General features: G+C 72.8%; 46 protein-coding genes (2 of these 46 cut by a window edge). 30 read left to right on the top strand and 16 right to left on the bottom strand.

Features of this window, described 5'->3' with window-relative positions:
• The 16 genes from DQE82_RS18320 to DQE82_RS18245 all read left to right on the top strand — a co-directional run.
• On the top strand, positions 1-46 hold the end of the coding sequence (locus DQE82_RS18320; RefSeq protein ID WP_233514701.1) for a BTAD domain-containing putative transcriptional regulator. The gene continues 1,856 nt to the left of window position 1, outside the view; 46 of the gene's 1,902 nt are visible here — the last part of the coding sequence; its start codon lies off the left edge, out of view; the stop codon is at positions 44-46.
• A gap of 206 nt (positions 47-252) precedes the next feature.
• Positions 253-1,452: a DUF6004 family protein gene (locus DQE82_RS18315; RefSeq protein WP_030499571.1), complete on the top strand. Its 1,200-nt coding sequence runs from the start codon at positions 253-255 to the stop codon at positions 1,450-1,452.
• Positions 1,453-1,580: 128 nt separating this feature from the next.
• Positions 1,581-2,477: a 50S ribosomal protein L11 methyltransferase gene (locus tag DQE82_RS18310; RefSeq protein WP_043325252.1), complete on the top strand. Its 897-nt coding sequence runs from the start codon at positions 1,581-1,583 to the stop codon at positions 2,475-2,477.
• Complete coding sequence (locus DQE82_RS18305; RefSeq protein ID WP_043325250.1) at positions 2,477-3,118, top strand: hypothetical protein; 642 nt, start codon at positions 2,477-2,479, stop codon at positions 3,116-3,118. The genes DQE82_RS18310 and DQE82_RS18305 overlap by 1 nt, the downstream gene beginning before the upstream one ends.
• Positions 3,119-3,123: 5 nt before the next feature.
• Entirely contained in the window at positions 3,124-4,410 is a 1,287-nt protein-coding gene (locus DQE82_RS18300; RefSeq protein ID WP_064447380.1) for an AarF/ABC1/UbiB kinase family protein, read from the top strand.
• A gap of 92 nt (positions 4,411-4,502) precedes the next feature.
• Positions 4,503-5,207, top strand: a complete 705-nt coding sequence (locus DQE82_RS18295; protein ID WP_043325247.1) for a crotonobetainyl-CoA--carnitine CoA-transferase — start codon at positions 4,503-4,505, stop codon at positions 5,205-5,207.
• A 248-nt stretch (positions 5,208-5,455) separates the two neighbouring features.
• Complete coding sequence (locus DQE82_RS18290; protein WP_113973293.1) at positions 5,456-6,733, top strand: aminotransferase class V-fold PLP-dependent enzyme; 1,278 nt, start codon at positions 5,456-5,458, stop codon at positions 6,731-6,733.
• Positions 6,734-6,755: 22 nt separating this feature from the next.
• Positions 6,756-7,895: a PLP-dependent aspartate aminotransferase family protein gene (locus DQE82_RS18285; protein WP_113973292.1), complete on the top strand. Its 1,140-nt coding sequence runs from the start codon at positions 6,756-6,758 to the stop codon at positions 7,893-7,895.
• 38 nt (positions 7,896-7,933) lie between these two features.
• Positions 7,934-8,836, top strand: coding sequence for a homocysteine S-methyltransferase family protein (locus tag DQE82_RS18280; RefSeq protein ID WP_064447383.1), 903 nt, complete (start codon positions 7,934-7,936; stop codon positions 8,834-8,836).
• A gap of 63 nt (positions 8,837-8,899) precedes the next feature.
• Positions 8,900-9,553: a hypothetical protein gene (locus DQE82_RS18275; RefSeq protein WP_064447384.1), complete on the top strand. Its 654-nt coding sequence runs from the start codon at positions 8,900-8,902 to the stop codon at positions 9,551-9,553.
• 360 nt (positions 9,554-9,913) lie between these two features.
• A complete protein-coding gene (locus DQE82_RS18270; RefSeq protein ID WP_064447385.1) occupies positions 9,914-11,251 on the top strand; it encodes an aminotransferase class V-fold PLP-dependent enzyme in 1,338 nt (445 codons plus the stop codon).
• A complete protein-coding gene (locus DQE82_RS18265; RefSeq protein ID WP_113973291.1) occupies positions 11,248-12,948 on the top strand; it encodes an ABC transporter substrate-binding protein in 1,701 nt (566 codons plus the stop codon). The genes DQE82_RS18270 and DQE82_RS18265 overlap by 4 nt, the downstream gene beginning before the upstream one ends.
• Positions 12,945-14,177, top strand: coding sequence for a hypothetical protein (locus DQE82_RS18260; RefSeq protein ID WP_043325237.1), 1,233 nt, complete (start codon positions 12,945-12,947; stop codon positions 14,175-14,177). The genes DQE82_RS18265 and DQE82_RS18260 overlap by 4 nt, the downstream gene beginning before the upstream one ends.
• The gene (locus DQE82_RS18255) at positions 14,174-15,886 is read left to right on the top strand and encodes an ABC transporter substrate-binding protein (RefSeq protein ID WP_043325235.1); all 1,713 of its coding nucleotides are present in this window, start codon (positions 14,174-14,176) and stop codon (positions 15,884-15,886) included. The genes DQE82_RS18260 and DQE82_RS18255 overlap by 4 nt, the downstream gene beginning before the upstream one ends.
• Complete coding sequence (locus DQE82_RS18250) at positions 15,883-17,610, top strand: ABC transporter substrate-binding protein (protein WP_113973290.1); 1,728 nt, start codon at positions 15,883-15,885, stop codon at positions 17,608-17,610. Before DQE82_RS18255 ends, DQE82_RS18250 begins: the two co-directional genes overlap by 4 nt.
• 11 nt (positions 17,611-17,621) lie before the next feature.
• Positions 17,622-18,404 carry a hypothetical protein gene (locus DQE82_RS18245; RefSeq protein ID WP_069090019.1) on the top strand — a complete coding sequence of 261 codons (783 nt, stop codon included), beginning with the start codon at positions 17,622-17,624 and terminating at the stop codon, positions 18,402-18,404.
• Here DQE82_RS18245 and DQE82_RS18240 read toward each other — a convergent pair.
• Positions 18,388-19,761 carry a metallopeptidase TldD-related protein gene (locus tag DQE82_RS18240; RefSeq protein WP_069090018.1) on the bottom strand — a complete coding sequence of 458 codons (1,374 nt, stop codon included), beginning with the start codon at positions 19,759-19,761 and terminating at the stop codon, positions 18,388-18,390. The two genes, DQE82_RS18245 and DQE82_RS18240, sit on opposite strands and share 17 nt — an antisense overlap.
• Entirely contained in the window at positions 19,758-21,263 is a 1,506-nt protein-coding gene (locus DQE82_RS18235; RefSeq protein ID WP_043325233.1) for a TldD/PmbA family protein, read from the bottom strand. The genes DQE82_RS18240 and DQE82_RS18235 overlap by 4 nt, the downstream gene beginning before the upstream one ends.
• A 412-nt stretch (positions 21,264-21,675) precedes the next feature.
• Between DQE82_RS18235 and DQE82_RS18230 the strand changes: the two genes are divergently transcribed.
• On the top strand, positions 21,676-22,947 hold the full coding sequence (locus DQE82_RS18230; RefSeq protein ID WP_069090017.1) for a cellulose-binding domain-containing protein: 1,272 nt from the start codon (positions 21,676-21,678) through the stop codon (positions 22,945-22,947).
• 21 nt (positions 22,948-22,968) lie between these two features.
• Here DQE82_RS18230 and DQE82_RS18225 read toward each other — a convergent pair whose 3' ends face one another.
• A complete protein-coding gene (locus DQE82_RS18225; RefSeq protein ID WP_064447392.1) occupies positions 22,969-23,808 on the bottom strand; it encodes a helix-turn-helix transcriptional regulator in 840 nt (279 codons plus the stop codon).
• A gap of 86 nt (positions 23,809-23,894) precedes the next feature.
• Between DQE82_RS18225 and DQE82_RS18220 the strand changes: the two genes are divergently transcribed.
• Complete coding sequence (locus tag DQE82_RS18220) at positions 23,895-24,674, top strand: SDR family NAD(P)-dependent oxidoreductase (protein WP_104115323.1); 780 nt, start codon at positions 23,895-23,897, stop codon at positions 24,672-24,674.
• A gap of 5 nt (positions 24,675-24,679) precedes the next feature.
• On the opposite strand, the gene DQE82_RS18215 is transcribed toward DQE82_RS18220, so the two are convergent.
• The 13 genes from DQE82_RS18215 to DQE82_RS18155 form a co-directional block, all read right to left on the bottom strand.
• Complete coding sequence (locus DQE82_RS18215; protein ID WP_069090016.1) at positions 24,680-25,372, bottom strand: DUF4386 domain-containing protein; 693 nt, start codon at positions 25,370-25,372, stop codon at positions 24,680-24,682.
• Between the two features lie 159 nt (positions 25,373-25,531).
• A complete protein-coding gene (locus DQE82_RS18210) occupies positions 25,532-26,620 on the bottom strand; it encodes a hypothetical protein (protein WP_043325226.1) in 1,089 nt (362 codons plus the stop codon).
• Positions 26,621-26,666: 46 nt separating this feature from the next.
• Positions 26,667-27,797 carry an SPFH domain-containing protein gene (locus DQE82_RS18205; RefSeq protein WP_064447394.1) on the bottom strand — a complete coding sequence of 377 codons (1,131 nt, stop codon included), beginning with the start codon at positions 27,795-27,797 and terminating at the stop codon, positions 26,667-26,669.
• 114 nt (positions 27,798-27,911) lie between these two features.
• The gene (locus DQE82_RS18200) at positions 27,912-28,988 is read right to left on the bottom strand and encodes a glycosyltransferase family 2 protein (RefSeq protein WP_223201151.1); all 1,077 of its coding nucleotides are present in this window, start codon (positions 28,986-28,988) and stop codon (positions 27,912-27,914) included.
• A 55-nt stretch (positions 28,989-29,043) separates the two neighbouring features.
• Positions 29,044-30,855 (bottom strand): hypothetical protein, encoded by a 1,812-nt coding sequence (locus DQE82_RS18195; RefSeq protein ID WP_113973289.1) that lies wholly within the window; start codon positions 30,853-30,855, stop codon positions 29,044-29,046.
• A gap of 88 nt (positions 30,856-30,943) precedes the next feature.
• The gene (locus DQE82_RS18190; RefSeq protein ID WP_113973288.1) at positions 30,944-31,534 is read right to left on the bottom strand and encodes a DinB family protein; all 591 of its coding nucleotides are present in this window, start codon (positions 31,532-31,534) and stop codon (positions 30,944-30,946) included.
• Between the two features lie 43 nt (positions 31,535-31,577).
• A complete protein-coding gene (locus DQE82_RS18185; protein WP_030499597.1) occupies positions 31,578-31,994 on the bottom strand; it encodes a PPOX class F420-dependent oxidoreductase in 417 nt (138 codons plus the stop codon).
• A gap of 104 nt (positions 31,995-32,098) precedes the next feature.
• Positions 32,099-33,223 carry a ricin-type beta-trefoil lectin domain protein gene (locus tag DQE82_RS18180; protein WP_043325219.1) on the bottom strand — a complete coding sequence of 375 codons (1,125 nt, stop codon included), beginning with the start codon at positions 33,221-33,223 and terminating at the stop codon, positions 32,099-32,101.
• Positions 33,224-33,234: 11 nt separating this feature from the next.
• On the bottom strand, positions 33,235-34,974 hold the full coding sequence (locus tag DQE82_RS18175; protein ID WP_113973425.1) for a family 43 glycosylhydrolase: 1,740 nt from the start codon (positions 34,972-34,974) through the stop codon (positions 33,235-33,237).
• A gap of 124 nt (positions 34,975-35,098) precedes the next feature.
• Positions 35,099-37,507 carry a ricin-type beta-trefoil lectin domain protein gene (locus DQE82_RS18170; RefSeq protein ID WP_113973287.1) on the bottom strand — a complete coding sequence of 803 codons (2,409 nt, stop codon included), beginning with the start codon at positions 37,505-37,507 and terminating at the stop codon, positions 35,099-35,101.
• A 50-nt stretch (positions 37,508-37,557) separates the two neighbouring features.
• Positions 37,558-39,033: an arabinofuranosidase catalytic domain-containing protein gene (locus DQE82_RS18165; protein WP_043325214.1), complete on the bottom strand. Its 1,476-nt coding sequence runs from the start codon at positions 39,031-39,033 to the stop codon at positions 37,558-37,560.
• A 329-nt stretch (positions 39,034-39,362) separates the two neighbouring features.
• Positions 39,363-40,694: a cellulose binding domain-containing protein gene (locus tag DQE82_RS18160; RefSeq protein ID WP_113973286.1), complete on the bottom strand. Its 1,332-nt coding sequence runs from the start codon at positions 40,692-40,694 to the stop codon at positions 39,363-39,365.
• Between the two features lie 353 nt (positions 40,695-41,047).
• Positions 41,048-42,235, bottom strand: a complete 1,188-nt coding sequence (locus tag DQE82_RS18155) for an ROK family transcriptional regulator (protein ID WP_064447530.1) — start codon at positions 42,233-42,235, stop codon at positions 41,048-41,050.
• Between the two features lie 343 nt (positions 42,236-42,578).
• Here DQE82_RS18155 and DQE82_RS18150 point away from each other — a divergent pair, with 343 nt between their 5' ends.
• From DQE82_RS18150 to DQE82_RS18095, 12 genes are all read left to right on the top strand, one after another.
• Positions 42,579-43,694 carry a substrate-binding domain-containing protein gene (locus tag DQE82_RS18150; RefSeq protein WP_113973285.1) on the top strand — a complete coding sequence of 372 codons (1,116 nt, stop codon included), beginning with the start codon at positions 42,579-42,581 and terminating at the stop codon, positions 43,692-43,694.
• A gap of 109 nt (positions 43,695-43,803) precedes the next feature.
• Positions 43,804-44,796, top strand: a complete 993-nt coding sequence (locus DQE82_RS18145) for a phosphotriesterase (protein WP_043325210.1) — start codon at positions 43,804-43,806, stop codon at positions 44,794-44,796.
• Positions 44,796-45,761, top strand: a complete 966-nt coding sequence (locus DQE82_RS18140) for an ROK family protein (RefSeq protein ID WP_113973284.1) — start codon at positions 44,796-44,798, stop codon at positions 45,759-45,761. Before DQE82_RS18145 ends, DQE82_RS18140 begins: the two co-directional genes overlap by 1 nt.
• Positions 45,762-46,742, top strand: a complete 981-nt coding sequence (locus DQE82_RS18135) for an ABC transporter permease (protein WP_030499606.1) — start codon at positions 45,762-45,764, stop codon at positions 46,740-46,742. It begins immediately after the preceding gene.
• Positions 46,743-46,761: 19 nt separating this feature from the next.
• Positions 46,762-48,018 (top strand): alanine racemase, encoded by a 1,257-nt coding sequence (locus DQE82_RS18130; RefSeq protein ID WP_064447401.1) that lies wholly within the window; start codon positions 46,762-46,764, stop codon positions 48,016-48,018.
• A complete protein-coding gene (locus DQE82_RS18125; protein WP_043325207.1) occupies positions 48,018-48,806 on the top strand; it encodes an ATP-binding cassette domain-containing protein in 789 nt (262 codons plus the stop codon). The genes DQE82_RS18130 and DQE82_RS18125 overlap by 1 nt, the downstream gene beginning before the upstream one ends.
• A 310-nt stretch (positions 48,807-49,116) precedes the next feature.
• Positions 49,117-50,772, top strand: coding sequence for an ABC transporter substrate-binding protein (locus tag DQE82_RS18120; RefSeq protein ID WP_043325206.1), 1,656 nt, complete (start codon positions 49,117-49,119; stop codon positions 50,770-50,772).
• A 15-nt stretch (positions 50,773-50,787) separates the two neighbouring features.
• Positions 50,788-51,798 carry an ABC transporter permease gene (locus tag DQE82_RS18115; protein ID WP_043325205.1) on the top strand — a complete coding sequence of 337 codons (1,011 nt, stop codon included), beginning with the start codon at positions 50,788-50,790 and terminating at the stop codon, positions 51,796-51,798.
• Positions 51,798-52,685 (top strand): ABC transporter permease, encoded by an 888-nt coding sequence (locus DQE82_RS18110; protein WP_064447403.1) that lies wholly within the window; start codon positions 51,798-51,800, stop codon positions 52,683-52,685. The genes DQE82_RS18115 and DQE82_RS18110 overlap by 1 nt, the downstream gene beginning before the upstream one ends.
• A gap of 2 nt (positions 52,686-52,687) precedes the next feature.
• Complete coding sequence (locus tag DQE82_RS18105; protein ID WP_113973283.1) at positions 52,688-54,721, top strand: ABC transporter ATP-binding protein; 2,034 nt, start codon at positions 52,688-52,690, stop codon at positions 54,719-54,721.
• A complete protein-coding gene (locus DQE82_RS18100; protein ID WP_043325203.1) occupies positions 54,718-56,769 on the top strand; it encodes a hydantoinase/oxoprolinase family protein in 2,052 nt (683 codons plus the stop codon). Before DQE82_RS18105 ends, DQE82_RS18100 begins: the two co-directional genes overlap by 4 nt.
• On the top strand, positions 56,766-57,671 hold the 5' portion of the coding sequence (locus tag DQE82_RS18095; RefSeq protein WP_043325202.1) for a hydantoinase B/oxoprolinase family protein. The gene runs 783 nt beyond the window's last position; only the first 906 of its 1,689 coding nucleotides appear in the window; its start codon is at positions 56,766-56,768; the stop codon falls past the right edge of the window. Before DQE82_RS18100 ends, DQE82_RS18095 begins: the two co-directional genes overlap by 4 nt.

The raw sequence follows: 57,671 nt of genomic DNA, 5'->3' as shown, positions 1-57,671 counted from the left end.
GTCCCGGCCGTTGCTGCCGGCCGGCGCGGCGGCCGTGCCGGACTGACCGGCGGCCGCCACGACGGCCCGCTCCCCGCCGGGGGAGCGGGCCGTCGTGTTCTGGAGGCCGATGACACCTGACGATGCCTCAGGCATTGACAGCACGCTTTAAAAACACATAGCTTGAAGTTCGGCGGGACCGGTCGGGTCCGGTCCACCAGCGGCCCTCAGACCGCCGCTGACCCCTGCCGACAGACATTGGAGGTGTCTGGCTTGAGCACCAGAGAGACCTACGAGTCCCTGAACCTCGAACCCAAGCCGATCCGCCCGCACATCCTCGCCGCGGCAACCGTGGTCTTCGGCGAGGACTACTACTCGGGCCGCCGCGAGACGATCAACCTGTCCGGCTTCGTGCAGCTCAACAAGTGGCCCATGCCGGGCTTCGAGCACAAGGTCGACGAGAACGGCTACGCGCAGTTCGCCACCGAGCTGATCAGCGCGCCCGAGGTGGGCATCAAGGGGTTCAGCTACGAGTTGGACGACCGCATCCAGGTCCTGTCCAACCCGTTCCTGCCCAACAGCGGGCACGTGCGGCAGATCGTGCCGGGCAAGAACTTCCCGGCCGAGTTCTACATCCGCCGCTTCGGCATCCTGGAGTCGAGCACGCTGCGGCTCGCCCACCGCAACGTCATCGACATCTACGGCGTGGTCGACAGCGTCCCGCCGTTCAAGAAGCCGCTGACCGGGCCCTACCTGGGCAAGCCGCGCGGTGACGGTCCCTTCGACGTGATGGCCGCGCCGAACGTCGTCAAGGGCACCACGCTGCCGGAGGCGTGGTACCCGGCCAACGACGAGAACCAGCCGGTCGGGATCACGCCGAACCTGTTCTTCGCGCCCAGCGCCGGCCCGTGCATGTCCATGCTGGTCGACCCGTCCATGATCATGCAGACCTCGCTGGAGGGGCAGATCGAGGTCGAGGTCAACGGCAAGACGGTGCGGGTCGACCTGGCCGGGGACTACCGCAAGGCGGCCGGTGCCGAGGTGCTGCTCTTCGGCCCGGACAAGCACGACGAGGGCCCGGGCGTGCTCGCCCAGCTGGCCCGCGTCGCGGTCGTCGGACACAGCCCGGAGCTGGGTGGCCGGGTCATGCTGCGGGCGAGCTGGCCGCGGGTCTCCGGCGGCACGCTGGGCGAGGGCAACGAGGACAGCCTCAGCCGGCTCAAGTTCCCCGGCGACCTGCACATCGACGCCGAGTTCGAGCTGGTCACGCCGCACGAGACGCTCTACGCCGCCAACTCCGTGCACGTCAACGGCAAGATGCGCGGCATGGAGGCCACCGGCACCGAGCTCAAGCTGGACGGCTCGGACACCGCCCTGGTCACCGTGGACGAGCAGCCGAAGGCTCGCCTCACCGGCGTCAACCTGGTGATGCGGGACGCGCTGGTCGGCGAGCACGCCGCGGTGAACGCCTGACCGACGGGTCCGCTTGACGGGCCTGCCGGCCAGAGGTTCTACTAGTAAAACCAATAGCAACGTACCGTCACGATGTCCCTCCCGGCTGCTACGGCGGTCGGGAGGGACGCGCGCTCAGGGGGTACCGCGTGGATCAGCGGCTGCTGCTCATGCACCAGATGATGCTCGGCGACGCGCCCCGGCTGCGGGCGTACGACAGGGCGCTGGAGGAGGCCGTCACCCCCGGCGACGTGGTGGTCGACGTGGGCGCGGGGCTGCTCGCGCTCTCCCTGCTGGCGCTGCGGCACGGCGCCGAGCACGTGTACGCGGTCGAGGCCGACCCGGCCACCGCCGCGGCGGCGGCCCGCATCATCGAGGCCAACGACCTCAAGGGACGGCTCACCCTGGTCACCGGCGACGCCCGTACGGTCCGGCTGCCCCGCAAGGCGGACGTGCTGGTCTCCGAGATGATGGGAAACCTCGGCCCGGAGGAGGAGATGGCCGAGGTGCTGCACGTGATCGCCCGCCGCCACCTGCGCCCCGGCGGCCGGGTGGTGCCCCGGCGGCTGCGGACCTGGCTGGCCGCGGCCGAGTTCGCCGACGAGGGCTGGGGGCTGTGGGGCGGCGACTTCTACGGCTACCGGCTCGACCCGGTGCAGGAGCTCGTGGCCCCGGCGGCCCAGCTGCACTTCTTCCAGCGTCCGCCGAAGCTGCTGACCGAGCCCACAGTGGTGCTCGACCAGGCGCTCGACGGCCGGTCGCCGTCCCGGCAGACGCTGCGGCAGCGGCTGCCGGTCATCGCGCCGGGGAGGCTGCACGCCGTGCTCGGCTTCTTCACCGCCGACTTCACCGACGACGTGACGCTGTCGAACTTCCCGTCGTACCCCGGATGCAACTGGGCGGTCTGGGTGTGGCCGCTGCGGCACACCGACGTGGCCGAGGGCGACGAGCTGTCCGTCGCCCTGCGCCGGCCGGCCCGGCGCGACGTCCGCGCCGTGACCGGCTGGCGGCTGGAGTGCGGCCTGTCCCGGCAGAGGAGGTCCTGATGCCCTTCGCGGTGGGTACCGTCCGCGACATTCCCGTCCGTGGCGCTCTCAAGCTCTGCGGCCTGACCTGGTCCGCGGAGTGCCTCTGGTTCTCCGAGGCGGTCTCCAGCCAGATCGCCTCCCTGGACCCGATCAGCGGCAAGGTGGTCCGCCGGCTCGACTGCCCCGGCGTGCGCACCGACCTGACCACGATCGGCGGGCGGCTGCTGCAGGTGGCGGGCGACGACCGCGTGCTGCGGCTGGTCGATCCCGAGGACGGCGAGCTGCTCGGCGAGTTCGGCAACCCGCGTCCCGGCAACGTGCTGTGCGGGCTGGAGGCGACCCGGCACGGGCTCTGGCTGGGCTACGAGGACCTGCGCCAGGTCGACCTGCGCGACCCGGACGGTTTCGGGCTGATCGACACGTTCCCGGTCCGGCAGCCGATCGCCGGCCTGACCGTCTCGGACAGCTACCTCGTCTACTCCGACCGCGACGCGGCCACCATCAACCTGTACGACGTGGCGGCCCGCCGGGAGGTGGCCGCCTACTCGGTCGCGGGCAACCCGACCGGCATCACCTGGGACGGCCGCCGCATCTGGTACTGCGACTTCACCACCCTGCAGCTCCGGGCGATCGAGGTGCCGGGCATCACGAAGGGTTGACGTCCATGGCGACCACGCGCGCTCTGCTGGCCCGCTCGACCCGGATCGGCGCGGTCGGCGCCGCCCACCTGCTGCCGGTGCTGCCGGCGGCGCTGGTCAAGGCGGTCCGAGGTGACCGGGCGGCGGCCCGCCGGCTGCTGTACCGCCGTCTCACCACGTTGCTGATGCGGCTCGGCCCGACGTTCGTCAAGGCCGGGCAGGTGCTCGGCACCCGGCGCGACGTGCTGCCGGCCGCGCTCTGCGACGAGCTGTCGGTGCTCCAGGACCGGGTCGACCCGATGACCCCCGAGCAGACCAGCCGGGCGCTGGCCGAGGCGTACGGCAGCGAGACGCCCGCGGAGTTCGCGGAGATCGACCCGACGCCGGTGGCCAGCGGCAGCGTGGCCTGCGTCTACCGCGGCCGGATGCCCGACGGCGCCGAGGTGGCGCTCAAGCTGCGCCGTCCCGGCATCGAGTCGACGATGGCCCTCGACCTCGCGCTGATGCGGCACGGCGCCCGGGTGATGGCCCGGCTGCCGATGCTGCGCGGCGTCCCGGTGCGGGAGGTGGTCGAGAACATGTGCGGAGCGGTGTTCGGCCAGCTCGACTTCGCCCGGGAGGCGGAGAACCTGCGCCGGCTCAAGGAGAACCTCGCCGTGGTGCCCCGGGTCCGGGTGCCCGGCGTACGCGACGACGCCTGCCGGCCGCGCTGCCTGGTCATGGAGTTCATGCCGGACCTCGACGTGGACGTGGCGCGGTCGATGTCGGCGGCCGTGCGAAAGCGGTTCGCCGCCTCCGCGATGACAGCGATCTACCACATGCTCTTCGTGGACGGATTCGTCCACTGCGACATGCACCCGGGCAACCTCTACTTCACCCGGGGCGCCCAGGTGGTGGTGCTCGACGCCGGGTTCAGCGTGCAGCTCACCGAGGAGCTGCGCCGGTTGTTCGCGGAGTTCTTCATGAACATGTCGATCGGGCGCGGCCGGTACTGCGCCGAGATCGTGGTGCGCAGCGGCACCGGCCTGCGGCCGGACGCCGACGTGGAGACGTTCCTGGTCCGGATGGCCGACCTGGTGGAGCGCAGCCACGGGCTGCCGGCCCGGGAGTTCAGCCTGATCGCGTTCGCCGCGGAGATGTTCGACCTGCAACGCCGCTACGGCGTGCACGCCGCGCCGGAACTCATCTTCCCGCTGCTGTCGCTGCTGGTGATCGAGGGGACGGTACGCGAGCTCGACCCCGACCTCGACTTCCAGGAGCTGGCCAAGCCGGTGCTGATGCGCGGGCTCTTCGGCCGCCGGGCCGCCGCCTGACCGCTGGCCGAACGGTCCGCCGGGCCTGGCCGGTCGCTTCGACAGCGCGGCCCCACCTGCGCAAACAGCCGACTAAAATATACGATAGCGGAATGGCACAGACTGGCCTCGCCGGCAAGCGCTCCTACCACCAGTACTGCGGGCTCGCGTCCGCGCTCGACGTGCTGGGCGAACGCTGGACGCTGCTGATCATCAGGGAGCTGCTGATGGGTCCCCGGCGCTACAGCGAACTGCTCGCGGACCTGCCCGGCATCGGCACGAACCTGCTCGCCGACCGGCTCAAGTTCCTCGTCGACTCGGGCGTGCTGCGGCAGGTCGACGTGCACGGCACCGGCGGCCGGCTCTCCTACGAGCTGACCCCGACCGGGCAGGCGCTGCGGCCGATGGTGCTCGGGCTCGCGCACTGGGGCCTGGAGTTCGTCGGTGACCTGAACGCCGAGGACACGGTCCGCCCGCACTGGGGCTTCCTCGCCGTGGAGGCGATGTTCCAGTGGGACAAGATCTCCCCGATCGACGAGAGCTACCAGTTCCAGGTCGACGACGAGGTCTTCCGCATCGACGTCGCCGGCGGGGTGCCGCGCGTGGCGAAGGGGCCGTCCGACGACCCGGCGATGGTGGCGACCACCGACGCGGCCACGTTCGTGCGCATCGGCGCCGGGCGGGTCACGCCGCTGATGGCGATGGTCGGCGGGCAGCTCAAGCTGGAGGGCGACATCGACGCGGTGCTGCGCTGCTGCGAGCTGCTCGGCCTGGACGCCGGCGCCGCGCCCGCCGCTCAGACGACCTCCGGTCACTGACCCGCGCCAGGGGGTGACGGGACCGGATCACTATATTATTCTGAACTAGCCTCGGCGTTCGTCGGGGCCCGTCGTCGTCCGGCACGCCGCGCCCGTGCGGCACCTCCCGAGCACTGTGGTCCCACGGGGACGACCGGTCCGCCCTCCGTCGCCCGAGCGCCTGACGGCGTCCGTGCGCGTCGCGGGGGCGACCCCGCGCGGCGCGTACGCCGGCACCGACGACCGGCCGTCAAGCGACAGGAGCCGGCATGACGGACACGGTGCGACACGATCCGGAGGCGCTGCCCAGGGCGGTACGGGACGACTTCCCCCTGCTGGCCCGCCGGGCCGGCGACCTCGTCGCCTACCTGGACAACGCCGCCACCACGCAGAAGCCCCGCGTCGTCCTGGACGCGATGACCGACTACTACACCGGGGCGAACAGCAACGTCGGGCGCGGCTACCACCGGCTCGGCCTGGAGTCCACCGAGCGGTACGAGCAGGCCCGCGAGAGCGTCGCGCGGGCGATCGGCGCGGCGCAGCCGGAGGAGGTGCTCTTCACCGCCGGCACCACCGCCGCGGTCAACCTGGTCGCGGACACCGCCGGGCAACGGGTGGCCGGGCCGGGCCGGCGGGTCGTGGTGACCGGCATGGAGCACAACAGCAACCTGCTGCCGTGGCGCCGGCTCTGCGACCGTACGGGCGCCACGCTCACAGTGGTGCCGGCCGGACCGGACGGGCGGGTCGGGGCCGACCGGTTCGGCGCCGCGCTCGGCCCGGACACCGCGCTGGTGGCGGTCACCCACGTCTCGAACGTGCTCGGCACCGTCAACCCGGTACGGGAGATGACCGCCGCCGCCCGCCGGGCCGGCGCGCTGGTGGTGGTCGACGGCGCCCAGGCCGTACCGCACCGGCCGGTCGACGTGCGCGACCTCGACGCCGACTTCTACTGCTTCTCCGGGCACAAGGCGTACGGGCCGATGGGCGTCGGCGTACTGCACGGCCGCCGGGACCTGCTCGCCGGGCTGCCCCCGTACCAGGTGGGCGGCGGCACCGTGAAGGGCGTCGCGGCCGACCAGCCGGTCCGCTACCTCGACGGGCCGGCCCGGTGGGAGGCCGGCACGCCGCACGTGGCCGGCGCGGTCGGGCTGGCCGCCGCCCTGGACTACCTGCGCGACCTCGGCTGGGACGCGATCCGCCGGCACGACCGGGCGCTGGTCCGGCACGCCGTCGACGTGCTCGCCGCGATCGACCGGGTGCGGGTGGTCGGTGACCCGGCCGCCGACCCCAGCGGCATCGTCTCGTTCGTGGTCGAGGGCATCCACCCGTACGACGTCGGGGCGCACCTGGACCGGCACGGCGTGGCGGTGCGCTGCGGCGTGCACTGCGCCAGCACCTTCCTCGACGAGATGGGCCTGCTCGGCACGGTCCGGCTCTCCTTCGGCGTCTACAACACCACCGCCGAGATCGACCTCGTCGGCGAGTTGCTCGCCGGCGTACGACCGGGTCCCTGGACCACCGACCACCCCGACGTCCGGTTCCTCTGAGCAGCGCCCGGAAGGGAGCGTCATGAGGTTCGACACCCGGCTGGTGCACGTCGGCCAGCGACCAGTGCCCGGCACCGGCGACGTGGTGCCGCCGATCCACCTCGCCACCACCTACGACCGCACCGCCCAGGACCCGCCGCGCTACTTCTACGCCCGGGGCGAGCAGCCCAACCGGGAGGCGCTGGAGGAGTGCCTCGCCGCGCTGGAGGACGCCCGGCACGCAACCGTCTACACCAGCGGGCAGGCCGCCGCCACGACGGCGCTGTCGCTGGTGCCGCCGGGCCGGCTGGTGCTCGCCTCCGACGACGTGTACGGCGGCACCCACCAGCTGCTCGCCGCCGCCGCCGAGCGCGGCGTGACGGTCCGGCCGGTGGACCTGGCCGACCCGGCCGAGCGGGACCGCGCGCTGTCCGAATGCGGTCCCGAGCTGGCCATGGTGTGGCTGGAGACGCCCACCAACCCGCTGCTCAAGGTCGCCGACATCGCCGCGGTGTCCGACCTCGCGCACCGGCACGGCGCCCTGGTGGTGGTGGACAACACGCTGGCCGGGCCGGTGCTGCAACGACCGCTCGCGCACGGCGCGGACATCACGCTCTACAGCACCACCAAGTCCGTCGCCGGTCATCTCGACGTGCTCGGCGGCGCGCTCGTCTACCAGGACGAGGAGCTGCACCGGCGGTTCCTGGCCTACCGCACGGTGGCCGGCAACGCCCCCGGCGGCTTCGACTGCTATCTCACCCACCGCGGCCTGAAGACGCTGTCCCTGCGCACCGCCCGGCAGGTGGAGAACACCCGCGCGGTGGTGGCGGCGCTGCTGGCCGAGCCGAGCGTCGCGACGGTCAGCTATCCGGGCCTGCCCACGCATCCGCAGCACGCGGTGGCGGCCCGGCAGATGACCGCGCCCGGCGCGCTCGCCGCCTTCGAGTACCGCGGCGACCCGGCCAAGCTGCTCGACCGGGTACGCCTGTTCACCGCCGCGGTCAGCCTCGGCGGCGTCCGCTCCCTGATCGAGTGCCCGGCGCTGATGACCCACCGCCCGGTGCCGCCCGAGGTACGCCGGCGTCTCGGGTTGACCGACCGGCTGATCCGGATCTCACCCGGCATCGAGGACCCGGCCGACCTGGTCGAGGACCTGGTCACCGCGCTGCGTGACGGCGCCTGACCCGCTGACCGGCATTACCGCCCCGCGAAGGAGGAGACATGTCCGCATTCACGACCGGCGGCGCCCCGGTGGTGCTCGACGGAGGACTCGCCACCGAGTTGCAGCGCGCCGGGCTGCCGTACCAGCCCCCGTGGTGGGGCACCGCGGCGCTGCTGGCGGACAGCCGGCGGCGCGTGCTGCGCGACGTCCACGAGCGGTTCCTGACCGCCGGGGCGCAGGTGCTCACCGCGAACACGCTGCGCTGCAACCTGCGGGCGCTGCGCCGCGCCGGACTGGAGGACGCCGGCCTCGGCTGGATGGTGCACGCGGCCGTCGGCGTCGCGCTCGCCGCCCGCAACACGGCCGGCGCGCCCGGCACCCGGATCGCCGCGTCGATGGCTCCGGTGGAGGACTGCTACCGGCCGGACCTGGTGCCGGCCGACGACGAGCTGCGTGAGGAGCACCGCTGGCTGGCCGTGGAGCTGGTCCGGGCCGGGGTGGAGCTGGTGCTGGTGGAGACCATGAACACCGCCCGCGAGGCACGCATCGCGGTGGAGCAGGTACGCGAGGTGGGCGCCCGGGCCTGGGCCGCCTTCGTCTGCGACGACCAGGGCCGGCTGCTGTCCGGCGACTCCCTGGTGGACGCCGCCCGCGCGGTGCGCGCCGCCGGGGCCGAGGTGGTGCTTGTCAACTGCACCGCCCCGGAGGCGACCGAGCGGTGCCTGCGGGCGCTGCGCGACGCCGACGACGGCCCGATCGGCGCGTACCCGAACCTGGAGGACCGCCGCGACGGCGCGCCCGGGCCGCGCCCGCTGCTCGACCCCGCCGAGTTCGGCGACCTGGTCGCCGGCTGGGCGGTGGAGTACCGGCTCGCCGTGGCCGGCGGGTGCTGCGGCGCGTCGCCGGCGCACATCGCCGCGCTGACGGCCCGGCTGAACGCTCCGGTGGCGGCCGTCGACTGACGCCGCCCGCAGGTCCGCCGGCCCGGCGCGGGCCGGGTCAGCCAACGAAGGGAGAACGAGACGGTGAGCGGCTCGACGATCGCACCGCCCGTCGAGGTGGTGCGCAGCCTGCCCGGCCCGGCCGGCTACATGTGCGGCCTGACCTGGGACGGCACCTGGCTCTGGCACTCCGACCAGGACGCCGCGCGGATCTTCGCGATCGACCCGGCGGACGGCGCGGTACGCCGGTCCTTCGCGTACCCGGACGTGCGGGCCGACCTGGGATACGCGGACGGAAAACTGTGCCAGATCGGCGGCCGGCCGAAGCGGATCCTGCTGATCGACCCGGCCACCGGCCAGACCGTCGGGTCGAAGCCGGTACGGCCCTCCAACGGCCGGGTCACCGGCATGGAGACCGGGCCCGAGGGCGTGTGGCTCTGCCTGCGCGCGCCCGCGGTGATCCAGCTACGGGACTTCGAGACCATGACGGTGCAGCGGGAGCACCCGGTCGTGGGGTCGCCCTCGGGCCTCACGTACGCCGAGGGTCACGTGCTCTACGCCGAGTTCGAGGACGGCCTGCTGCACGCGGTCGAGGCGGAGTCGGGCCGGCTGGTCGCCACGGTGCGGCTGCCGGGGCATCCGACCGGGCTGGCCTGGGACGGCGAGCTGGTCTGGTACTGCGACTTCGCCGACCGGCGGTTCAAGGCGGTCCGGCTGCCGGACGTGCTCGGCGGCTGACCGGCCCGGTGGGGGCGGCGGCCCGGCCGCCCCCACCCGCCCGGCGTCAGGGCACCCGGTCGCGCGCGTCGAACTGCTCCTGCCGGCGGTCGCGCTCACCGCCGGCGCCGGCGGACGGCGGCCGGCAGCGGCCGGCGCAGCCGCACGAGCAGCCGGAGGCAGCCGGCTCCGTCCGCTGAGGATCTTCGGTGTCCGGCCAACCGCCGGTGTGGCACGCGATCATCGCTTCTCCCTGCTCTGCGGTGGGACGCGCCGGAGAGCCCGGCGCGGTCGGACGGGGCGGGCAGCGGGACGACTATTTACTTGAGAATCATATGGTAAATTCGCTGGCGGGTGCCAGCTCCTGACAGGAGGGACGCCATGCGCGTCAGCGTGACCGACGACCCCGCGACCACGACGGCCTCCCGCACCGGCGGGCCGCCCGCACCGGCCGACCCGCTGCGCGCCGCCTCCTTCGCGGAGCTGCGGTCGCTGTTCGCGATGGAGCCCGACGCGGTCCACCTCAACACCGGCACCATCGGCGTGATGCCGTACGAGGTGCTGGACGTCAACGACCGGGTGACCCGGGAGTGGAACGGCGGACTGCGCAACGTCTACCCGCCCGGCATGTACCCCGAGCACCGCGCCGCCATCGGCCGGGCGTTCGGCGTCGACCAGGACGAGATGGTGATCTGCCACAACGCCACCGAGGGGGTGGCCCGCGTCATCAACGGGCTCGACCTGCACGAGGGCGACGAGGTCATCACCACCAGCCACGAGTGCTACTCGGTGCTGTCCAACTTCAACCTGCTGCGCAACCGGCACCGGATCACGCTCACCGTGCTGACCCCGCCGGTCGGGCCGGACGTCACCGCCGAGGAGATCGTCGACATGTTCGCCCGGGCGATCACGCCGCGGACGAAGGTGCTGGCGTTCGCCGCCGTCACGCTGTTCACCGGCACCCGGATGCCGGTGCGCCAGCTCTGCGACCTGGCCCAGCAACACGGCCTGACCACAGTGGTCGACGGCGCGCTGCTGCCCGGCCTGTTCGACACCGACCTGCGCGCGCTCGGACCCGACTTCGTCACCTGCTCCGGCTCGAAGTTCCAGTGCGGGCCGCTCGGCACCGGGCTGCTCTACGTCCGCAACAAGGTCCACCCCGAGCACAACCCGCTGCCGCTGCCGACGTTCTGGCCGGTCATCTCCACCTGGTACCCGATGATGGGCGCCCCGCCACCGCGTACCACCACCCGGGTGGAGAGCTACAACATGGGCGACTACCTGCAGAGCGCCGGCAGTGCCAGCATCGCCCGGGGCGCCGCCCTGGCGAAGGCGTGCGAGCTGTGGGACCGCATCGGCCGGGACCGGATCGAGCGGCACGCGGTGGCGCTCGGCGCGCACACCCGCGCCCGGATCGTCGAGCGGTTCGGCGTCGAGTCGCTGTACTCACCGCTCACCGACGACCGGCTGACCGCGCCGCTGGTGGCGTTCAACCCGTTCCCCGACCGGGCCGACGGCTGGAACATCACCAAATTCGCCCGCCTCGTCGACGAGTTGGAGAGCCGGCACCGGATCTGGACCCGGTGGACCGAGTTCGACGTCGCCGGCTCACCGCACCAGCACTACGCCGCCCGGATCTGCACCCACCTCTACAACACCGCCGAGGAGGTCGACCTCGCCGTCGACGCCATCGCCGACCTCGTCCGGGAGCTGTCATGACCGTCGCCCCGTACCGGCCGGAGCCGGCCACCGCGCGGCGGCGCGGCGGCGTGCTGCGGGTGGTCGCGCCCACCGACGCCGCACCGCTGGACCCCAGCTGCGCCCCCGCGTCGGCGGCCCCGTTCGTCCGGCTGCACACCCGGCAGCTCGTCACCTGGCAGACCGCCCGGGACGTCCGCGACTGGCAGGCCGTCACGCCGGTGCCCGACCTCGCCCTGGAGGTCCCCTCCACCTGGAACGCCGGGCTCGGCGCCAGCCACCGCAGCTACGTGTTCCACATGCGCCCCGGCGTCCGCTGGGACACCCCCGACCGGCGTCCGGTCACCGCGCACGACGTGGTCCGCGGCTTCAAACGGATGTGCAACCCGGTCCGGCCCTCACCGTCGCTCGCGTACTTCGCGAGCACCGTGCGCGGCCTCGCCGACTTCGCCACCGCCTGGGCGGCGGAGGCCACCCACCGGGCCGGGGACGCGGCGACGCTGGCCGCGTACCAGAACGCGCACGAGATCCCCGGCGTCTTCGCGCTCGACGACGAGACGCTCGTCATCGAGCTGGCCCGGCCGGCGCTGGACTTCGTGCACATGCTCGCGCTGCCCGCGGCGTCGGCGGTGCCCGTCGAGCACGACGCGTTCGTCCCCGGCAGCCCCGAGGCCGCCGCCCACCTGCGCTCCAACGGGCCGTACCGGGTGCGGCGGCACCGGCCCGGCGAATGGGTCGAACTGGTCCGCAACCCGGCCTGGGAGCCCGCCGCCGACCCGTACCGGCGGGCCGAGGCCGACCGGGTGGAGCTGCGCCTGAGCGACGGCGCCGGCCGCGCCGACGCGGAGCCCACCGACGCGCCGGCCGAGGTGCCGGTCGCGCCCGCAGTCGGCGGGCTGCCGGCCGCCGAGCCGGTCGACGGCGACGGCGCGCTCGGCTGGGCGCTCGACCCGTACCTCCTGCTCAACCTGCGCGACCCGGTCTGGGCCGACCCCCGGGTACGGCAGGCCGTGGCGCTCGCCGTGGACAAGGCCGCGGTGGCCGACCTGTACCGGCGGCACCGCCCCGGCGTGCCGGTACGGATCGCGGGCTCGCTGATCCCGCCGGGCAACGCCGGGCACGACACGGCCGATCCGTACCCCACCGGTGATCCGGCGCGGGCCCGTGAACTGCTCGCCTCGGCGGGCCACGCCGACGGCACGCCGCTGGTCCTGATCCACCCGCACTCCGGCCTCGGACCCGAGGTGGCGCACGCCTGCGCGAGCGACCTCACCCGGGCCGGCCTGCCGACCCGGGCGGTCGGGCTCGCCGACGCCGCGTACACCGAGGCGCTGCGCGCCCCCGCCACCGCCGGCGGCTGGCAGCTCGCGGTGGCGGCGCGCGTACCCGACTGGCTGGAGCACAACGGGCGGGTCTTCGCGCAGGCGATGCTCCAGGCGACCCCGGTGCCCGGCGGCGCCAACCACGGCGGCTACGCCGCACCCGAGGTGGACGCGCTGATCGAGCGGGCGCTCGACGCGCCGGAGCCGTGGCGGGCCGACGCCGCCTGGCGGGCCGCCGCGGAGCGCGCGGTCGCCGACGTGGCGGTGGTGCCGATCCTGCACCGGGCGCCGGTGGCCGCGCCGAGGCGACCGGACCGGGTCGACGGGATCACGCCGCTGCCCCCGCAGGGGTACGCGGTGGACCTGACCGCCGCACGCCCGGGGGTGGACGAGTGAACCCGCTGGTCCGCGACTACCTGCTGCTCGGCCTGCGCCTCGGCCGGCTGGTCGACGGGCTCGTCGACTGCTACTACGGTGACCCGGCGCTGCGCGACCAGGTCGCCGCCGAACCGCCGCCCGACCCCCGCGAGCTGTCCCGCCAGGCCGGCCGGACGCTCGCCGCCCTCGACGACAGCGACCTCGAACCGGCCCGCCGCCGGTACCTCACCGCCCAGCTCGCCGCGCTGCGCGCGGTCGCCGACCGGCTCGCCGGCACGCCGATGTCGTTCCGGGAGGAGGTGCGCGCCTGTTACGACGTCGACGTGACCCGCACCCCGCCGGAGCGGTACGCGGCGGTGCACGACGAGATCGACGCGCTGCTGCCCGGGCCGGGACCGCTCGTGGACCGGGTGGAGGAGTTCTACCGGCGCAACACCGTCCCGCCGGAACGGCTGCACCGCTGCGTGCAGGCGGTCTCCGACGCGCTGCGCGAGCGGACCCGGGACCGGTTCGGCCTGCCCGGGACCGAGCGTGTCGAGTACACGGTGGTCCGGGACGCGCCGTGGAACGCGTACAACAGCTACCTGGGCGGCTTCCGCTCCGCCGTGGCGCTGAACGCGGCGAGCGGCCGGTCGGTGGCCGCGCTGCCGATCATCGTGGCGCACGAGTCGTACCCCGGCCACCACACCGAGCACTGCCTGAAGGAGGCCGGCCTGGTCCGCGACGGCGGCCAGGACGAGCACACCATCGCCCTGGTCGACACACCCCGGTGCCTGGTCACCGAGGGCCTGGCCGAGGCGGCGGTCGACGCGGTGCTCGGCCCCGGCTGGGGCGAGTGGACCGCCGGCATCCTGGCCGGGGAGGGCGTCCACGTCGAGGGCGAGCGGGTCGAGCGGATGCGCGGCCTGATCGTGCGCCTGCTGCCGGCCCGCATCGACGCCGCCCTGCTCCTGCACGACGAGGGCGGCGACCGGGCGGAGGCACTTGCCTACCTGCGGCGGTGGATGCTGCTGCCACCCGACCGGGCCGAGCAGATGGTCACGTTCGCCGCCGACCCGCTGTGGCGCGCGTACTCAGTCACCTACTCCGAGGGCGGCCGGCTGGTCGACGCCTGGCTGGCCGCCCGCGAGCCGGACACCAGCCTCGCCGACCGCTTCGACACGCTGCTGCGGGAGCCGCTGCTGCCGTCGCAGCTGCGCGCCGACGTGGCGGGGACCGCAGAGACGACGAAAGGTGTGTGTCGATGAACGGCGGCCAGCCCCGGTACGGGGGAATCCTGCGGCTCTACGGGCCCGGCAGCATGGACCATCTCGATCCGGCCTGCGCCTACTACATGCTCGGCGGGCAGATCATCCGGCTCTTCGCCCGCCAGCTGTTCACCTACCGGCCGGTCGCCGACCTGCGCGACCCGTCGGCCGTCACGCCCGTGCCCGACGTGGCCGAGGCGGTGCCGACAGTGGACAACGGCGGCATCAGCGCCGACCACACCCGCTACACGATCCGGCTGCGCCCCGGCGTGTACTGGGACACCGACCCGCCCCGCGAGGTGACCGCCGGGGACTTCGTGCGCGGCTTCAAGCGGATGGCCAACCCGGTGTTGCAGGCCGGCGGGATCGGCTACTTCACCAGCACCATCCGGGGTATGGCCGAGTACTGCGACGCGTACGCCGCCGCGATCACCTCGGCCGAGCCGGCCGCCGCCGAGCTGGCCGCGTTCCAGAACAACCACGAGATCGCCGGCGTCCGCGCGGTCGACGACCGGACGATCGTCTTCGACCTGATCCGCCCGGCGGTGGACTTCCTGCACATCCTGGCGCTGCAGTGCGCCTCCGCCGCCCCGGTCGAGTACGACGAGGTGCTGCCCGACAGCGCGGAGTTCCGGCGGCGGGTGCGCTCCAACGGGCCGTACCGGATCACCCACTACGCCCACGGCGAGTCGGTGCGGCTGGACCGCAACCCGGTGTGGCGCAAGGCGTCCGACCCGGTGCGCCAGCAGTACCTGGACGGGGTCGAGGTGACCATGGAGATCGCCAGCCCGCAGCAGGTGGGGGAGGTGATCGACAGTGGCCGCGCCGACCTGTCCTGGGCGTCACCGATCACCGAGCCGTACGACGTGGCGCCCACCGACCCGGGCAACGACCTCGGCTACGCGCTCAACCCGTACCTGGTGTTCAACCTGCTCAGCCCGAACGCCGACCGGGCGATGAGCAAGCTCAAGGTGCGCCAGGCCATCGCGTACGCGATAGACAAGGCGGCGATCGCCGAGATCTACCACGGCCTGGAGGCCGGGACGGTGATGTTGTCCGGGCACACGGCGATCCCGCCCGGCAACGACGGGCACGTCGACTTCAACCTGTACCCGACACCGGGGGACCGGGGCGACCCGGAGCGCTGCCGGGCGCTGCTGGCCGAGGCGGGCTACCCGGACGGGCTCACCCTCACCGCCGTGCACCGGGACGTGGACGCCAACCCGGAGGTGGCCCGCTCCTACGCCGCCGACCTGGAGAAGGGCGGCATCAGCGTCCGTCTGGTCTCGCTCGGCCACGCCGAGTACTACCAGTTCCTGCGCGACCCGGCCAACGCCCGCGCCGGCGCCTGGGACATCTCCGCCCCGTCCTGGACGCCCGACTGGTTCGGCCCGAACGGGCGCACCTACGTCCAGCCGATGTTCCAGACCAACACGTCCCGCGGCACCAGCAACTACGGCGGTTACAGCAATCCGGAGGTCGACCGGCTGATCGAGGAGGCGCTCGGCGCCACCGACCGGGCCCGCGCCACCGAACTGTGGCACCAGGTCGACCTGTGCGTCATGCGGGACGCCGCGATCGTGCCGATCCTCGTGCACGCCCCGACCATCCCGCACCGCAAGGGCCGGCGGGTCCGCAACGCGATCGCCATGCCCACGGTGGACCGCTGGTTCGACCTGTCCAACCTCTGGCTGGAGGAGTCCGCATGACCACGGCAGACGCATCGACGGACCTCGGACTGATCCCCGGCGCGGACGGCCCGCGCCGCGGCGGCACGCTCACCCTGGTCGGCGCGGGCGACGTCGACCACCTCGACCCGGCGCTGGCGTACCACACGGTGACCCGGGGGATAGTCCGCGCGTACACCCGGCAGCTGGTCACCTACCCGTCGACCCGCGACCACCGGCGGGCCGGGGACCTGGTGCCGGACCTGGCGGTGGCGGCGGACGGGCCGTACGACGCCGAGGGCCGCCGCTACCGGTTCACGCTGCGCGACGGGCTGCGCTGGGACCTGCCCAACGGACCCCGGCCGTTGACCGCCGCCGACGTGGTACGCGGCATCAAGCGGCTGGCCCACCCGATGGCGCCCAGCCCTGGCCTGCCCTACTACCTGAGCACCGTCGAAGGGCTCGCCGAGTTCCGCGACGACCTGCTCACCCTGCCCCGCGACCTCAACGTGGTGGCGCCCTACCTGGAGGCCGCCGAGGTGCCCGGGCTGCGGGTGCTCGACGACCGGACGGTGGAGCTGACCACCCGCCGCCCCACCTCCGACTTCCTCAACCTCCTGGCGTTGCCGTTCGCCTCCCCGGCGCCGGAGGAGTACCTCTGGTTCGTGCCCGGCAGCCCCGAGCTGGACCAGCGACTCGGCTCGATCGGGCCGTACCGGATCACCGCCTACGAGCCGGACCGGCTGATCACGCTGGAGCGCAGCCGCACCTGGGACCCGGCCACCGACCCGGTCCGTGCCGCCCACGTGGACCGCATCGAGGTGCGGCAGGGGCTGGACGAGAAGACCTGCCACGACATGGTGATCCTCGGTGACGCCGACATGTTGTGGGACATCCAGCCGCTGACCGAGCGGCTGCCGGAGATGTTCGCCGCCGGGGACCCCCGGCTGGAGGTCTGCCCGGCCGGTCTGTTCAGCCCGTACCTGGTGATCAACGTGCTCAGCCCGAACGAGGGCGGTGCGCTGGGCCGCCGGGAGGTCCGGGAGGCGTTGCAGTACGCGATCGACAAGACCGCCGTGGCCGAGGTCTGGGGCGGGCGTCGCCTCAACGACATCGCCGAGCAGATCCTGCCGCCGCTGTGCCGCGCGCACCGGCCGTTCGCGCCGTACGCGGCGAACGACGGCGCCGGCGACCCGGAGCTGGCCCGCCGGCTGCTCGCCGACGCCGGCTACCCCGACGGGCTCACGTTGAAGCTGGTCTACCGGGACCGGGACATCCACCCGGAGACCGCGCGGGTGGTCCGGTCCGCCGCCGCCCGGGCCGGCATCACCCTCGACCTCGTCCCGGCCGGCATCACCGAGCTGTTCGGCACATACCTGGGCCGGGCCGACGGCGCCCGCGAGGGCCGCTGGGACGTGGCGCTGTCCGGCTGGGAGCCGGACTGGCACGGCAACAACGCCCGCGTCTACCTCCAGGCCCTCTTCGACAGCTCCGGCGTCTCCGGCAACGACGACTGGGGGTCGAACTTCGGCCACTACCACAACGAGGTCGTCAACGAGCACATCGACGCGGCGCTGAGCTGCGCCGACGAGAGGGCCGCGAACGAGCACTGGCGGGCCGCCGAGCGGGAGGTGCTGCGCGACTGCGCGGTGGTGCCGATCCTCTTCGCCCACCAGTACTGGCTGCGCGGGCACCGGGTGCGCAACTGGCTGCCGTACCCGGTGCTCAACGGCGACCTGACCAACCTGTGGCTGGGGGAGGACTGACGCCCGGGCCGATGAGCGGCGACGACCACCGTCTCACCGTACGTCTCGGCGAGCTGGCCCAGGCCCACGCCGACCGGGCGGCGGCGCGCGCAGGCGTGCCCGCCGTCCGGCTGGACCGGCTGGCCGCCGAGCCGCTGCGCCTGGACGAGGACTTCTGCCGGGAGGTGGCCGACCGCTACGACGCCGCGCCGATGGTCACCGCCGGCACGGCCCGCGGGTACGCCCGGCTGGCCGCGGAGAACCTGCGGCAGTTCCGGCTGATCGGCGAGGCGGGCATCCGGGTGCTGCCGTGGACCGGGCCGGGGCAGCCGTACCGGGACTCGCGGGACCTGATCGCGCGGGTCCGCGCCACCGGCCTGCTGCACGTCTTCCTCACCCGCCACGGGCACGGACCGGCCGGCGCGGACGGCGACCATCCGCTGCGCGCCCCCGCCGGAGTCCGGGCCGGCGGGGAGGAACTGCTGCACAACGACATCTTCCGGGCGGTGCACGACGTCTTCGGACACGTCCTGTTCGGCAACACGTTCGGGCCGCGCGGCGAGTTCCGGGCCACCCGCTGCCACCTCGCGATGTACCCGCCCGACCTGCACCCGCTGGTCTTCGCCGAGCTGGTCGGCCAGCTCTGCTGGTTCTTCCACGGGCCGCACCTGCGCCGCCCGGACGGGACGCTGCCCCGGCGCGGCGAGCCCGGGTACGTGCCGCCGCCACGGCGTCCGTACCCGCCGCAGAAACAGCTCGTGTACGACAGGCGCACCCTGAACCGGTTCGCCGCGCTGTTCACGTCGCCGGGCTGACCGCCGACATCAGGAAGTCGGGCACCCGCAGCGGCGGCATCACCATCCGGGTGAAGTAGTCGCCCCACTCCCGGGGCAGCGCCGGCACCGGCCGCCCGGCCTCGGTGGCCCGGGCCAGCAGCGACAGCGGGCTCTCGTTGAACCGGAAGTTGTGCACAGTGCCGACGATCTCGCCGTCCTCGACCAGCCGCACGCCGTCGCGGGTGAGGCCGGTCAGCAGCAGCGACGCCGGGTCGACGTCGCGCAGGTACCACAGCGAGGTGAGCAGCAGGCCGCGCCGGGTGGAGCGCACCATCTCGGGCAGCGTCGGCGCGTCCGGCCCGCCCTCCAGCACCAGGTTGTCCACCATCGGGGTGAGCGGCGCGCCGGTCTGCTCGGCGGTGTGCCGGGTCTGCACGAGCGCGGTCAGCACACCCTCGTCGATCCAGCGGGTCGGCCGCAGCGGCAGCCCGTTGTCGACCACTGCGGTCAGGTCGTCGGTGCCCCGGCTGACCGTGAACGGGGCGCAGGGCAGCAGCGGATGGTCCGGGTCACTGCGCAGCGTCAGCGGCAACGCGGTGAGGCGCTCGCCGAGCGGCAGCCGGCCGTCCGGGCGGCTGAACGCGGTACGCCCGTCCAGCGCGCCGCGCGCCCCGGCGGCCAGGTAGAGGTGGAGCATCAGGTCGGCCACGCAGTTCGGGGTGAGCAGCACCTCGTACCGTCCCGGCGGCAGCTCGACCCGGCGGCCGGGCCGCGCCAGCGTGGCGGACAGCTCGGCGGCGAGCGCCGGCACGTCCAGTCCGGTCAGGTCGGGCGCCGTCACACCGGCCCACGCCGAGTCGTCGCCGTCGCGCACGCTCAGGTCGAACAGGCCGGTGGACTGCGCGTGCCGCAGGCGGGCGCCGGTCGACGCGGCGAGGTAGGTGGTGACCACCCGGTGCTCGGTGTAGCCGTAGAGCCGCCGCTGCCCGGCCGCCGCGAACGCGTCGGCCAGGCCGGGCAGCACGTCTCCGAACGCCTCGACCGAGGTGCCGCCGGGCGGTTCCGCCCAGGACGGCGTCCGCCACGGCTCGGGCAGCCGCGTCGCGTCGGCGGCGGGCGGCGCGTCGCGGGCGGCCCGCTCGGCCGCGCGGACCAGGCCGGGCAGCGCGTCGCCGAGCGCGCCGCCGTGCCCGACCAGCCCGACGTGTACGCCGGCCGCGCCGTCGCGTACCGCCACCGCTGTCACCCGGCGGGACCGGACGCTGCCGTTCGTGGTCAGCGCGTCGCCCGCCCAGCGCAGGTGCGCGGCGGCCGTCTCGTCCGCGATCAGCAGCAGCTCGTCGGCGTCACGCCGGTGCCGCAGCGCCGCTTCCAGGGCGTCCTGGATCCCGCTCACCCGTCCCGCCCTCCGGTGTCGACGACGTCGATGCCACGGAACACCGCGGACGGGCAGCCGTGGCTGGCCGCTGCCGCCTGCACCGGCTGACCCTTGCCGCACATGTCGGCGCCGGAGAGCAGCCACGTGCCCTCCCCGCCCAGCCCGCACAGCGCGGACCAGAACGCGGTGGTCTCCGCCTGGTACGCGGCGCCGGACACCTGCCCGGCCAGCCGCCCGTTGCGGATGCGGTGCCAGCGCTGGGCGGTGAACTGGAACTGCCGCCGCCGCATGTCGATCGACCAGCTGTCCGAGCCGGCCAGGTAGAAGCCGTCCGTCACGCCCGCGATCAGGGCCGCGGTGTCCGGCCCGTCCACCGCCGGGCGCAGCGACACGTTCGGCATCCGGGCCATCGGCGTGTGCCGGTACGACTCGGCGTACGCGCAGCCGGCGGAGCGCGGCAGGCCGGCCCGCGCGGCCGAGGCCCGGTCGTGCTGGAACCCGACGAGCACACCCGCCTCGATCAGCGGCCAGGACTGCGCGGCCACCCCCTCGTCGTCGAACCCGACCGTGGCCAGCCCGTGCGGGGCCGACCGGTCGGCGTCCACGCTCATCAGCGCCGAGCCGTACCGGAGCCGCCCGGCGGCGTCGGGCGTGGCGAAGGTGCCGCCCGCGTACGACATCTCGTGGCCCAGGGCCCGGTCGTACTCGGTGGCGTGCCCGACCGACTCGTGGATGGTGAGCCAGAGCTGCGACGGGTCGATCACCAGGTCGTACCGGCCCGGCCGCACCGCCGGCGCCTGCGTCTTCTCGGCCAGCAGCGCCGGCAGTTCGGCCAGCTCGCCGGCCCAGTCCCAGCCCTCGCCGTGCAGGTACTCCCAGCCGCGGGCCACCGGCGGGCCGACGGTGCGCAGCGTCTGGACGCCGCCGTCGCGCGGGCGCCGGCCCACCGCCAGCACCTGCGGGTGCACCCGGACGCGCTGCTGGGTGACGCGGGTGCCGTCCAGGTCGGCGTAGTACGTGTTCTCCTGGGCGGCGGTGGCGCGGGCCAGCACGTGCGCCACCGACTCGTGTGCCTGCAGCCCGGCGCACCAGTGGCTCAGCAGCTCCACCCGTTCGCTCTCCGGCACCTCGAACGGGTTGATCCGGTACGGCGAGCGCCAGGTCGCCTCCGGGTACGCGGGCTCGGGCGCGAGCGCGACGGGCGCGCCGCCGACGTCGGCGCAGGCCCGGGCCAGCGCCAGCGCGTCGTCGCAGGCGCGTACCGCCGCCTCCGGCGTCAGCTCGGGCGTGGCGGCGAAGCCCCACGCGCCCCGGTGCAGCACCCGTACCGCCAGGCCGGTCTCGGTCTCCTCCTCGCTTGCCCGCAGCGCCCCGTCGTGCACGACGGTGCGCCCGGAGCGGACCCGCTGCACCCGCAGCGCGGCGTATCGCGCGCCCCGCTGCCGGGCCCGGGACAGGGCGGCGTCGGCGAGGCGGGCCAGCGGAAGAGCGAGGAAGGAGTCGTCGATCTCGTCGGGCACACGCGCCTCCGGTCGCCGGGGTGCCGCCGTCCGCGCCGGTGGCGCGGCGGCCCGGGGGTTGCGGTGAGGAGACTAGTGCCGCGTGCCGCCCCGGCACAGGGCCCGCGTGGCGGCCGGGCGGCCGACCAGCGCCGTCGCCGCGCAACAGAGCAATCGGGAAGAAGACCGCTGCCGCGCCGGGGCGCGCTTGAATTGATTGGCATCGCTCAATAGATTGAGGGCGGGCGCCGCCGAGGTCCGCACGACCGGGCCGCCGGCGGCTGACAGGTTGTCCCGAGCCGGGCACGTCGGTCGTACGCACCGACTTCTCACAGTGGCGCATCGACGCGCCGCCACCCGAGCGCGTCGCCGCGCCGCCGTCCGTCCGGACGCGCGTCGTCGCGTCGCGCCGCCCGACGCAGAAGGACTTCCCATGACGATTCTCCGTACCCGTTCCGGCCCGGCCCTGGCGGCGGTGACCGCGCTGGCCGCCGTTGTGGCGGCCACCGCGACGGCCCTGCTCGCCGGCCCGGCCACGGCGGCGCAGGGCTGCCGGGTCGACTACACACCCAACCAGTGGCCCGGCGGGTTCACCGCGAGCGTCAAGGTCTCGCCCGGCGACACCGCCGTCTCCGGGTGGACGGTCACCTGGACGTACGCCGGCGACGAGCGCGTCACGAACGGCTGGAACGCCACCGTCAGCCAGTCCGGCGCGACGGTCACCGCCCGCAACATGTCGTACAACGGCAGCATCCCGGCGGGCGGCTCCACCGAGTTCGGCGTGCAGGGCACGTTCAGCGCCGCCGGCGGCGCGCCGGGCGGGTTCACGCTCAACGGCGTGCCGTGCAACGGCGCCGCGCCGTCGCCGACAGTCGTGCCCACCACGGCGGTGCCGACCACCGCCCCGCCGACGACCGCCCCACCCACCACCGCCCCGCCGACCACCGCGCCCCCGACCACCGCGCCGCCCACGACGGCGCCGCCCACCAGCGCGCCGCCGACCACCCCGCCGCCGAGCGGATGCGCCGGGGCGGTGCTCTGCGACGGCTTCGAGAACCAGACCGGCTCGACGCCGTCCGGCGACTGGAGCGTGGTGAGCCCGGACTGCTCCGGCGCCGGCACGGCCACGGTGGACACCACCACCACGCACAGCGGCAGCCGCGCGATCCGGATCAACGGCGCCGCCGGCTACTGCAACCACGTGTTCGTGCGGACCACGAAGAACCTCAGCGCCCTGGGCAGCGTCAGGTACGCCCGGATCTGGGTGCGGCACACCACCGCCCAGCCCACCGACCACACCACGATGATCACCATGTCCGACGCCGCCGACGGCAACCGGGACCTGCGGCTGGGCGGCCAGAACGGCGCCCTGCAGTGGAACCGCGCCTCCGACGACGCCACGCTGCCCGAGCAGAGCCCGGCCGGGGTGGCGCAGAGCGTGCCGCTGCCCACCAACCGCTGGGCCTGCCTGGAGTTCATGGTGGACGGCTCGGCCGGTCAGCTCCGCACCTGGCTGGACGGCGTCGCAGTCACCGGGCTGACCGCCGACGGCGTACCGACGCACGACATCGACGGCCAGTGGTACAACCGCACCTGGCGACCGCAGCTCACCGACCTGAAGCTGGGCTGGGAGAGCTACGGCGGCGGAGCCGACACCCTCTGGTACGACGACGTGGCGATGGGCGCCACCCGCATCGGCTGCTGACGGTCCGCCGGGGCGGCCGGGTCAGCGCTCGGCGGTCATGCGCTGGGTGCCGATCACGGAGAGCAGTCGCAGCGCCTCCTCCGAGGGCGAGCCGGGCGTGGCGGTGTAGATGACCACCTGCTGGTCGCGGTCGGTGATGTCGAGGACATCGCAGTTCACAGTCACCGGCCCGACCAGCGGGTGCCGGAACGTCTTGCACAGCGTCCGCGCGCCGCCGACGTCGTGGGAGGCCCACAGGCGGGCGAACTCCGCGCTGCCGGCGAGCAGGTCCGCTATCAGCGCGGCCATCTCCGGGTCGTCCGGATAGCGGGCCGCGGCGGCGCGCAGCCGCCCGACCGAGTGGCGGGCGAACTCGCTCGCGTCCGACACGCCGTACATCAGGTGCGGGCCGAGGAACGCCCGACGGACCAGGTTGCGATCCCGCCGGGACACCGCGGAGAAGTCCTCCATGAGCGCCGCCGCGAGGTCGTTCCAGGCGATCACCTCGAACGTCGCCGAGGTCACGAACGCCGCCGCCTGCGGCAGCCGGTGCAGCAGGTCCAGCACGCTCTGCCGTACCTCCCGGGGTGGCCCGGGCGGCGGCGCGGGCGGCTCCCCGGCCAGGTGGTGGAGGTGGTCGCGTTCGGCGTCGGACAGCCGCAGCGCGCGGGCCAGCCCGGCCAGCACCTCCCGCGACGGACGCGGAGCCCGGCCCTGCTCCAGCCGGGTGTAGTACTCGGTCGAGATGAACGCCAGCCGCGCCGCCTCCTCGCGGCGCAGCCCCGGGGTGCGGCGACGCCGCCCGGCGGGCAGGCCCACGTCGGCCGGGGCGATCCGCTCCCGCCTGCTGCGCAGGAACACTGCCAGCTCACGTCGGTCCACGACCCCAGTGTGCCCGTGCACGGCGGCTGGTAGCCAGGTACCGCCGGTGCCTGGATGGGCTCCGCGCCCGGCCGCAGGCTTGCCGCATGGACACCACACGAACCACTGAGGGCCTGCTCGCAGACAAGGTCGCGTTCATCACCGGCGCCGGGCGGGGCATCGGCGCCGCGGCGGCCCGGCTGTTCGCCGCCGAGGGCGCCCGGGTGCTGCTCGCCGCCCGGACCGAGGAACAGTTGAAGGCGGTCACCGAACAGGTCCGGGCCGCCGGCGGCACCGCCGAGTACGTCGTCTGCGACCTGGCCGACGCGGCGAGCGTGCGCGCCGCCGTGGACCGCGTCGTCGAGGTGTACGGCCGCCTCGACGTCGCCTTCAACAACGGCGCGACGATCGTGCCGCCCGGACCGATGGACCGGGTGCGCGAAGAGGACTTCGACCACCTCTACACCGTCAACCTCAAGGGACCGTGGCTCGCCATGGTCGCCGAGGTCGCCGCGATCCGGGCCACCGCCGGCACCGGCGCGATCGTGAACAACTCCAGCGTCGGCAGCCTGATGGGCAACCCCGCGCTGCCCGCGTACGGCGCGATGAAGCGCGCGGTGAACAGCCTCACCGAATCCGCGGCGATCACCTACGGCCCGGAGGGCATCCGGGTCAACGCGATCGCCCCGGGCAGCACGCTCACCGAGATGATGCGCGCCTGGGACGCGGAGTCACCCGGGATCATCGAGCGGCTCGCCGCCGCCAGCCCGTTGCGCCGGGCCGCCGAACCCGACGAGATCGCCCAGGCCGCCGCGTGGCTGCTCAGCGACCGCGCCTCCTTCGTCACCGGTACGGTGCTGCGGGTCGACGGCGGCGCGCGGGCCTGACCGGCTCAGACGGTGGCGTCCTGGACCGGCCGGGGCGCGACCGTGCCGTCCGTGACCGGCTTGAAGCCCTTGACGACCAGGTAGACGCCGAGCGAGAACTCCCACACCGCGATGGGCAGCGCGGCGACCGCCGCCACCGGGGACAGCCGGTCCCAGGCGCCGAACAGCGTGCCCAGATCGGAGGCGACGAGCAGCGGCGCCCCGGCGAGCCCGAGCACCGGCAGGATGCGCGGCACCAGGCGGGACTGGTAGAGCAGGGAGCCCAGCAGCAGGGCGTTCACGGCCGGGAGGAGCGCCTGGCTGAGCAGGAACACCGAGTCGTAGAAGGCGACGAGTGTCCGGCCGGTGACCAGCGCGTCCGGTTCGGCGCCGGCCCGCCGCAGGGCGACCAGGGTCAGGATGCTCGCGACGCCGATGAAGATGCCGGCGGCCTCCAGCACGCGGGCGGCGACGAAGCCCAGCGCACGCGCCTCACCCTGCCGCTTGAGCACCGGGTGCAGCGCGATCGCGGTGCCGATGCAGGCGAGGGCGACGATCACCTCCAGGACGCCGCCGACGACGACCGGGGTGTCCGGCGTGCCGCCGAGGATGTAGTCCGCCTCGCGTATCGGGGCGTACAGCGTGAGGGTCGGGATCGAGACGAAGGTGAGCAGGTAGAACCCGCCCGCGACCAGCGACGTCTTGCGCAGTGAGTCCATCGGGGCTGCCCTCCGCCGCTCGGCCGGTGGTCGTTCCCTCACTCTGCGGCGGATCGGCGCGGCGGCGAATCGGCCGCTCGGTCAGACTCCTCGCGCGATGCGCACGGGCCACCGGTAACGGATACCGGTGGCCCGTGGGCGTACGACAGCGCGGCGACGCTAACGGTTCATCATGAGCGCCACCACTACGGCGACGAGCACCAGCGCGGCGAACACCGCCGCCGCGATCTTCGCGGCGCTGTACGGCCGCTCACCGATCACCTCGCCGGTGCGCGCGTTCACCAGCACCTGGTACGAGCGGCCGGCGTGCAGGTACGCGGCGATCCACACCGGCAGCAGGATCAGCTTGTACGACACGTCGGAGTACGTGGTGTCCACTGCGGACACCCGTTGCTCGTCACCGCCGATGTCCGACCGGCAGTCCCCCTCGATGACCGGCGCCATCCGCGCCTTCGCCTCGGTCAGGCCCGCCTCGGGCTCGGTGTCGTACCGCAGCGCCTGGTATCCGGCCAGGTAGTCGCCGTGGTACGCGGCCGCCTCGGTCAGCGGCCACGGCGCCAGCTTGTCCAGCTGCTCGGTGGGCAGGTGGGTGGTGGCGGGCACCAGCACGTCGTCGAAGTCCCGGCTGACGGTGCCGGCGGCCGGATGCCACCGGGTGTGCCGCACCTGCCGGGTCCGCGTCTCCTGCTTGCCGTCGACGGTCACCGTGTACGTCTCGGTGACGTAGTAGTACTCGCCCCGCTGACCCCGGTAGTCCGACACGGTCCGCGCATCGAACGTCCAGTGCGGCAGGTACGTGCCCTTCAGCGTCTCCGCCTCGCTGACCTTCTTCAGGCTCCCCGGCGCGAACCAGCGGCTGCGGCACCACTGGCCCAGCGCCGTCCGTACGCCGTTGCGGTCCACCGCGAACGGCAGCACCGCCTCCGGCGCGATCAGCTCGCCCGCCGCGGCGTCGGCCACCAGTGGCGTGGCGCAGAACTGGCAGCGCTGCGCCAGCACGTCGCTCTCCGTCCGGGCCCCGCAGCCCGGGCAGACGAACGTGTGCGCCCCGACGCTCGCCACCGGCTTGCGGGGCAACGACGCGAGATCCGCGTACGCGTGCTCGCGCACCTCGCGGCCCGCACCGGCGATCTCCTGCCGGTGCCCGCAGTACGGGCAACTGAGCGTCGTCGTGCCCGGCGCGAACTCCACCCGGGCCCCGCAACCCCCGCACCGGTACGAGGGCGGGGAGACAGTCGTGTCGCTCATGCCGGCACCTGCCCGGTGCGGGGACGGCTCACCCGCTGACGTGCGTTCATTGCGGCGGCAGCGGCGGCGGGACGCTGGCCAGCACCGACGCCAGCTCCGGCACCTGTCCGGCGGGCTGCCACTGCGCCATCCCGGCACGCCAGACCAGCGTGTCCGGGCCGAGCGCGCCGGCGCCCGCCTGCTCGGCCAGCCCGCCGAGGTCGTACGGGCCCTGCCGCTGGCCACCGACGCCGACGTACCACTGGGCCTGGCCCGGCAGCGGCGGCGGCTCGGCGGCGCCCGGCTGCGCGGCCGACGGCTGCGCCGGCTGCGTGGCCCCGCCGCCGCCCATCGTCCGGGCCATCTGCTGGCCCATCGCCATGCCCAGGCCCAGGCCGATGCCCGCGCCCGCCTCGCCGCCCGGGTTGTTCGCCGCGGCCTCCATCGCGTTCGCGGCCTGGAAGCGGGTGTAGCGGTCCAGGTCGCCGACCGCGCCCATGCTGGTCCGCTTGTCCAGCGCCTGCTCGACCTCCGGCGGCACCGACACGTTCTCGATGACGAACTTGGGGATCGCGATACCGACCTCGGCCAGTTCCTCGGTCAGCACGGCGGCCAGCCGCCGGCCGATCGCGTCCTGGTGCGCGGCGAGGTCCAGCAGCGGCACGCCGGCCGTGGCGAGCGCGCCGCCGAGCCGGCCCACGATCAGCTGCCGCAGGTACTCCTGCACCTCCTCGGTGCGGAACTGCGGGTCGGTGCCGACCAGCTCACGCAGCAGCTGCGCCGGGTCGACCACCCGCGCCGCGAAGGCGCCGAACGCCCGCACCCGGACCACGCCGAACTCGGCGTCGCGCAGGATCACCGGGTTCTGGGTGCCCCACTTCATGTCCGTGAACTGCCGGGTGTTGACGAAGTACACCTCGGCCTTGAACGGCGAGTTGAAGCCGTACTTCCAGCCCTTCAGGGTGGACAGGATCGGCAGGTTGCGGGTCTCCAGCGTGTACGTTCCCGGCGGGAAGACGTCGGCGATCTTCCCCTCGTTGACGAACACCGCCGTCTGGGACTCCCGGACGACCAGCTTGGCGCCCATCTTGATCTCGTTCTGATACCGGGGGAACCGCCAGACGATCGTGTCCCGGCTGTCGTCCAGCCACTCGACGATGTCGATGAGCTCGCCCCGGAGCTTGTCCATCAGCCCCATCGCAACCCTTTCCTCGGCGCCGTTCTCCGGCGTCGCGGGCGACGATAGCAACCCCCCGCCACCTGCGAAAAGAGAACAATGGTGCGCTGATCGGCGCTCACCGATCGCCGTCGTTCAGCCGGTGTCGCCGCTCATCGATTCCCCGCCCCCGTGACGCCGGGAGGCATCTCGGGACGGATCCTCCCAAGCCGGCGCCGCACGTGGACCCCGGTCGGTGGACCACGCGGCGCGCTGGTTCGGCAGCCGGGGCGGGCCGCCGGTCTCCGGGACCGGACGTTCGGTCTCCTGCACCAGATAGTGCGGCCGGCGTTTGGTCTCGTAGTAGATCCGGCCGATGTACTCGCCGATCACGCCCAGGATCATCATCTGAATCCCGCCGAGGCCGATCACGCTGACGATGATGGTGGTGTAACCGGGCACGTCGATGCCCTTCTCCACGGCGTCGGCGACCACCCACGCCATGTAGCCCACCGCGATGAGCGTGAGGAAGAGCCCGCCGTAGATCGCCAGGCGCAGCGGCCGGTTGTTGAACGACAGCAGACCGTCGAACGCGTAGTTGAACAGCTTGCCGAACGTCCACCGGCTCCGCCCCGCCTGCCTGCTCTCGTTGCGGTGCGCCACCACCACGGTGCGGAAGCCGATCCACGAGAACAGGCCCTTGGAGAAGCGGTTGTACTCGGGCATCGCCAGGATCGCGTTCACCGCGAGCCGGGACAGCAGGCGGAAGTCACCCGCGCCGTCCAGCAGGCGGACGTCTATCCACCAGTTGACCAGGCGGTAGAACGAGCGTGAGGCGACCATCCGGATGAACCGGTCGCCGCGCCGGTCGCGGCGGGCGATCACCTGGTCGAAGCCCTGGCGGTAGAGCGCGACCATCTCGGGCAGCAGGCGCGGCGGATGCTGCAGGTCGGCGTCCATGATGACGACCGCGTCGCCGGTGGCCCGGTGCAGCCCGGCGAGCATGGCCGCCTCCTTGCCGAAGTTGCGGCTCAGCGACGTGTAGCAGACCGTCGGGTCGGCGGCGGCGAGCCGGCGCAGCGCCGCGAGCGTGCCGTCCTCGCTGCCGTCGTCGACGTACACCACCTCGACGTCCACGTCGGGCAGCTCGGCGAGCGCGGTGCTGAGCATCTCGTGCAGCCGCTCCACCGACTCTTCCTCGTTGAAGCAGGGCACCACCACCGACAGCCGCATCGGCGTCGTCCCGCCCGGCCCGGCGCCCGGGCGCGGGCCTCCGGCGCCGGCGGCGTCAGAGCCGGTAGACGAGCGTGCCATCGAGGTCCTCCCGGGTGATGCCCAATCCGTCAACGGGCCGGTTCTCGATGCCCTCCCACGGCGTGCCCGCCGCGCGGCTCGGCACCGCGACGACCGACCGGACGCCGATGCCGCGCAGGTACGCCACGCTGCCCGCGTCGGGGAACGTCGCCACGGCGACCCGGGTCTGCGCCTGGGTGACCGGCTCGAAACCGCCGAGCCCGTTGGTGATCCGGGGGAACCCGTCGGTGGACCAGAGCATGTAGTTCAGGTCGCCGATCCCGCCGGCGGGCAGCACCAGCATCGGCTCCGGCGCGGTACGCATCGCGGCCGGCGGCGTCGGCACGACCGGGTGCGGCGTGCGGTTGACGCCCTCCAGCGTCACCAGCGCGAGCGGCACCAGCAGGACCAGCGGCGCCACGGCCCGGGACCAGCGGTGGGCCGAGGGCCGGTGCCAGGACTCGGCGAGCGCGGTGACCAGCCCGGCGGCCAGCACCGCCAGCAGCAGGCTGGTCCAGTGCATCATCCGGCCCGGCGTGCGCAGCGCGTCCCAGCCGGGCAGGAGCGTGGACAGCGTCAGATAGCCGGGGTCGCCGTCCCCGCCGAGGGTGGCGCCCAGGCCGAGCAGCGCGGTGCCGAGCACGCCGAGCCCCAGCGCGACCCGGTGCCGCACCGGGAACGACGAGACGAACAGCCCCGCCGCGGCCAGCCCGATCAGCGTCATCCCGGGCAGCAGCGCCATCTCCGGCGGCCAGGTCAGCTGCTCCCGGGCGGCGGCGTGCCGTTCCCCCCACAGCCACGAGTCGCCGGGCGCGGTGATGAACCCGATCAGCGGAGGGGAGAACATCTTGGTCCAGTCCAGCGAGCGGACGGCCTGCGGGTTGAGGTCGACGACGCGCAGGTAGACCAGGCCGAGCAGCAGCGTCACGGCGCCGAACACGGCGCCGCCGGCCAGGTCCGCGATCAGCAGCCGGCGGCCGAACGGCGGACGCTCCCGCTTGCGCCACCAGGACCAGCCGTAGCAGCCGGCCGCCACCAGCACGGCGGCCAGCAGGAAGTAGACGAGCGGCAGCCCGATGCCGAAGCCGAGCGTGACCTGCCAGGCGGCGACGAGCCACCCGGCCACCGCCCAGCCGGGACGGCGGCGCTCCGGCCGGTAGCCGTGGCGCAGCGACCAGCCGTGACCCCGGGCCAGCATCGCCAGGGCCAGCGCGATCCCGCCGCTGGACAGGATGTTCAGGTGGCCGGAGTGCGCCAGCCGCCAGGGCGCGTACGCCCACGCGATCCCGGCGACCGCGCCGCCCCAGCGGTTCGCGCCGAGCTGCCGGGCCAGCGCGTACGCCCCGAGGAACGCCAGCGCGTGCAGCAGCACGTAGAGCACGTTGTAGCGGATCACGGCGGCCTCGAAGCCGGAGCCGACCATCCCGAACGGCGCGTAGCCGAGCAGCGTGTCGCTGTAGGCGTAGGTGTAGCGCTCCGGGAAGAACGTGTTCGAGTGCCAGAGGTTGGCCGGGTCGTTGAGCAGGGCGTGCCCCGACCAGGCGACCTGCCACGCCTGCAACGTGGGGTCGCCCAGGTCGCCGGGGATGGTGGTCGCCGGGTGCCGCATCGTCGGCCAGGTCAGCACCACCGCCAGCAGCAGGCTGCCCAGGATCGCCAGCGTCCACTCCGGGTTCGGCCGCCATCGGCGTCTGCCGTCCACAGGCCGTTCGTCGGAGGGGCGGTCGTCCGAGGGCCGGTCGGCGGGAGGCTGCTCGGGACCGGTGTCCTCAGCGGTCGGCGGGGCGACGGCGGGCCGGATCTTCATGGGATAGATGCTTCACGATGCTGCTGGTCCTGTCGATCCACTGTCCGAAATGTGGTTGAAACTTCCGGCCGCATTACCGGAAAACCGCCTACGCGAACCGGTCGGCGAGCGCCGACAGCCGGTCGACGTACGCCGGCCAGTCGTAGCCCTCGGGGACGTTCCGGTTCTCCTGCCCCAGCCCGATCGCGGCGTCGTGCTGCTCGCGCAGGATGTCGGCGTGCCCCGCGTGCCGGGCCAGGTCGACGCAGACGTGCACGAGGACCTGGTGCAGCGTCACGTCCTGCCGGCCGGGCAGCCACCACGGCACCCGCCCCGGCGCGTCCAGCGGCAGCGTGTCGATCGTCTCGTCCGCGAACGCCGCGACGCGGCGGTACAGGTCGATCAGCCCGTCCTTGGTCTCGTCCTCGCGGGCGTACCAGTCGGCCTGCGGGTCGGCGTCGAACGTCTCGGTGGCGACCAGCTCCGCCGGTGTGGGGAACTCGCGGCCGAACGTCGGCCCGAAGTAGCCGGCCTCGACGTTCAGGCAGTGCTTGAGCACCCCCAGCAGGTTGTTGCCGGTCGCGGTGCGGGGAAGCCGGGCCTCGCGTTCGCTCAGCCCGTCGAGCTTCCAGATCAGATTCTCCCGGATCGCGCGCAGGTAGTGGTGCAGCGCTGCCTTCGGGTCGTACGGCTCACTCATGCCCGACACTCTTCCGCATGGGTCGGACATCGTGGGGGCGCCGTCAGCCGGTCTGGCTGTTGTCCTTGTGCGCGCCCCACCCGTGCCAGCGCTCGATCTCGATCCACGCGCTGACCCGCTTGCGGTCCCGCCGGGGGTACGGCCGCCCGGTGTAGTGCTGCGAGATCCGGTCGATGTCCGCCAGGCCCTCGTCGTCGCGCAGCTCGACCACCCGCCCGATCAGGCTGACGTGGGTGTACCAGTTCCCCTCGTCCAGCACGGTCAGGGAGACCCGGGGATCGCTGCGCAGGTGTGCCAGCCGGCGGCGGCCCTCGTCCATGTTCACCAGGACGCGGCCGTCCTCCCAGAGGTACCAGGTGGCCGCGGACACCGGCTGGCCGTCGCGAAGCGTGGCGATGACGGCGGGATTCGGCTTGCCCAGCATGGCGACGGCGGGCTCGGGCAGCGGCGGCTTCGACATGGCTCTCACTCTACGTACCCGCCGGGCCCGCCGCTGGTCATGCGGCGGGCGCCGCCCGGACGGGCTCCCCGGCGGCGTCCGCCGGGGAGCCCGTCGCACGCCGGTCAGGCGCGCGCGCTCCACTGCTGGTTGGTGCCGCCGTGGCAGTCCCAGAGGTTGATCCTCGTCCCGTTGGCGGTGCCGTAGCCCGCCGCGTCCAGGCAGCGCCCGGACTGGACGCCGCTGATCGTGCCGTTGGCGTTGAGGTTCCACTGCTGGTTGGGCTGGCCGTTGCAGTCCCAGATGATCACGCTGGTGCCGTTCGCGGTGCCCCGTCCGCTGGCGTCGAGGCACTTGTTGCCGAGCACCTGCAACTGCTTGTCCGAGGTGTAGGTCCAGCGCTGCATGGTGCCGCCCCAGCAGTCGTACAGCTGCACCGCGGTGCCGTTCGTGGTGCTGCCGTTCGGCACGTCCAGGCACCGGCCGGAGCCGGCGCCGACGAGCTGCACGTTCTGGTACGTGCCGCCGCCGCTGCCCGGGGTGCCGATGCTGCCGGACACCGACTGCAACGCCCGGTACCAGACCGCCGCCATCTTGTCGTAGCCGGTGGCGGTCGGGTGGATGCCGTCGATCAGGTCGGCGGTGGTCAGCGCCGAGTACTGGTCGACCAGGTGGACGCGCTTGCCGGCGTTCACCTTCGACTGCACGATGCCGGGCAGCGCGGCGTTGAACGTGCGTACCGCCGCCGCCTGGCCGGAGTTGGCGAGCGGGATGATCTGCGCGACGAACACGTCCGCGTTCGGCGCGGTGTTGGTGATGCGGTCGATGAGCGAGGAGAGCCGGTTCGGCGCGGTGGAGACGTTGTAGTTCTGCAGGATGTCGTTGGTGCCGATGTGCAGCAGCACGGTGCGCGGCTGGTAGGCGTTCAGCCAGCCGGTGATGTTGGCGTCGATCTGGTCGATGCGCCAGCCGGGGTGGCCCTCGTGGTCGTGGTCGCCGAGGTTGCCCGGCCCGTTGAACTGGGAGCCGACCAGGTCGACCCGGTAGCCGCCGCCGGCCAGCCGCTGCCACAGGCCGATCCGGTAGCCGCCCGGCACCTGGGTGCCCTCGGTGATGGAGTCACCGAGCGGCATCACGCGGGTGCCGCCGTTGGACTCGGCGGCCGCCGGTCCGGTCGCCGTCAGCACACCGGCGGCCAGCACGGCGAGCGCGGCGCCCGCGGTGAGCCATCTCCGCACAGTGGTACGCATGTGTGCTCCTTTCACGGGGTGGTGCAGGTCAGGGACGGGGTGGTCGGCGAGCCGTTGGCGATGAAGCCGAACGTGGTGGAGCCGGACGCGGGCACGGAGCCGTTGTACGCGGCGTTGCTGACTGTCGCGGTGGAGCCGCTGGTGCTCAGCGTGCCGCTCCAGACCTGGCTGATGCTCTGGCCACCGGCCAGGTTCCACCGCACCGACCACCCGTTGAGCGCCGCGGCGTCGGCCGTGACTGTCACCTCGGCCTGGAAGCCGCCCGACCAGGAGTTCGTGGTGCGGTAGGTGGCGGTGCAGGCGCCACCGCCCGGCGGCGGCGTGGTGGGCGGCGCAGTGGTCGGCGGGGGATCGATCGGCGGCGGCGTGGTGGTCGGCGGGTCGGTGGGCGGCGGCGTGCTCCCGGCGGGGGTGAACCGCCAGTGGTCGATGTTGAACAGCGAGCCGCTGCCGCCGGTGAACCGCAGGTAGAGGTCGTGGGTGCCGGTGGCGCCGCTGACCGCGCAGGTCGTGTCGGCCCAGGTCTGCCAGCCGCCGGTGCCGGACACCCGGCAGGTGCCCACCACCGGGCCGCTGGTGCCGTCCAGCCGCAGCTCGATGGTGCCGCCGCTGCCCGCGGAGGCCACCCGGGCGGTGTACGAGGTCGCGCCGGACCCGAAGGCGACGCCCTTGATCTTGAGGTAGTCGCCGTTGTCGATGAAGCCGACGTTCATCCCGCCGCCGCTGGCCGGCTCGGTCTCCACGCCGGACGCCCAGGCGCTCGTCTCGGCCTCCTGCCGGATGTACGGGTTGAGCGTGCCGATCTGCGGCGCGCCGGTGGTGGTCATGTTGATCGTCGGGATCGAGCCGTCAGCGCCGTAGGAGAACTTCTCCACCGCCACCGACCTGGTGAAACCGCCGCCGCCGGGCAGCGCGCCGTTGTGGTAGAAGAAGTACGAGCCGCCCTTGTAGTCGGTGATGCCGGGGTGGTTGGTGAAGCTGCTGCCCTGGGTGGGCATGACGGTGCCGCGGTACGTCCACGGCCCCAGCGGCCCGGGCGCGGTGGAGTAGGCGATGAACTCCGAGCAGCACTTGGCCGCGAAGACCATGTAGTAGAGGCCGTTGCGCTTGTACACCCACGGACCCTCCTCGTAGAGGGTCGGCCGGTTCGCGTCACCGGTCCGTGCGCCGAAACCCGCCGCGGTCAGCGGGATCTGGGTCGGGCTGCCCGAGTACGAGATCATGTCCGCGTTCAGCTTGACGTACCACAGGCGGGGGTTGCCCCAGTACAGGTACGCCTGGCCGTCGTCGTCGATGAACACGGTCGGGTCGATCTCACCGTTGCTCACCAGCGGGCGCCCGATGGCGTCCCGGAACGGCCCGGTGGGGCTGTCCGCCACCGCCACCCCGATGCCCATCTGGCCGGTGGCCCGCACGACCATCGGCACGTACCAGTAGAACTTGCCGTTGCGGTGGACCGCCTGGCCGGCCCACGCGTCCTGCTTGGCCCAGCTGAACGTGGCGAGGCTGAGCGGCGATCCGTGGTCGGTCCAGTTCACCATGTCGTCGGACGAGTAGACCCGCCACTCCTTCATGGTGAACCAGGTCGAGTTGTCCTCGTCGTGGCCGGTGTACAGGTAGACCCGGTTGTTGTACACGAGCGGGGCCGGGTCGGCCGTGTAGATGGTCTGCACGATCGGGTTGTCCGCCCGGGCGGCGGTCGGGCTCAGCCCGCCGGCGATGGCCGGGGCCAGCCCGAGCAGGGCGAGCATGGTCACCGCCAGAGCGAGCCATCGTCTGGTCCGGCGGTCGGTTCTCCATAGCGTTGACGTCACAGGTCATCTCCCGGGGTAGGCCGCGCCGCGGCGGATGGTGTGGTCGGCGAGGGTCGGGCCGTCACGCCCGGCTCCACTTCTGGCTGTTCGCGCCGGTGCAGGCGGACAGGATGATCGAGGTGCCGTTGCCGGTCCCGCCGCCGTTCGGGCTCAGGCACAGTCCGGACTGGACGCCGGTGATCGTGCCGTCGGTGTTGACGTTCCACTGCTGGTTGGCGCCGCCGTTGCAGTCCCAGATGATCACCCGGGTGCCGGACGAGGTGCCCTGCCCCTCGGCGTCCAGGCACTTGCTCCCGTACACCTGGAGTTGCCGGCTCGACGTCGCCGTCCACTGCTGGTTGGTCCCGCCGTTGCACTCCCACAACGTCACCTGGGTGCCGTTGGTCTGGGACTGGTTCGGCACGTCGAGGCAGCGGCTGGAGTTGGGGTTGAGCCACGCGCCGCTCGTACCGCCGGGGTTGCCGCCCGGGCCGGCGACCACCGACAGGTTGTCGAACTGCGCGGTCTCGCCCTGGCTGGTGCCGAAGCCGACCTGGCCGGAGCCGAAGGTGGAGTCGGTGGCCGTGCCGACCGTGGCGCCGTCGATGGTGGCGGTGATGGTGGTGCCGGCGAAGCCCAGCGCGAGGCTGTGCCAGCGGTTGGTGCCGAGCGCCGCCACGTTCCCGCTGCGCAGCGTGGTGAGCTGCCCGGCGGTGTTGTTGCGCAGGATGGACCACGCGCCGGCGTCGGTGACCCGCAGGAAGTAGGCGTTGTAGCGGCCGATCGGGTCCAGGTTGGTGCTGCCGACGCGGCCCTGGATCTGGGCGTAGCCGGACTGTTCGAGCAGGACGTCGGCGGAGACCGTGTAGTTGCCCCAGCTCAGGTTCCCGCCGTAGGTCGCCGGGTCGGCGAGGGTCTTCCAGGTGATGGGCGCCTGCGCGGACATCTGGCGCAGGCACATGCCGGACCGGCCGCCGCCGCAGCCGACGATCTCGAACGCGCCCTGCATGTCCTGGAGGTACTTCGGGAACCGCCCGCTGGCGTAGCTGTCGAAGTCGTCGCGGTACGGCAGGCCCAGCGAGCCCTGCGCCGGGCTGGTGGCGGTGCCCTTGCCCTGCCCGGTCGTGGTGGTGACGGTGTAGAGGTGGCCGGGCTGGGCGGTGAACGTGAACGACCCGCCCGACGGGGTGACGTCCGCGGTGCGGACGAAGAAGTCGTTCGGGTTTGTCGAGTTCAGGTTCGTGGCCCAGATGTGCGCCTGGCCGGTGGACAGCCCGCCGGTGACGGTCATGGTGACCTGCTGGGCCGCGGTGGCGTCCATGGTCTCGATGACGGTGCTGTAGTCGCCGGTGGTGGGCGAGCGCAGCGACACGTAGCTGCCGTTGTTGCGGTTGCCGCCCAGGTAGCCCGAGGCCGAGTCCAGGTAGCGCCAGCCGGGTGCGGTGAACTGGGTGGTGTGGGCCAGCGCCCAGGTGTTCTTGCCGACCGAGTACCAGCCGGACCAGGGCTGGTTGGCCAGGATCAGCCCGACCGTGGACCAGGGCAGGTTCGGCGTGATGGCGGCGATCAGGTCCCAGTTGAGGTAGGCGACCATCCGGCCGTCGATGTAGCCGCGGTTGATGCCGCGGGCCAGCGGCTTGGCGCCGTCGTTGTAGTCCTGCGAGCCGCCCTCGCTGTTCCACAGCGTCTTGCCGGTGGAGGTGGCTGTCGAGGACACGGTGCAGGTGGTCTGCGCGCTGAGGTAGCCGCACGGGTAGTGGCCGCTGAGCACGTCGATGCTGTTGCGCAGCGTGGCGTTGCCGGCGACGGCGTTGGCCGGGCCCCAGCTACCGGGGTAGTCGTCCCCGTAGATGATCTTCACGCCGCTGTAGCCGTTGGCGTTCAGCGCCTGGCGCAGGCTGATGGTCCAGTTCGCGTCCGTCCGCTTCTCGTTCTGGGCGGCGGTGATGTAGTCCATGGTCAGGTTGTGCTGCCGCGCGCAGCCCAGCCAGTCCACGAAGTAGTTGATCATGTCCGGGGACATGAAGTTGCCGTTGCCGATCCACCCGGGAGCGCCCCACGGCAGGGCCGCCAGCTTGATGGCGGGGTTGCGGGCCTTGGCCTGCTCCATGATCCACCACTGGTAGCCGCGGTTGCAGTTGAGATCGCCCCGGACGTGCTCGTGACTCGGCTCGGACCCGCTGGTGGAGTTGGTGTCGCCGCCCATCTCGACCTTGAGGATCTGCAGCGCGGCGCCGTAACCGGGCTTGAACAGGTAGTCCAGGATCTGCCCGCGCTGCGGCTCCGGATAGTCGATCAGCAGCCGGCTGTTGCCGCCGCCGCCGCTGACCGCGCCGACCCCGTCGAACGTCTGGCCGCCGGAGGCGCCGTTGACGGTGATCGAGGTGGCGGCCTGTGCGGGGCCGGCGGTGAGGATCAGGCCGCCGGCGGCGGCCAGGACGGTGACGGCGAACGCCGCCAGCAGTCGGCGTATCCATCTCGGCTCGGACATGACGAGTCCTTTCGGGAGATGCGGAGTGTGGTCGCCGAGTGGCTCGCCGGTCAGCGGTAGCCGGCGGCGACGATGTCGGCCTGGACGGCGTTCTCGGTCGCGTCGGACGGATAGCCCGCGACCATGGCGCCCTCGTAGAAGGTGCCGGCGCTGAGGTTCGCGCCGCCGCCGGGCTTGCAGCAGTCGCCGCCGCTGCCCAGGATGATCGCGCCCTGCTTACGCATCGGGCTGTAACCGGCCGGCAACGACCCGTCGTAGAGCGTGTAGAGGCCGCCGGACTGGGCGTTGCTGCCCTTGATGGCGAACCGCGAGGTGCCGTTGTTCTTCAGGGTGGCGGTGACGAACCGGTTGGTGAACGCCCGCTGGTTCGGGTTCCAGGACTGGCTGCCGCCCGGGTAGAGACCCCACTCCAGGTCGGCCTGCACCCAGGGGCCGCTGCCGGAGCAGCCGCCGAACCAGCAACTGGTGCTGAAGTTGATCGCGTCCATCGCCCCCGCCGCGTCGGCGCTGCGGGTGGTCTCGCTGTTGCCGTAGTCGAAGCAGCAGCCGCTGTTGACGTGGGTTCCGCTGGTCACCATGTACATGCCCTCGGGGGCGGAGCCGGTGGGGACGCCGGTCAGGTGGCCGTCCCGCCAGTAGCTGTTCCCAGGGTTGATGTAGAGGGAATACGCCCGGGCGCCGCCGACCGTCAGCGACTCGCTCGTCGCGTTCGCGGGCCGGCTGGAGGTGGAGCCGGGGACCTGCGCGGAGCCCTGGTACCACAGGTCGTTACCGCGTCCCGACTGGTCGAACACGGCGGTGATCACGCAGCTCGTACCGGAGCAGAACGCGTCCTGCGCAGCGGCGTCGGCGTAGCCGCCCGCGCTCACCAGCCCGATGTTGCGGGTGGCGTTGTCCGAGGAGCGGCGGACCTGGTAGAGGTTGCCGCCGTACGCCGAGAACAGCGCCCGGGTGGTGCTGTGCGCCGCGACGCACGGGGTGCCGCCCGCGGCGTAGATGTCGCACGGCCGGCCGCCGGGCGGCGGCGTCGAGGTGGGCGGCGGTGACGACGGTGTGGTCGAGACGTTCCACCGCTGGTTTGCCTGTCCGTTGCAGGTCCACAGGATGATCCTGGTGCCGTTGGCGGTGCCCGCGTTCGTCGCGTCCAGGCACAGCCCGGACTGCTGACCGGTGACGGTGCCGGCCGAGGTGATGTTCCACTGCTGGTTGGCCTGGCCGTTGCAGTCCCAGATGATCACCGTCGTGCCCGGGCTGGTGCCCTGGCCGTTGGCGTCCAGGCATTTGTTGCCGTACACCGTGAGCTGCTTCGCCGACGTGTACGTCCAGCTCTGCGGCGTGCCGCCGGTGCAGTCGTACAGCTGGACCTGGGTGCCGTTCGTGGTGCTGCCGTTGGGGACGTCGACGCAGCGGCCGGACTGCACGCCCACGATGGAGCCGGGCCCGGGGGCGGCCACGGCGCTTCGGGTCTGCGCGGCCACGGCGGCGCCGGCGACGGCCAGGACGAGCACCAGGGCGGAGATGGTCATACGCGGTGGTCCGGATCGGACGGACCGGGGACGGGGGATCACCATGACGGCTCCTCGGATACGCGCGAGCACCCGACCGTCCGGCACGGTGCCTCGCGAGTTGTGGATGGCCGTCGGTGTAAGCGCTAACAGTGGTGTGGCGGCGGCCCCGACATGTCGGTGGTGGTGGCCTGTGGGGTCACAAATGTTAGCGCGAACATCGACCAGAGTTAATTAGAGCACATCCCGGCGTCCGGCGGGACCTCAGTTGTCCCGGCGGTGCCGGGCCGAGGGCGGCGGCGTGCCACCCACGGCCCGGCTCCCCGTGCGGGGGTTCGGCGGTACGGAGATCAGGGACTGGTGCAGCTGACTCCGCTGGGCGCGGTGGCCCCGTTTCCGGTGGCGGTGAACCCGAACGTGGTCGAGCCGTTCGCGCCGACCGTGCCGTTGTAGTCGGCGTTGCGGACCGACACCGAGCCGGTGGTGCCCGTGTTGACGCCGTTCCAGAGGCTGCTGATCGCCTGGCCGGAGGCCAGGGTCAGGCGTACGGTCCAGCCGTTGAGCGTGGTGGCGCCGTTGTTGGCCACGGTGACCTCGGCCTGGAAGCCGCCCGGCCAGGTGTTCACGGTCCGGTAGGTCGCGGTGCAGGCGCCCGGCTCACCCGGCGGCGGGGTCGTGACCGGCGGAGTCGTGGGCGGTGCGGTGGTGACCGGCGGCGTGGTCGGCGGCACGGAGGTCGGCGGCGCCGTGGTCGGCGGCGCCGTGGTCGGCGGCGTGGTGGACGCGAACTGGCTGAAGAACCGCCAGATCTCCCCCGAGGTCCAGGTCCGGGAGTCGTTCGGGCTGGACGACCCGTCGACCGGGCTGGGGGTGTGGTCGCCGTCGAACGCGGCCCACTGCACCGGGTAGCCCTCGCGGCAGCCGGAGTACGTGGTGGTGATGTGGGTGAGGCTGCCCCGGCTCGGCTCGCGCGGACTCTGCGCGGTGCAGCCGTTGTTCCGGACGAACGTGTCGCGCAGCGAGCGGCCCATGGAGATGTTCAGCACGCTGTCGTAGATGCCGTGGATGCCGAAGTAGGCGACCGGCTGGGTGCCGCCGTTGCAGCCGCTCAGGTTCGCGCCGGAGATGACGGTGACCGCGCGGACGACGTTGGGCCGGGCGCAGGCCACCGCGTAGCTCATCGCCCCGCCGTAGCTCCAGCCGAGCGCGAACCGCTGGGACGTGTCGACGCAGAGGTCGTTCTCGATCTGCCGGGAGATGTCGTCGAACAGCGTCAGGTCCCGGCCGTTGGTGTTGGCCCAGCCGTTGTCGATGCCCTGCGGCGCGACGAAGATCGTGCTGTTGTTCGACAGCGGCAGCAGGCCGTAGTAGCCGGCCGAGGCGACGTTGTTGGCCGAGCCGTTCAGCCAGTGGAACCCGAAGATCAGCCGGTACGGGTGGTTGCGGTCGTACCCGTCCGGGATGCGCAGGATGTAGCTGCGGTTCTGCCCGCCGCTGGAGATGGTGCGCGTGCCGCTGGACAGCGTCGGCGCCTTGCCGCAGCCGGCGGTCGCCGCGAGCGTGCCGTTTGTCGACGCCTGCGCCGTCTCGCCGAGGTCGGCGCTGAGCGCGCCGCCGGCCGCCGCCGCGAGGAGCACGGCCGCGGCGGCGACGGAGGTGAGAAGGGATGTTCGTTTCGCCATTGCTGGACTCCTTGCCCTGGGTGGTGGTGCAGGCCGGGCCGTCCGTCGATGCCGACGTCGCCTGCGAAGAGGGCGCGGAGCCGTGCGTGCGGCTGGGCCGAAGTCGTCCGGTGGCCGCCTGCGTCGGCGTGCATCGGCGGAGCGGCCCGGACTGGTCACCGATCGGCCGGACGGCGAGGGGACCCTCGTGCGCCGTGCCGATTGCGGGGGTGACGGGGAGCGTGCCCTTCGCTCCCGTGCCGGAACATAGCAGGTTATCGATAACATGTTCAACCGGTCGGTTCCGGAGAAGGAGCGGGCCGGCCGCCGGGTGAACGCTCACAGCAGCGCCCGGCGGGGACGCTGCCGCCTGCTCAGGCGTGGTCGGCCAGGGCCGGCAGGTCGCAGCCGGCGAGGGCGTCCGGCTGGGGAACGCGGGCGAGGTCCGCCTCGGCGAGCCCGAGCCGCCGGTACGCGGTGTGCAGCGCCGCGACCACGGCGCCCAGCGCGCCGGAGAGGTCACCGAGTTCCGCGCCGTGCACTGCCGCCTCGGCGGCCGGCACGATCTCGTGCAGCCGGCCGCGTAGCCGGACCAGGTCGGGTGTGAGCGCGTGGGAGACGCCGCCGCCGAGGACGATCACCTCCGGTTCGTAGGCGACCACCGCCGCGGTGAGGACCACCAGCAGCGCCTGCTCGACGTACTGCCTGACCGGCGCCAGTCGCGGGTCGGCCGAGCGGAACACGTCGGCCGCGTTGTCGAACGACAGGCCGAGTTCGCGGGCGCGGGCGAGGATGCCGGACCCGCTGATGATCCGTTCGAGCGGCGCGCCGAGCGGGCCGGCCGGCAGGTGGCCGAACTCGCCCACCAGGCCGCTGCGGCCCCGGAACAGCCGGCGGTCGATGGCGACGCCGGCGCCGAGTCCGGCCCCGATGGTGAGCATCACCGCTGTCTGCGCGTCCCGGGCGGCGCCGAAGCGCAGTTCCCCGAGCAGCGCGTAGTTGGAGTCGTTGTCGACCTCGACCGCGGCGCCCAGGTGCTTCTCCAGCAGCCGCAGGAACAGCGGGTCCTCCACCTGGGGCAGGTTCGGGGCGTTGGAGACGGCGCGGTCTCCCTGCCGGACGGCGCCGGGCAGGCCCACCGCTACGCAGTCGAGCCGCTCCCGGTCGGCGCCGACGGTCCGCATGATCAGGTCGGCCAGCCACTGGGCCAGCCGGGGCGCGTCGTAGTCGGCGGGTGTGGGCACGGTCCGGCCGGTCAGCGGCCGGGCGGCGAGATCGGCGACCACCAGCCGGACGTTGGAGCCGCCGACGTCGACGCCGCAGACCACGCCGCGTCCGGCGGCGATCGCGACCTGGGTCGCCCGGCGGCCCCGGTTGGTGGTGGGTGCGCCGTCGGTCTCGGTCAGCAGCCCCTCGTCGAGCAGCTGTTCCACGATCCGCGACACGGTGGCGGGGGAGAGGTCGGTCTCGTGGCCGATGGCCGTGCGGCTCACCGGGCCGTGGGTCAGCACGTGGGCCAGCACTGTGGACCGGTTCGCCGCCCGTGGTGCTCGAGATTCCACGCCCACCTCCGCCGATTTTCTTTCCGCCCGAATGTTAAAGCCGCGCCGCTGGATGAGCAACCATCCGGACCATGTCGTCTTCCGGCCCGCACCCGGGCGACGGATCCCACTGAATTCCGAGGTGAGGCCGGTGGTGACGGTTGAACCGAGTGGGTCGAATCTCTGACCAGCGCTCTTGACGGACTGTGATGACCGCGATAATACTTTCACCCTGAACGGAAATAGAGGTTGCCGGCCCCAGGGAGGCGGCGCGTGCCCCCGTACGCGCCGTGCCGGTCGCATCGGACCCCCGTGTCAGTCCGGAATCCCGGTTCCGGACCCCGTTGCTGTGAAGGGAAGAGCAATGATTCTCAGCCGTAGACGTGGCGCCGCCCTCGGCGCGCTCTGCGCCCTGGCGCTCATGGTCGGCGCCTGCTCGAACGAGACCTCCGGGAGCGGCGGCGCGTCGAGCGGCCCGCGTACCGAACCCAGCCTGTCGTTCGTCGGCCCCGGCGGCGAGACGCCGACCGCCGCCGACCAGCTCTCGCTGACCGACGAGGAGCGGCAGAAGGTCAAGGACGGCAACTACTCCGCCGCCTTCGTCTGGCACGAGGGCTCCGCGCTGACCAAGGCCGTCGAGTCCGGCGTTCGCAAGGAGTTCGACCAGCTCGGCATCAAGGTGCTCGCCAGCACCAGCGCCGAGTTCGACGCCGCCCGGCAGGCCAACAACGTGCAGACCGTGCTGGCGCTCAAGCCCGACCTGATCGTCACCATCGCCGTCGACCCGACCGCTGCGGCCGCCGCCTTCAAGCCCGCCGTGGACGCCGGCGTCAAGCTCGTCGTGATGACCACCCCGCCGAAGGACTACAAGTCCGGGCAGCAGATCGTCGGCATCGTCACCGCCGACCTGACCGCGTTCGGCAAGGCCAACGCGGAGATGCTCGGCAAGGCGCTCGGCGGCAAGGGCAAGGTCGGCTACGTCTACCACGACGCCGACTTCTGGTTCACCAACCAGCGGGACAAGGCGTTCAAGGACTGGCTGGGCTACCTCTACCCGGACATCGAGATCGTCGAGGAGGCCGGGTTCTCCGACCCGGCGCGCACCGAGGACATCGCCACCGCGATGCTGACCCGCCACGCCGACCTCAAGGGCGTCTACGTCGCCTGGGCCACCGCCGCCGAGGGCGTGCTCGCCGCGACCCGGCAGCAGGGCCGCACCGACGTCAAGATCGTCACGAACGACCTGGAGGCGAACCTCGCCGCCGACATGGTCAAGGGCGGCAACGTCGCCGGCATCGTCGCCAACGGCTCGACCCGGCTCGGCCAGAACCTGGGCGTCGTCGCCGCGTACGGCCTGCTCGGCAAGAAGGCCCCGGAGCTGGTCGTCGGATTGCCGATGGCCGCGACCAAGGACAACATCGCCGACGCCTGGCGCGACGACTACGGCCAGGAGCCCCCGGCCGAGGTGCTCGGCAACTGACGCCGGGCGGCGAGGTCCGGGGCCCGGCCGAACGGGCCCCGGACCTCGCCGGGCGCGGTCCGGCCCACCGCCGGGTCCGCGAGCACCGCGAGACGAGAGGAAGAAGCACATGGGGTACGTCCAGACAGTCCTCGGACCGGTGCCTCCCGAGTCGCTCGGCCGGGTGCTGAGTCACGAGCACCTCGGCGCGCTGGTGCCCGGGCCGTGGCTGTCCGGCGGCGTCGCCGACGACCGCGCGGACCTCGCCGCCGGGGCGGTACGCGACCTGCCCGAGCTGGGCTTCGGCACGATCGTGGACCTGTCCCCGTACGAGGTGGTCGGTCACGACGTGACGCTGCTGCGCGAGGTGGCACTGCGTACCGGCCTGCACGTGGTCGCCGGATCGGCGATCTACCTGGAGCCGTACTCGCCCGGCTGGGCGCTGCGCGCGAGCGTCGACGAGATGCGGGAACGCTTCGTCGCCGACGCCACCGTCGGTGTCGGGGACACCGGGATCAAGGTCGGCATCTTCGGCGAGCAGGCCACCGGGCTGAACGAGATCACCGCGCACGAGGAGAAGTGCCTGCGTGCCGCCGCCCGCGCCGCCGTCGCCACCGGCCTGGCGCTGAACACGCACACCACGCACGGCACCATGGCGCTGGAGCAGGTCGAGATCCTGCGCGAGGAGAAGATGGACCCCTCCCGCGTCGTCATCGGCCACCTGGACATCAACCCCGACCCGGACTACCTGCGGGCGGTGCTGGCCACCGGCGTCAACATCGCCTTCGACACGCTCGGCAAGCAGTTCTGGGACTTCGTGCTCGCCCCGCTGCCGGAGAACCCGCCGGAGGGCGAGTTCGGCAAGCGGGCGTACCACCGGCCCGACCGCGCCCGGCTCGACATGCTCGCCGGTCTGGTCCGCGACGGTTACGCCGACCGGATCCTGCTCTCGATGGACCTGACCGGCGCGGAGGCGTACCTGAACCCGCGTACGCACGGCCGGCTCGGCTACTCCTACCTCGGCCGGGAGATCGTGCCGGGTCTCACCCGCCTCGGTGTGCCGCCGGAGGCGATCGACCAGATGCTGGCGGCCAACCCGGCCCGACTCCTGACGGTCGGCTGATGGCCGCGCATCCGCGTCCGTCCGGCTACGTCGCCGGCGTCGACCTCGGCGGCACCAAGCTGCGGGCCGCGCTGGCCGACCTCGACGGTCTCGTCGTGAGCGAGCAGGTGCAGCCGACCGACCCCCGGGGCGGCACGGCGGTGGCCGCGCAGATCGACACGCTGCTGCGCCAACTGGCCGCCCGGGCCGGCGTCGACTGGTCCGACGTGCGGGCCAGCGCGATCGGCCTGCCCGGCGTGCCCGACCCGGCGACCGGCGCGATCGAGCTGTCGCCGAACGTCTCCGACCTCGAGGCGCTCGACGTGCGGGCCGAGCTGACCCGCCGCCTGGGGCACCCGGTCGTGCTGGACAACGACGTCAACATGGCCGCCGCCGGGGAGCGGTGGCTGGGCAGCGGGCGTACCCACCGGCACTTCGTGTTCGTGGCGGTCGGCACCGGAGTCGGCATGGGCATCGTGCTGAACGGTGAGCTGGTCCGGGGCGCGCGCGGCGCGGCGGGGGAGATCTCCTACCTGCCGCTGGGCACCGACCCGTTCGACCCGGGCAACCAGGTGAAGGGCGCGCTGGAGGAGGCCGTCGCCGGCGCCGCCCTCGCCGCCCGGTACCGGGCGGTGTCCGGCGAGCAGGCGAGCGTGCCCGACGTCTTCGACCGGGCCGTCGCCGGCGATCCGGTCGCGCTGGCGGCCATCGACGAGGAGGCCCGGCTGATCGCCCTGGCGGTCGTCGCGGTCACCGCCGTCCTGGACCCGGAGGCGGTGATCCTGGGCGGCGGCATCGGCTCCCGGACCGAGCTCGTCGAGCCGGTCCGGCGCTGGGTCGCCGCGCTGAGCACGGGCGTTCCGTTGATCAAGACCAGCCTGCTCGGCGACCGGGCCGGCCTGCTCGGCGCCGTCGCGGTCGCCCGCCGGGAGGCCGGCGTCCACGACGGCACGACCACCTCTTTCCAGACAGCGGAGGGACGATAGATGACCCACACCGATGCGGCGGTGAAGACCAGCGCCGCCCCGGCCTGGCGCCGGATCAACTGGCGCGACTACGTGGTCTACATCGGCTTCGCGGTCGTGTTCCTGTTCTTCGCCGTCACCCAGGGCAGCAACGGCTTCCTGACCACGAGCAACCTCACAAACATCGTCATCCAGACCGCGCCCATCACGATCATGGCGGTCGGGCTGGTCTTCGTGCTGGCCGCCGGCGAGATCGACCTGTCGATCGGCTCGGTCGTCGCGCTCTCCGCGCTGGTCGGCGCGGTGACGCTGCGGGAGACCGACAGCATGCTGCTCGGGGTGGCCGCCGGTCTCGCCGCCGGCGCGGCGGTCGGCCTGGTGAACGGCGTCTTCGTCACCCTGGTCCGGCTGCCCTCCTTCCTGGTCACGCTCGCCACCATGGGCGCGGTGGCGGGCCTGGCCCGCGAGGTCACCGGCCTGCAGTCGGTGCCGGTCAGCAACGACGCGTTCCTGTCCTTCTTCGGCCAGGGCGAGATCCTCGGCATCCCCGGGCTGGTGCTCTGGTCGGTGGCGGCGGCGGTGGTCGGGTACCTGGTGCTGCGCCAGACCCGGTACGGCGCGCACACGCTCGCCATCGGCGACAACGTGGCAGCGGCCCGGGTCAGCGGCATCAAGGTGATCCGCGTCAAGATCATGGTGCTGATGGGCAGCGCGATGTGCGCCGCCCTGGCCGGCCTGCTGTACGCCGGACGCCTCCAGGGCGCCCGGTACACCCTCGGCGAGGCCGACCTGATGTCCGTGATCGCCGCCGTGATCGTGGGCGGCACCAGCCTCTTCGGCGGCAAGGGCTCGATCGTCGGCGCGGTGCTGGGCAGCCTGCTGATGGGCATGCTCAACAACGGCCTGATCCTGGCCGGCCTGTCCGTGTCCCAGCAGATGATGGCGCGCGGCGCGATCATCCTGGTGGCCGTCTCCCTCTCGCTGCGCGAGCGGCGAAGCTGACCCGGAAGGAAGCAACCGCATGTTTCTGGACCTGCTGCGACGCCGCAATCCGGGCCTGCTCGCCGCCGCCGCGCACCTGCACGACAGCGGTGACCTGCCGGCGAACTCCTACGCGCTGGACCTCGACACGGTCGCGGCGAACGCCGCCGCCATCCGCCGCGAGGCCGACCGCTTCGGTCTGTCGGTCTACGCGATGACCAAGCAGGTCGGGCGCAACCCCGACTTCTGCCGGACGGTCCGCGACGCGGGCATCACCGAGGCGGTCGGCGTCGACCTCCAGTGCGCGCTCGCCGACCGGCACGGCGGGCTCGGCATCGGTCACCTCGGTCACCTGGTGCAGATCCCCCGGCACGAGGCGGCGGTCGCCGCCGCGCTCGCGCCCGCGTACTGGACGGTCTTCAACGACGCCAAGGCCGCCGAGGCGGCGGGCGCGAGCGCGGCGGCCGGGCGGGAGCAGGCGCTGCTCGCCCGGATCGCCGCGCCCGGCGACCGCTTCTACCGGGGCCATGAGGGCGGCTGGGCGGCCGACGAGATCGTCGCGGTCGCCGACCGGCTCGACGCCCTTCCCGGCGCCCGGTTCGCGGGTGTCACCAGCTTCCCGACCCAGTTGTTCGACCCGGCCGCCGGACGGGTCGTGCCGACGCCCAACCTCGGCACCCTGCGACGCGCCGCCGCCGCGCTGCGCGCCGCCGGGCGGTCGCACGTCGAGATCAACGCCCCGGGTACGACGTCGGCGGCGATCCTGGCCACGCTGGCCGAGGCCGGCGTGACGCAGGTCGAGCCCGGCCACGGGCTCACCGGCACGACGCCCTGGCACGCGGTGACCGACCTGGTCGAGGAGCCCGCCGTGCTCTACGTCAGCGAGGTGTCGCACCTGTGGGACGGTCGGGCGTACGTCTTCGGTGGCGGCCTCTACGTCGACCCGGTGCTCGGCCTGGGCGGCACCCGGGCGCTGATCGTGCCCCGGGGCGGTGGTCTCGACGACGCGTACCTGGTCGACGTGGAGATGCCCGCGCCGGAGGCGATCGACTACTACGCGATGGCCGACGTCAGCGCGGCGCCGGGGTGCGCCCCGGGTGACACGGTCCTGTTCGGTTTCCGGCCGCAGGCGTTCGTCACCCGGGCGCTGACCGCCGGCGTGACCGGCATCCGGTCCGGCGCGCCGGCCGTGGCCGGGGTGTACGCCGCCGACGGCTCGGCGCCGATCGGGTTGGAGGACACCGCCGCGGGCGACGGCCCCGGCATCCAGGCGGCTCGCCGCACAGGGAGGGCATGATGAGCACCGTCACCCACAAGGACGACGCGACCCGGGCGGGCGCCCCGGCGCTGCGGTTGCGCGGCATCCGCAAGCAGTTCGGCGGCGTCGTCGCGATCGAGCGTTTCGACCTGGAACTGGCCGCCGGGGAGATCACCGCCCTGGTCGGCGACAACGGCGCCGGCAAGTCCACCCTCGTGAAGATCATCTCCGGCGTGTACCAGCCGACCGAGGGTGAGCTGGAGATGCACGGGCGGCCGGTGACGTTCCGGGACGCCTCCGACGCCCGCCGGCAGGGGGTCGAGGTGGTCTACCAGGACCTGGCCCTGGCCGACTCGCAGCCGGTCTACATGAACATGTTCCTGGGCCGGGAACTCACCCGTGGCCCGCTGCGCCTGCTCGACCGGCGCCGGATGGCCCGGGAGACCCAGGATCTGGTGGACGCGCTGGACGTACGCATCCCCAGCGCGAAGGCGACGATCCGGGACCTGTCCGGCGGCCAGCGGCAGGCGGTGGCGATCTGCCGCGCCACCCACTGGGCCAGCGGCCTGGTGCTGATGGACGAGCCGACAGCGGCGCTGGGCGTGGCCGAGACCGCCAAGGTGGAGGAGCTGATCCTGAAGCTGCGGGAGCGGGGCGCCGCCGTGCTCGTCGTCAGCCACAACCTGGACCAGGTGTTCCGGATCGCGGACCGGGTGGCGGTGCTGCGCCGGGGACGCCAGGTCGGCGTCCGCGGCATCACCGGGACCAGCCGCAACGAGATCGTCTCGATGATCACCGGCGCCTCCGAGGAGACCGCCCGCCCCTGAACCGCGCGGCCGACCGCGCGCACGATGACCCCGGGTGTCCCTCCCGGGGTCATCGGCGTTCCGCGTCCGGTTCGCGGGGCGGCACTCCATGATCAACGCCGATGGCGGACGGCTCGTGCGTAACGGTCGTGTGAACTTGTGTGAACGCGGCTTCGTGCGTTGTCTCGCAGTTCGGGAGCGTTATCAAGCCGAGTCCATGAGGGCTCAGTGAACGCCGTTCACCCTATTGTTCACTGCTGCTAAATCCGGTAGAACTCCTGATAGGTCCGCTGCTCGGGCCATCTGCCTCGTGCTTCTAGGAGGACTTCTCATGGCTCGTTCACCCCGTCCGGGCGCCTCCTCGCCCGCGCTCTCCCGCCGCGGCGTCCTGCAGCTTGGGGGTGGCGTCGCGCTCCTGCTCGCCACCAGCGCCTGCGCCGCGGACAGCGGCAACAAGTCCACCGACGGCAAGTCCGGCGGCGCCGCCGCCAAGACGTTGCGCATCGCCGTCTCCAGCTACCTGTCGAGCTGGGACCAGGACTTCGTCGGCTTCGACCTGACCGCGCTGATGCTCTACAAGAACGTCTTCCCATACCTGATCGACTACGGCGTCACCAACGCCGGCGGCAGCCAGATCCTCGACACCCAGAACATCACCCCCACGTTCGCCGAGTCCTTCGAGCCCGACGCCGAACAGAAGGTGTGGACGCTCAAGCTGCGCCGCGGCGTGAAGTTCGCCAGCGGCAACGAGATGAAGGCCGCGGACGTGAAGTGGTCGAAGGACCGCGCGTTCGCCGCCCAGGCCAACGTCGCCGGCGTCTACCGCACCATCGGCCTGACCAGCGCCGACCAGGTCAAGGTCGTCGACGACTACACGGTGGAGTTCCACCAGGCCTTCCCCAGCGCGCTCACCCGGCAGATCCAGGCGATCTCGCTGTACGTCTTCGACTCGGTCGAGGCGAAGAAGCGCGCCAGCTCCAGCGACCCCTGGGCCAAGGAGTGGTTCGCGAAGAACCCGCCGACCGGCGGCTACTTCAACGTCGCCAAGGCCACCCAGGGCCAGGAGATCGAACTCAGCGCGAACACCGACTACCCGGGCCCGGACCCGGCCAAGACGCCGACCATCCGGATCTCGGTCGTGCCGGCCGCGTCCAACCAGCGGCTGCAGCTGCAGGCCGGCGACATCGACATCGCGCTGGGCATCAGCCAGCGCGACATCCAGGACCTCAAGAAGGCCCCGGGCATCAAGGTCATCTCGGCCGCCAGCAACCGCCAGGTCGCGATCCAGATGTCGGTGACCGCCGCGCCGTTCAACGACGTGAACGTGCGCAAGGCGCTCGCGTACGCGGTGCCCTACGAGCAGATCATCAACAACGTGTACGGCGGCGACGCCCGCGCGGCCAAGAGCCCGGTCCCGCTGGACATGCCCGGCTACGACGAGAGCGGCTACCCGTTCACCTACGACCTGGACAAGGCGAAGGCCGCCATGGCCGCCGCCGGCCGGTCGTCGCTCGACTCCGAGCTGGTCTTCGAGGCCGACAACGAGGAGCAGCAGAAGATCGCCGTCCAGGTGCAGAGCGAGGCGGCGAAGGCGGGCATCCGGCTCAAGCTGACCCCGCTGGACCCGGCCACCCTGGGTGAGCGGCGGACCAAGAAGAACATCCCGCTGCAGATCACCTCCGGGCAGCTCTGGGTGGACGACGTCGAGTACATGCTGGCGACGAGCTTCGTCAAGGGTGCCAACCTCAACTACTCCAACTACAGCAACCCGGAGATCGAGCAGATCTACGAGAAGTCGCACACCACCGTCGACACGGCCGCCCGCAACGCGCTCTGGAAGCGGGTCCAGGAGATCCTCGCCGCCGACGTGCCGTGGGTGGTCATCTGCCAGCCCAACTTCAACCTGCCCGTCCGGGAGTCCGTCGCCGGCTGGGTGCAGCCGATGGACGGCCTCGCCCGCCTGCGCTACCTGAGCGCGTCGGCCTAGGAACGTCAACCGCCCATGCGAATCTTCCGCTTCGTCGTCAGGCGACTGCTCCAGCTGATCCCCGTTCTGCTCGGAGTGGTCGTCCTGGCGTTCCTCCTGGTCCGGGTGCTGCCGGGCGATCCCGTCCGCAGCATCCTCGGGCAGAACGCCACCGAGGAGGACGCCGCCGCCGCCCGGGCCCGCTTCGGGCTGGACCAGTCGCTGTGGCAGCAGTTCCTCGACTACCTCAGGGGACTGGTCACCGGTGACTTCGGGACCTCCATCCAGAGCGGCAACTCCGTGGGATCGGAGATGGCGCTCCGGGTGGGGCCCACCCTGGAACTCGTCGTCATCGCCGTGAGCATCGCGCTCGTCGTGGCGACGGTCCTGGGCATCTGGTCGGCCAAACGGGCCAACCGGGTCGGTGACCACAGCGTGCGGATGTTCGCCCTGGTCGGCAACTCGATCCCCGAGTTCTGGCTCGGCCTGGTGCTGGTGCTGGTCGGCTACAGCATCCTCGGCTGGTTCCCGGCGCCGAACGGGCGGGTCGACCCGGACACGAACCTGACCCCGCTCACCGGGGCCGATCTCGTCGACGCCGTGCTCACCGCCAACGGCCCGGCGATCGCCTCCGCCGCGGCGTACCTGGTGCTGCCCGTGCTGACCCTGGTGGTCGGCGTGGTCGCGCCGCTGCTGCGCAGCGTCCGGGCCTCCGCGCTGGAGGTGCTGCACTCGGAGTCGTACGCCGCGGCGAAGGCGCACGGGCTGCGCGACCGCACGCTGCACTACGGCTACCTGCTGCGGGCGACGCTGGTCCGGCTGCCGTCACTGGCGGCGCTGGTCTTCGGCACGGCTATCGGCTCCACCGTGCTCGTCGAGTACGTGTACTCGTGGCAGGGCTTCGGCCAGTGGGCCCTGCGCGGCCTGCTCTACCGGGACTACCCGGTGGTTCAGGCGTCGGTGCTGGTCATCGCGTTGTGCTACGTGCTGGTGTTCCTCATCGCCGACGTGGTCCACGCGATCCTCGACCCGAGAGTGAGGCTCTGATGGCCGAGTTGCGCGCCGCCGTCAGCGGCGACTCCGCACAGACGCCGGTTGTCGTCGCCGGCGGCGACCGGGACAGCCGGTTCGCCCGCCGCATGATCATCGTCGGTGCGACCATCCTGTCGGTGGTGGCGCTGGTGGCGGTGTTCGCGCCGCTGCTGAGCCCGTGGGGCGAGACCGAGATCGACCCGGCGAACACCCTGGTGGCGCCGGGCGGCAACCACCTGCTCGGCACCGACGGCAACGGCATGGACATCTGGAGCCGGGTGCTCTACGCCGCCCGGCTCGACCTGGGCATCGCCCTGGCCGCGGTGGCGCTCGCGGTGGTCGTGGGCACGCTGCTCGGCCTGGTCGCCGGCTACTTCGGCGGCTGGCTCGACGACGTGCTGATGCGGGTGGTCGACATCTTCCAGTCGTTCCCCACGTTCATCCTGGCGCTGGCGGTCGCCGCCCTGCTCGGCAACGGCACGATCAACCTGATCATCACGATCGCGGCGGTGAACGCGCCGGCGTACGCCCGGCTGGTCCGCGCCGAGGTGCGGTCGCTGCGGGAACTGCCGTTCGTGGACGCCGCCATCACCTCCGGGGCGTCGCCGGTGGGCGTGCTCTGGCGGCACCTGCTGCCCAACAGCCTCACCCCGGTACGGGTGATCGCGCCGCTGAACTGCGGCTGGGCGATGCTCACCCTGGCCGGGCTCTCCTTCCTCGGCCTGGGCGTGAGCATCCCCGAGGCGGAGTGGGGGGCCATGATCAGCCTGGGCGCCGCGGACGTGGTCGGTGGCCGCTGGTGGACCTCCGTCCCACCCGGCCTGGCCCTGTTCGTCTGCGTCCTCGGGTTCAGCCTGCTCGGCGAAGGCCTGCAGGACCGCGCCAACGCGAAGCGGCGGTGACCATGCTGTCGATCGAGAACCTCTCGGTGACCATCCGGCGACCCGGCCGGCAGGTGGCCGCGCTCAGCGGCGTCACCTTCGCCGTACGCCCCGGTGAGGTCGTCGGCCTGGTCGGGGAGAGCGGCGGCGGCAAGAGCATGGTGGCCCGCGCCATCGTCGGGCTGCTGCCCGGCGGCTCGCACGCCACCGGCCGGGTGCGCTTCGGCGACTCGGACGTGCTGCGCATGGACGACGCCGCGCTCGCCGCGCACCGCGGACGCGGCGTGGCGATCTGCTTCCAGAACCCGCGCGGCGCGCTCAGCCCCACCCGCACCATCGGCAAGCAGCTCGTCGACCGGCTCGCCACGCACCAGGACATGTCCGGCGACCGGGCCCGGGAGGCGGCGCGCGAGCTGTTCGAGGCGGTCGGCATCCGCAGCCCGCAGCGGCGGCTCGACGCGTACGCCCACGAGCTGTCCGGCGGCATGGCCCAGCGGGTGATGATCTCGCTGGCCACCGGCTGCGCGCCCGACCTGCTGATCGCCGACGAGCCGACCACCGGCCTGGACGTGACACTGACCCGGGAGATCCTGCGCCAGTTCCGGCACGCCGCCGACACCGACGGCCGGGGAGTGCTGCTGATCTCCCACGACCTCGCCTCGATCGCCGAGGTCTGCGACCGGGTGGTGGTGCTCTACGCCGGCACGGTGGTGGAGAGCGGCCCGGCCGCGCAGGTGCTGCGGGAGCCCGCGCACCCGTACACCCGGGCGCTGCTGCGGTCGGTGCCGGACGTCGGCGGCCGGCCGGTCGTCGCCACCCCCGGCGCCATGCCCCTGCTCACCGAGGCGCCGGAGAACTGCCCGTTCGTCGCCCGCTGCGCGCACGCCGACCGCACCTGCTCGTCCCGGCGGCCCGGCACCCAGCCGATCCCCGGCGGCCGCGAATGGTCGCTGGCCTGCTTCCACCCGCAGACCCGGCCGCTCGACGCCGACCTGCCGTCCACGTCGCACACACCGGACGCGGGCGGCGCCCAGCCGGTGGCTGCGGACCCGAAGCCCGCCGTGCTGGAGATCGAGGACGCCCACGTCGTCTACCGCAGCCGGTTCGGCTCCGGCGGTCACCACGCGCTGCGTGGCGTCACGCTGCGGCTCGCACCGGGTGAGACGCTGGGCGTGGTGGGCGAGAGCGGCTGCGGCAAGAGCACCCTCGCGAAGCTCGTGATGGGCTTGGTCGCGCCCACGTCCGGCACCGTCACAGTCGCCGGTCAGGCCCTGGTCAAGCAGCCGGGCCGGCCCCGCCCACGCGGCCGGGCGCTGCGCCGGGCCCGCACCCGCGCCCAGCTGGTGTTCCAGGACCCGATCGGCTCACTCAGCCCGCGCCGTCCCGTCGGCGACTCCATCGCCGAGCCGCTGCGCGCCGCGGGCCTGTCCCCGGCCCAGCGGGAGGAGCGCGTCACCGCCGTGCTGGACCGGATGGAGCTGGACCGGTCGATCCTCCAGCGCTACCCGCACGAGCTGTCCGGCGGCCAGGCCCAGCGCATCGGCATCGCCCGCGCGCTGGTCGGCGAGCCGGACCTGATCGTCTTCGACGAGCCCACCTCGGCCCTGGACGTCACCGTCCAGGCGCAGATCCTCGACGTGATCGCCGACGTGGCCGCCGACGCCGAACGCGCCTCGGTGTTCATCTCCCACGACCTGGCCACGGTGCGCGGTTTCGCCGACCGCGTCGTGGTGCTCTACCTCGGCCGGGTGGTCGAGGAGGGTCCGGTGGAGGTCGTCTTCGACACGCCCCGGCACCCGTACACCCGCGCGCTGCTGGGCAGCGCCCCCCGCCTCGGCGGGACGGCCGGGTCCGACGGCGAGGCCGTCGAGCTGGTCAAGGACCTGGAGGAAGCCGACGCCGCAACCGGGTGCCCGTTGGCCGCCCGGTGCCCGTTCGTCACCGACCGGTGCCGATCGGAGCAGCAGGAGCTTCAGTCGTACGGCGAGAGCCGGGCCGCCTGCTGGCGCGTTCCCGAGCTTCCCGCCCTCATCGGAAGGCAGGCTGTCACGCCATGACCCGTCGCCCCATCCGGCTCGCCGTCGACATCGGCGGGACCTTCGTGGACGCCATGGAACTCGACACGCGCACCAACCGGGTCCGCTTCCGCAAGGCGGCGACGACCCCGGCCCGGCCCGCGGACGGTGTCCTCAACGCGATCAGCGCGCTCGGCACCGACCTGTCCGAGGTGGAGCTGTTCATCCACGGCACCACGCTCGGCCTCAACGCGGTGCTGGAGCGTCGCGGTGGCCGTACCGGAATCATCACCAACGAGGGCTTCCGGGACATCTTCCTGATCGGGCGCGGCAACGTGCCGTCCGACCACATGTACGACTTCCAGTACCAGCGGCCGGAGAGCCTGGTGCAGCGCCGCTTCACCGCCGGGGTGCGGGGCCGGCTCGACTACCGCGGCCGGGTGGTGGAGCCGCTGGACCCGGACAGCGTCCGGGCGGCCGCGCGCACGCTCGTGGTGGACCAGCAGGTCACCTCGATCGCCATCTGCTTCCTGCACTCGTTCCTCGACCCGAGCCACGAGCGGGAGGCCGCGCGCCTCATCCACGAGGAGTTCCCCGAGGTCAGCCTGTCGCTGTCGACGGACATCGTGCGCGAGTACCGGGAGTACGAGCGGACCAGCACCACGGTGCTGGAGGCGTACATCCGGCCGATCTTCGAGCGGTACGTCGACGAGCTGGAGTCCGGCCTGGCCGAGCGCGGCTTCGCCGGGCGCTTCCTGATCATGCGCTCCGGCGGCGGCTCGATGACCAGCGCGGTCGCCAAGACCGCCCCCACGCACACCGTGCTGTCCGGCCCGGCCGGCGGCATCGTCGGCGCCGCGTACGTCGCCTCCGAGCTGGGCCGGGACAACGTGCTCACGTTCGACATCGGCGGCACCTCGCTGGACGCCTGCGTGATCGAGCGCGGCAACCCGGTCGCCGCGTACGAGGCCCAGCTGGAGCACTTCCCGCTGCTCATCCCCACGTACGACATCCGCACCATCGGCGCCGGCGGCGGCTCGATCGCCTGGCTCGACCACGGCCTGCTCAAGGTCGGCCCGCAGAGCGCCGGCGCCGACCCCGGCCCGGTCTGCTACGGCCGGGGCGGCACCAAGCCGACTGTCACCGACGCCGCTGTGGTGCTCGGCTACATGGACCCGGAGCGCTTCCTCGCCGGCACCATGGGCCTGCGCGACGCCGAGGCGCGCGCCGCAATCCAGGAGCAACTCGCCGAGCCGCTCGGACTCACCGTGGAGAACGCGGCCGCCGGCGTGTTCGACGTGCTGCTGGCCCGCACCGTCGGCGCGGTCCGCCAGATCACCGTCGAGCGGGGTCACGACCCCCGGCAGTTCGCGCTGCTCGCGTTCGGCGGCGCCGGGCCGCTGCTGGCCCCGCTGCTGGCCCGCGAGATGGGCATCGGCGAGGTCATCGTGCCGTTCGCGCCGTCCGGCTTCTCCGCCTGGGGCATGCTCTCCGCCGACATCGTCAACGACTTCAGCCGTACCGTGATGGCCACGCTCGACGACGCCGACCTGGCGGAGCTGGAGCAGCTGTTCAAGGCCGTCGAGGCCGAGGCGGTCGCGTCGCTGGTGGCGCAGGGCGTGCCGGCCGGCGAGGCGGTGCTGGAGCGGCAGTTCGAGCTGCGCTACCTGGGCCAGGAACACAGCCTGATGGTCACCGTCGGGCGCGAGCTGGACCGCGACGCGATCCGCGCCGCGTTCGACGAGACGCACCGCGCCCGGTACGGCCACACCATGGGCAACCCGCTGCAGATCCTCAACCTGCGGGTGCGCGGCATCGGGCGCACCGACCGTCCCGAGCTGCAGACCCTGCCGCGCGGCGACGGCGACCCGTCGCAGGCGCTGCTGACGCACCGCGACGCCTACGACTTCGGGCAGCACGCGGTGGTGCCGTTCGCGGTCTACGACCGGGCCCGCCTGGAGCCGGGCGACACCTTCGACGGACCGGCGCTGATCGACGAGGGAACCTCCACCACTGTGGTGCCCAGCGGCCAGCGGGTCACCGTCGACGACCACGGATACCTGCTCGTCACCCTGGAGGAAGCCGCATGACCACGCTGGACGGAGCCCAGGTCGAGGTCGTCCGCAGCTATCTGCTGTCGGCCGCGGAGGAGATGCGGGCCACCCTCATCCGTACCTCGTTCAACCCGGTCATCTACGAGGTGCACGACTTCGGCCTGTCGATGTACGACGCCGACCTGCGGCTGGTCGCCGAGGCCACCGGGTTGACGTTCTTCCTCGGCGCGAACGACTTCTCGCTGCGCAAGGGCGTGGAGTACGTGGGCCGGGAGAACCTGCACCGCGGCGACGTGGTGCTGCTGAACTACCCGTACTGGAACGCGGCGCACGCGTACGACGCGACGCTGTTCGCCCCGGTGTTCCGGCCGGACGAGGCGGACCCGGACGCGGACGGCGACCTGGTCGGCTTCCTCTGCGTCCGCGCGCACTGGATGGACCTGGGCGCCAAGGACCCGGGCTACGTGCTCGACTCGACCGACATGCACCAGGAGGGGCTGATCTTCCCGGGCACCAAGGTCGTGTCCCGGGGCGAGCCGGTGCGCGAGATCCACGAGCTGATCCGCTTCAACTCGCGGATGCCCGACGCGGTGCTCGGTGACCTGCACGCGCAGATCGCCGCGCTGCGCACCGGCGAGCGCCGGATGCTGGAGATCATCGAGAAGTTCGGCCGGGACACCGTGGACCAGGCGATCGACCGGATCATCGCCGACGGTGAGGCCCGCGCCCGCGCGGCGCTGGCTACGCTGCCGCAGGGCACCTGGACCGCCGAGGACTGGGTGGACGACGACGGCATCACCGACGACCCGGTGAAGATGCGCGTCACCGTCACCATCGACGACGGGCGCTTCATCGTCGACTTCGCCGGCTCGGCCCCGGCCACCCGCGGCCCGATCAACATGCCGTTCGGCGCGACCGAGGCGATCTGCAAGGTCGTG

The organism is Micromonospora sp. LHW51205 (assembly GCF_003315815.1).
GTDB classification, from domain to species: Bacteria; Actinomycetota; Actinomycetes; order Mycobacteriales; family Micromonosporaceae; genus Micromonospora; species Micromonospora chalcea.
Note: the sequence above shows the minus strand (reverse complement) of the source record. Positions and strands in the feature narration are given on the sequence as shown.

Excerpts from the sequence above, each read along its gene's own strand:
- DQE82_RS18205 (WP_064447394.1), bottom strand. The coding sequence starts at position 27,797 with ATGGGGCTGATGGACAAGCTCCGGGGCGAGCTCATCGACATCGTCGAG.
- DQE82_RS18175 (WP_113973425.1), bottom strand. The coding sequence starts at position 34,974 with ATGCTCGCCCTGCTCGGGCTGGCCCCGGCCATCGCCGGCGGGCTGAGC.
- DQE82_RS18265 (WP_113973291.1), top strand. The coding sequence starts at position 11,248 with ATGACCGTCGCCCCGTACCGGCCGGAGCCGGCCACCGCGCGGCGGCGC.
- DQE82_RS18250 (WP_113973290.1), top strand. The coding sequence starts at position 15,883 with ATGACCACGGCAGACGCATCGACGGACCTCGGACTGATCCCCGGCGCG.
- DQE82_RS18215 (WP_069090016.1), bottom strand. The coding sequence starts at position 25,372 with ATGGACTCACTGCGCAAGACGTCGCTGGTCGCGGGCGGGTTCTACCTG.
- DQE82_RS18220 (WP_104115323.1), top strand. The coding sequence starts at position 23,895 with ATGGACACCACACGAACCACTGAGGGCCTGCTCGCAGACAAGGTCGCG.
- DQE82_RS18135 (WP_030499606.1), top strand. The coding sequence starts at position 45,762 with ATGACCCACACCGATGCGGCGGTGAAGACCAGCGCCGCCCCGGCCTGG.
- DQE82_RS18200 (WP_223201151.1), bottom strand. The coding sequence starts at position 28,988 with ATGCGGCTGTCGGTGGTGGTGCCCTGCTTCAACGAGGAAGAGTCGGTG.
- DQE82_RS18180 (WP_043325219.1), bottom strand. The coding sequence starts at position 33,223 with ATGCGTACCACTGTGCGGAGATGGCTCACCGCGGGCGCCGCGCTCGCC.
- DQE82_RS18280 (WP_064447383.1), top strand. The coding sequence starts at position 7,934 with ATGTCCGCATTCACGACCGGCGGCGCCCCGGTGGTGCTCGACGGAGGA.
- DQE82_RS18190 (WP_113973288.1), bottom strand. The coding sequence starts at position 31,534 with ATGAGTGAGCCGTACGACCCGAAGGCAGCGCTGCACCACTACCTGCGC.
- DQE82_RS18305 (WP_043325250.1), top strand. The coding sequence starts at position 2,477 with ATGCCCTTCGCGGTGGGTACCGTCCGCGACATTCCCGTCCGTGGCGCT.
- DQE82_RS18210 (WP_043325226.1), bottom strand. The coding sequence starts at position 26,620 with ATGAGCGACACGACTGTCTCCCCGCCCTCGTACCGGTGCGGGGGTTGC.
- DQE82_RS18130 (WP_064447401.1), top strand. The coding sequence starts at position 46,762 with ATGTTTCTGGACCTGCTGCGACGCCGCAATCCGGGCCTGCTCGCCGCC.
- DQE82_RS18245 (WP_069090019.1), top strand. The coding sequence starts at position 17,622 with ATGAGCGGCGACGACCACCGTCTCACCGTACGTCTCGGCGAGCTGGCC.
- DQE82_RS18145 (WP_043325210.1), top strand. The coding sequence starts at position 43,804 with ATGGGGTACGTCCAGACAGTCCTCGGACCGGTGCCTCCCGAGTCGCTC.
- DQE82_RS18195 (WP_113973289.1), bottom strand. The coding sequence starts at position 30,855 with ATGAAGATCCGGCCCGCCGTCGCCCCGCCGACCGCTGAGGACACCGGT.
- DQE82_RS18140 (WP_113973284.1), top strand. The coding sequence starts at position 44,796 with ATGGCCGCGCATCCGCGTCCGTCCGGCTACGTCGCCGGCGTCGACCTC.
- DQE82_RS18115 (WP_043325205.1), top strand. The coding sequence starts at position 50,788 with ATGCGAATCTTCCGCTTCGTCGTCAGGCGACTGCTCCAGCTGATCCCC.
- DQE82_RS18165 (WP_043325214.1), bottom strand. The coding sequence starts at position 39,033 with ATGACCATCTCCGCCCTGGTGCTCGTCCTGGCCGTCGCCGGCGCCGCC.
- DQE82_RS18300 (WP_064447380.1), top strand. The coding sequence starts at position 3,124 with ATGGCGACCACGCGCGCTCTGCTGGCCCGCTCGACCCGGATCGGCGCG.
- DQE82_RS18105 (WP_113973283.1), top strand. The coding sequence starts at position 52,688 with ATGCTGTCGATCGAGAACCTCTCGGTGACCATCCGGCGACCCGGCCGG.
- DQE82_RS18270 (WP_064447385.1), top strand. The coding sequence starts at position 9,914 with ATGCGCGTCAGCGTGACCGACGACCCCGCGACCACGACGGCCTCCCGC.
- DQE82_RS18170 (WP_113973287.1), bottom strand. The coding sequence starts at position 37,507 with ATGTCCGAGCCGAGATGGATACGCCGACTGCTGGCGGCGTTCGCCGTC.
- DQE82_RS18185 (WP_030499597.1), bottom strand. The coding sequence starts at position 31,994 with ATGTCGAAGCCGCCGCTGCCCGAGCCCGCCGTCGCCATGCTGGGCAAG.
- DQE82_RS18120 (WP_043325206.1), top strand. The coding sequence starts at position 49,117 with ATGGCTCGTTCACCCCGTCCGGGCGCCTCCTCGCCCGCGCTCTCCCGC.
- DQE82_RS18100 (WP_043325203.1), top strand. The coding sequence starts at position 54,718 with ATGACCCGTCGCCCCATCCGGCTCGCCGTCGACATCGGCGGGACCTTC.
- DQE82_RS18255 (WP_043325235.1), top strand. The coding sequence starts at position 14,174 with ATGAACGGCGGCCAGCCCCGGTACGGGGGAATCCTGCGGCTCTACGGG.
- DQE82_RS18290 (WP_113973293.1), top strand. The coding sequence starts at position 5,456 with ATGACGGACACGGTGCGACACGATCCGGAGGCGCTGCCCAGGGCGGTA.
- DQE82_RS18160 (WP_113973286.1), bottom strand. The coding sequence starts at position 40,694 with ATGGCGAAACGAACATCCCTTCTCACCTCCGTCGCCGCCGCGGCCGTG.
- DQE82_RS18125 (WP_043325207.1), top strand. The coding sequence starts at position 48,018 with ATGAGCACCGTCACCCACAAGGACGACGCGACCCGGGCGGGCGCCCCG.
- DQE82_RS18110 (WP_064447403.1), top strand. The coding sequence starts at position 51,798 with ATGGCCGAGTTGCGCGCCGCCGTCAGCGGCGACTCCGCACAGACGCCG.
- DQE82_RS18295 (WP_043325247.1), top strand. The coding sequence starts at position 4,503 with ATGGCACAGACTGGCCTCGCCGGCAAGCGCTCCTACCACCAGTACTGC.
- DQE82_RS18230 (WP_069090017.1), top strand. The coding sequence starts at position 21,676 with ATGACGATTCTCCGTACCCGTTCCGGCCCGGCCCTGGCGGCGGTGACC.
- DQE82_RS18150 (WP_113973285.1), top strand. The coding sequence starts at position 42,579 with ATGATTCTCAGCCGTAGACGTGGCGCCGCCCTCGGCGCGCTCTGCGCC.
- DQE82_RS18285 (WP_113973292.1), top strand. The coding sequence starts at position 6,756 with ATGAGGTTCGACACCCGGCTGGTGCACGTCGGCCAGCGACCAGTGCCC.